Below are 42,995 nucleotides of genomic sequence, written 5' to 3' on the forward strand. Positions count from 1 at the left end.
GTGGTCGACCGGGGTGACGAAGTCGGGGCCGGGCGCGGGATCGGCGAGGGACGGGTCGCCGGGCGGGGGCCCGCGACCTTGTTCAGTTACCGCCTAGGGGCGAGCCTCAGCTCTGGCCACCCGCAAGCTTCTCGCGAAGCGCGGCGAGCGCCTCGTCCGAAGCAAGGGCGCCGGAGTTGTCGTCCGACTCCGAGGAGTACGAACCGCCGCCGCCGCCACCGCTGGACGCGGCCGGAGCGGCGCCGGCCGGAGCCGCCGCACCCTCGGCCTCGGCCTGGGCGTCTGCCTCGCGGGACTTGATGACCTGAGCCTGGTGCTGCTCGAAGCGCGTCTGCGCCTCGGCGTACTGGGTCTCCCAGACCTCACGCTGCGACTCGAAGCCCTCGAGCCAGTCGTTGGTCTCGGGGTCGAAGCCCTCGGGGTAGATGTAGTTGCCCTGGTCGTCGTACGACGCGGCCATGCCGTACAGGGTCGGGTCGAACTCGACGACCGACGGGTCGGCGCCGAAGGCCTCGTTGGCCTGCTTCAGCGAGAGGCTGATGCGACGACGCTCGAGGTCGATGTCGATGACCTTGACGAAGATCTCGTCGTTGACCTGGACGACCTGCTCCGGGATCTCCACGTGGCGCTCGGCCAGCTCGGAGATGTGGACCAGGCCCTCGATGCCCTCGTCGACGCGCACGAACGCACCGAACGGAACGAGCTTCGTGACCTTACCGGGAACGACCTGCCCGATCTGGTGCGTACGGGCGAACTGCTGCCACGGGTCTTCCTGCGTCGCCTTGAGCGACAGGGACACGCGCTCGCGGTCCATGTCCACGTCGAGAACCTCGACGGTGACTTCCTGGCCGACCTCGACAACCTCGGAGGGGTGGTCGATGTGCTTCCAGGAGAGCTCGGAGACGTGCACGAGACCGTCGACGCCGCCGAGGTCCACGAACGCACCGAAGTTGACGATCGAGGAAACGACGCCGGAGCGGACCTGGCCCTTCTGCAGGGTCGTGAGGAACGTCTGGCGAACCTCGGACTGGGTCTGCTCGAGCCAGGCACGGCGGGACAGGACCACGTTGTTGCGGTTCTTGTCCAGCTCGATGATCTTGGCCTCGAGCTCCTTGCCCACGTAGGGCTGGAGGTCGCGGACGCGGCGCATCTCGACGAGGGAAGCCGGAAGGAAGCCACGGAGGCCGATGTCGAGGATGAGTCCACCCTTGACGACCTCGATGACGGTACCGGTGACGATGCCGTCTTCTTCCTTGATCTTCTCGATCGTGCCCCAGGCACGCTCGTACTGAGCGCGCTTCTTGGACAGGATCAGACGGCCTTCCTTGTCCTCCTTCTGGAGAACCAGGGCCTCGATCTCGTCACCAACCGCGACGACCTCGTTCGGGTCGACGTCGTGCTTGATGGAGAGCTCGCGGCTCGGGATGACGCCTTCGGTCTTGTAACCGATGTCGAGCAGGACCTCGTCCCGGTCGACCTTCACGATGACGCCGTCGACGATGTCGCCGTCGTTGAAGTACTTGATCGTCTCGTCGATCGCGGCGAGGAAGGCTTCCTCGTTACCGATGTCGTTGACCGCTACCTGCGGAGTGGTGGCGGTGGTCTCGGTGCTGCTCGTCATGTGGGTTAGGGCTCCGGTACGGACATTGAAGTCGTAGGTACTGCAACGCCGGGAGCCGATTTCGATCTGAAGAAGCCGGACAGCCTAGGAAGCGCGACTTCCGACAAGCGGAAGGCGCCTCGACAACCGAGGGGACATACGACAGACACGAGCGCAGCCTGCTACGTCTGAGGAGCGCAGGCTCGCAGCGCAACTTGTAGCATACGGGGGCTGTCGGACAGGGTCAATGCGCGAAGGCGCACACCCGGGGCGGATCGCCGCATACCCGGCAGAAAACCTGTCGCATGAGGCCACACGGGCCGCATCACGCCCCCTTCGCGACGACGTCCGAAGGAAGACACGGAAAATTACGACGATGGAGCCGATCATCCAAGAGTCCGAGCTGCCCGAGTCCGAAGCCACCAGGCGTGACGCCGACGTGACGGAGAGCAGCCGCGCCAACCGCGGCTGGTGGGACCGGAACGCCGACGAGTACCAGATCGAGCATGGCACGTTCCTCGGGGACGACCGCTTCGTGTGGGGTCCCGAGGGGCTCGACGAAGTGGAGGCGGAGCTCCTCGGCCCGCCCGAGGAGCTGAAGGACAAGGACGTCCTGGAGATCGGCGCCGGTGCCGCGCAGTGCTCGCGCTGGCTCCTCGCGCAGGGCGCGCGGCCCGTGGCGCTCGACCTCTCCCACCGCCAGCTCCAGCACGCGCTGCGGATCGGCGGGGACGTCCCCCTGGTGCAGGCCGACGCGGGAGTGCTGCCCTTCAAGGACGGCGCCTTCGATCTCGTCTGCTCCGCCTACGGCGTGATGCCCTTCGTCGCCGACCCCGTCCTCGTCCTCAAGGAGGTGCGGCGCGTGCTGCGGCCCGGCGGCCGGTTCGTCTTCTCCGCGACGCACCCCGTCCGCTGGGCGTTCCCGGACGAGCCGGGTCCGGAGGGCCTCTCCGTAGCGGCCTCCTATTTCGACCGCACTCCTTATGTGGAGCAGGACGAGCAGGGCAACGCCGTATATGTGGAGCACCACAGGACGATCGGCGACCGGGTGCGCGACATCGTGGCGGGCGGCTTCCGGCTCGTCGACATCGTGGAGCCGGAGTGGCCCGCCTGGAACACCCAGGAGTGGGGCGGCTGGTCCCCGCTGCGCGGAAACCTGATCCCGGGGACGGCCATCTACGTGTGCGTACGAGACTGAGCAGGTGACCGGTCTCCGTAACGACGCCCTCGACCTGCCCGTACGCGACGCGCTGCCCGCCCTCCGGTCCGCCCTGGAGGGGCCGGGCAGCGCCGTGCTGTGCGCCCCGCCCGGGACCGGCAAGACGACACTGGTGCCGCTGGCCCTCGCGGGCCTCCTCCACAAGGCCGACGACGGCGCCTACGACGGTGTACGGCGCGTGGTCGTCGCCGAGCCGCGCCGCATCGCCGCACGGGCCGCCGCCCGGCGGATGGCGTGGCTGCTCGGCGAGAAGGTGGGCGACAGCGTCGGCTACACGGTGCGCGGGGAACGGGTGGTGGGGCCACGCACGCGCGTGGAGGTCGTCACGACGGGTGTCCTGCTCCAGCGGCTCCAGCGGGACCAGGAGCTGGCCGGCGTCGACGTCGTCATCCTCGACGAGTGCCACGAACGGCACCTGGACGCGGACACCGTGGCCGCGTTCCTGGTGGACGTACGGGCGGCGCTGCGGCCCGAGCTGCGGCTCGTGGCGGCGTCCGCGACGACCGACGCGGAGGGCTGGGCGCGGATCCTCGGGGGCGCGCCCGTGGTGGAGGCCCAGGGAATCGCGCACCCCGTAGAGGTCGTGTGGGCGCCGCCCGCGCGCGCGGTGCGGCCACCGCACGGCATGCGGGTGGACCCCGCGCTGCTTGCCCACGTGGCCTCGGTGATCCGGCGGGCGCTGGCCGAACGGGCCGGAGACGTCCTGTGCTTCCTTCCCGGGGTCGGCGAGATCGCCCGGGTGGCCGGGCAGTTGACGGGGCTCGGTGACGTGGAGGTGCTGCAGGTGCACGGGCGGGCGCCCGCGGCGGTGCAGGACGCGGTGCTCGCCGGGTCGGACGGCCGACGGGTGGTGCTCGCCACGTCCGTGGCCGAGTCGTCCCTGACGGTGCCCGGCGTGCGGGCCGTCGTGGACTCGGGCCTCGCACGGGAGCCACGGGTGGACCACGCCCGCGGGCTGAGCGCACTGACGACCGTGCGGGCCTCGCAGGCGGCCGGCCGGCAGCGGGCGGGCCGGGCCGGGCGTGAGGCGCCGGGGGCCGTGTACCGGTGCTGGGCGGAGGCGGAGGACGGGCGTCTGCCGCGCTTTCCCACGCCGGAGATCAAGGTCGCCGACCTCGCCGCGTTCGCCCTGCAGACGGCGTGCTGGGGCGATCCCGACGCCACTGGGCTCGCGCTCCTCGATCCCCCGCCGGGCGGCGCGCTCGCGGCGGCCCGGGAGGTCCTCACGGCGGTCGGGGCGGTGGAGGCGGGCACGGGCCGGGCGACGGAGCGCGGGACGCGGATGTCCCGGGTCGGTCTGCACCCGCGCCTGGCCCGGGCCCTTCTGGACGCGGCGCCCCGCGTCGGCACCCGGCGGGCGGCGGAGGCGGTGGCCCTGCTGAGCGAGGAGCCGCCCCGCGAGTACGGCGACGACCTCGCGGGCGCCTGGCGGACGGCGCGGCGGGGCGGGGACTCCTACGCGGCGCGGTGGCGGACCGAGGCCAGACGCCTCGCCTCGGCGACGCCCGGCGGCCCCTCCGACGCGGGCGGCGGCAGCGACGAGTACGTCGCAGGTCTCGTGGCCGCACTGGCCTTCCCCGAGCGGGTGGCACGGAGCGTGGGCGACGGCGCGTACCTGATGGCGGGCGGGACCCGGGCCGAGGTGCGCCAGGGGTCCGCGCTCTCCGGGGTCCGGTGGATCGCCGTGGCGGTGGCCGACCGGCCGGTGGGCGCGGGGCACGCGCGCGTGCTGCTCGCCGGGCACATCGACGAGGACGTCGCACGGGACGCCGCGGCCCCGCTGCACTCCGAGGGCGACGAGGTGGCCTGGGGCGGCGGCGAGCTCGTGGCGCGGCACGTGGAGCGTCTTGGCGCCGTGGAGCTCGCGGTGCGCCCGTTGAAGGACCCCGATGCCGGGCTGGTGCGCGATGCGCTCCTTATCGGGCTGCGGGAGGAGGGGACGGGACTCCTGAAGTGGTCCCGGGGCGCGCGGGAACTGCGGGAACGGCTCGCGTTCCTGCACCGGCACCTCGGCGCGCCCTGGCCCGACGTGTCCGAGGACGCCCTCCACGCGCGCGTGGACGAGTGGCTGGAGCCCGAGCTCTCCCGGGCCCGGCGCCGGGCCGACCTGGCGAGGATCGACGCCGGGCAGGCTCTGGCCCGGCTGCTGCCGTGGGCGACGGGTGAGGCCGCCCGTCTCGACGAGCTCGCCCCGGAGCGCCTGGAGGTGCCGAGCGGCTCCAGGATCCGGATCGACTACTCCGACCCCGGACAGCCGGTGCTCGCCGTCAAATTGCAGGAGATGTTCGGGCTCGCCGAGACTCCGGCGATCGCGGGCGGCGCCGTGCCGGTGGTCGTGCATCTCCTGTCACCCGCGGGCCGCCCTGCCGCCGTCACCGCCGACCTCGCCTCCTTCTGGCGGACCGGCTACCGCGCGGTCCGCGCCGACCTGCGCGGCCGCTACCCCAAGCACCCGTGGCCCGAGGACCCCGCGACGGCCGAGCCGACCCGGTACACGAAGGCGCGGCAGGCGGGGCGGGGCACGGGGGCCTAGGCGTTGACGGGCTCCGGTTCGGGGTCGCTCTCCGCGGCCGGGGCGGGGTCGCCCGGCCTGCGGCTGCGGGCCTCAAGCCAGAGGGCGAGGGCCAGCAGGAGGATGCCCAGGGCGAGGAAGCCCCAGGGGAGGTACGAGGTGAGCAGGAGGACCAGGACGCGCTGGGACTTGACCAGGTCGACGGTGTCCTTGATGTAGTCCTCGCGCATCTTCACGTGCCCGGCGAAGACCGTGACCTTGTCGCGGCCGCCCAGGAGGGTGCCGCCGCGCAGTTCGTTCTTCTGGATCTCCTCTCCGTAGACGGGTGCTCCGGTGGTCGGGTCGACCCAGAATTTGCGGACGGTGGTGTACCAGCGGGTCGTTCCGGTCTCGGCGAGGGACTCCGCGGTGACGCCCTCGACCGGCATCGTCTTGGGGAAGGGGACCTTGGTCCAGGGGATGGTCTGCTCGAAGTAGTAGACCTTCAGGCCGCGGAAGTCCTGGGTGCCCTTGTAGTGGATGGGCCGGGTGATGCGGGCCTGCGCGTCGAAGTACTCGTAGTCCCGCTTCTCGGTGAGGAAGGGCCACTTGAACTCGATGCCCTCGCGCTTGACCGGGTCGCCGTCGACCGCCTCGCCGGTGGCGTGCACCGGTTCCTGGCTGTGCGCGTCGAAGATGTAGCGCTCGGGGATCTTGGAGACCATCTTGCCCTTGTCGTCCTGGACGTAGGAGAGGGCGTCCCAGACCACGACGTCGCGGTCCGCGCTCTTCTCGATCTTCTCCGAAGCCTCCACGTTGCCCTTGAGGGTCTGCACGATGGTGACCTTGTCGATCTTCTTGGCCTTCATGGTGCCGTAGTCGATGAGGATCGGGTCGTCCGCCTCAAGGACCGCCTCCTGGTACTGGCTCGGCGGGATCTTCGCGAGCCGCGGGAAGGCGTACCAGCGCATGAGCGGGGACATGGCCGTGCAGAACACGGCGACGGCGAGCAGGACGAGGCTGGCCTTGCGGCGCATCGCGGCGGCCTCCCAACGTCTATGGGTGACGTCTGTGGGTGACGTCTATGGGTGACGTCTATGGATGCTTGGGGACAGTGGTGAGGAGCGGCTCGGGGGATGTCTCGCCCGGTGGGGCGCCGATCGCCGTGATGGTCAGGACCAGGGCGAGCGCGACGGCGAGGCCGGTGGCGGCGGCGATGAGGGCGCGCATGCGGGGCCTCCCGATTCGGCGTGCGGCCGGAACTGATAGGTCGTCAGGGCGGGCACCGTAGCAACGGACGAGCGAGATGAGAACACGTTGCACAACAACGGACCGCCCCTCCGCCGTACTGGGCGGAGGGGCGGTCGGAAGGACTCGCGGCGGCCGTGCGGCCGTACGGTCAGGCGCTCGGCGTCCTGCTCGGCGTCCCGCTCGGGGAAGCGCTGGGAGAGTCGGTCGGGGAAGCACTCGGGGAATCCGTCGGCGACGGCGTCGCGTCGGGCTCGGCGGCGGCCACCTTCAGTTCGACGATGAGGGTGGCACCGCCGTCCGTGACGATGCGCAGCAGGTACGTGCCCGCCGCGTCGTCCGCGTACATCTTCGGGAGCTTCAGCCGCCCGTTCGCGTCCGTCTTGAGGCCCGTGAGGGTGCGGACCGGCTTGCCGTCCGCGTCCTTGAAGTAGGGGCCCTTGTCGTTGGCGGTCGCGTCCACCACCGACTTGATCATCGTGGCGGTGGCCCCGACTCCGTCGGCCGCCTTGCCCCGGTACGTCGCCTTGACCTCGACCCGGTCGGCGAACTCCTTGCCCGGCTCGCAGACCAGCGGCTTGTCACCGGTCCTGGCGACCGCGTCGGCAAGGCGCGCGGTGACCTCCGCGTCGAAGTCGACTCCGGTCACCGAGCGGTGGCCCACGACCGTGGCCCGCACCGTGAACTCGCCCGCCTTCTCGCCCGCTTCGAGCTCGGGGGCGGTGGCCTTGCCGGAGGCACCGGTGGTGACGACGACGCTCCTCGCACCGCCCTCGAAGCGGGTGTCAGTGTCGCCGACGACGCGGAACTTCACCTTGGCCTTCGGCACGAAGTCACCCTCCTCGGAGAGCGCACGCACCGCGACGCGCTCGGCGAAGGCGTCGCCCGTCTTCGCCACGAGGTCGCCCGTCCCGGCGTTCGCCAGCGCGTCGACCTCGGCCGGCTTCGGGTCGGGGGTGTGGTGGCCGCCTCCGGTCGGCGGCTTCGGGTTGCTGGTGCCGCCGCGGTGGCCGGACTCCTGCCCGCCCGACCCGCCCTTGCCGGGGTTCGGGTTCGGCTTGGGCCTCGGCGTCGGGGAGACCGGCACCTTCGGGCCCGGGTACCGGGTGTCGCTGCGGTCGTCGGGCAGTGTGCCCGAACCGTCCGGGATCTCGTGGGTGCCCTTGCGGTAGAACTCCAGCCACGACAGGACCGTGTTCAGGTACTCCGTAGAGCGGTTGTAGCTCAGGATCGCCTGGTGCAGGTCGTCCTCGACGGACAGATCGCGGTCGTTCGCGCAGAGGTAGTACCCGGCGGCGAGCGCCGCGTCGTAGATGTTGTTGGGGTCCTTCTTGCCGTCGCCGTTGCCGTCCCGGCCCGAGGTGGCCCACGTCGACGGGATGAACTGCATGGGGCCGACCGCACGGTCGTGCGTCGTGTCCCCGTCGTACGCGCCCTTGTCGGTGTCGGTGATCTTCGCGAAGCCGTTGCCGTTCAGGACCGGGCCCAGGATCGGCTTGAGCGTGGTGCCGTCCGCGTCGACGCGGCCACCGCGGGCCTGGCCCGACTCGACCTTGCCGATGGCGGCGAGCAGCTGCCAGGGCAGGTTGCAGCCGGGCCTGTCGGCGTTGAGCGCGGACTCGGCCTTCTTGTACGCGTCGAGGACGGTGGCCGGCAGACCCGCTTCGTGGCCGCTGGTCTTCGGCGGGACGGGGCTCTGCAGCGGAGGCAGGTCGGTGTAGTACGGGGAGTCACCCGTCGCGGAGCCGTCGGGCGTCTCCGCGGTGTCCGCGGCGCCCGCCGCCGCTTCCTTGCCGCCCGGCACGTCCGTCACGCCCGGAGCCTGCGACGCGGCGAGAGCCGCCACTGCCGCCGCGGCCACCGCTGCGGTCATCGTTCCTCTGCGCAGCCGCCTGCCGAATACCGGCGCCATGACCGAGCCACCCCTCCCCTTGTGGCGGCCGTTGCCCGCCGCCCCCACCTCCGTGCACGCGAACCCCCGCGTACACGCTTGTTGTCGTACGCCCGCACATTCCAGTGAGTCGACTCAGGCGACACTACGACAACTTCGGGCGCCCAGACACCCGTTCGTGCCCGGTTTTTACCAGTTGGCCTTGTCGTCGCGACAAGTCTGTTACGCGGCGGGTTCCGCGCTGGGCTCCCCGCCCTCGCCCTCCGCCGGAGCCGAACCGTCCGGAACCTCGCTGATCTCGCTCTCCGGGGTGAAACCCTGGCTGAGGGAGCGGCCCTTGTTGAGGCCCCGGTGCACGGCCTGCGCGATGCGCTCGATGGTACGCACTCCGTACGCCATCGAAGGGTTGTCGTGCGAAAGGACGACGATCCGGTAGGTGCGCCCCTCACCGGTGAACGCGCCCACGCTGTGCACCCGCCAGCCGTGCGTGGACCGGGGCAGCCAACCGTTCTTGAGATGCGCCCGGACACCGCGCGGCACACCCGCGGGCACGCCCCAGCGCTGATCGCGCCGCACATCGGCCAGCTGCCGCAGCCCGTACGCGCGCGAGCCGGGCCCGAGGACGCGGCGGGCCCCCGTGAGCACATCCAGCAACCGCAGCTGATCGGCCGCCGTCGTGCGGGTCAGCCCCCAACGGCCGTACGAACCCAGGGTGGTGGCGGTGGTCCCGACGCGGCGCAGGAACCGGGCGAGACAGACCTGGCCGAGGTCGCTCCAGAGCCGCACGGTCGCGCTGTTGTCCGACACGGTGATCATCGGGCGGATCTTGCGGCGCTCCCAGTCGGTGAGACCCCGCCCCCACTCCTGCGCGCGCCGCAGCGCGGCCTCCATCGCCAGGACCTTGACGACACTGGCCGAGTCGTAACGCCGTCGGCTCGCGAGGTCACAGACCAGCCCGGTACGGCTGTCGCGCACGGCCACGGAGACGGTTCCCCGCCGGGACGACAACGCCGCCCGGATGTCCCTGGACATCCGAGCGGCGAAAACACGGTCACGACCCGCCCTGCAGAGCGCTGCGCCCTGCCGCTGGCCGGCTTCGGCGGCGACCGCCGGTATAGGAGCAAGAAGAGCCGTGGTCAACGCCGCAGCGAGCGCCGAACGGCTTTTACGCAGGTAAGAACCCATACCCACATCCTGTCCCCCGCCCAGCACCGGGTGCGCCCCACCGGGGGCCACGCGAGTGAGGCCCCGCGGCGCCGCTGCGCTGGGCTTGAGCGGGATGACTCCGCTGCGCGGGGCGGTTCCGCTGCGCGGGGCGGTCGAGGTGGGGCCGCGGCCTGCCCCCAGGGGCGCGGGAAACTGCGCGACCAGCCACAACCAACCCGCAGGCACAGGAGCCGAAGCCCCCCCACCAGGGGCGCGGGGAACTGCGCGACCAGCCACAACCAACCCGCAGGCACAGGAGCCGAAGCCCCCCCCACCAGGGGCGCGGGGAACTGCGCGACCAGCCACAGCCGGCCCGCAGGGACAAGGAGCCGGAGCACCCCCAAGGGGCGCGGGGGTCTGCGCGACAGCCACAGCCGGCCCGCAGGGACGGGAGCCCGAGCCCCCCCAAGGGCCGCCCCCGGAGGGGGCGGGTAAGGCCCGCTCCCCCGCCCGGGAGGGCTAGTGCGCTGCGGATTCCCAGTCCGCCCCCACCCCCACCGAAACATCCAACGGCGCCCGCAGATCCGCCGCCCCCGCCATCTCCCTGCGGACCAGCTCCTCCACCTTCGCCCGCTCACCAGGAGCGATCTCCAGGACGATTTCGTCGTGGACCTGCAGCAGCATGCGCGAGTCGAGCTTCGCCGCGGTGAGCGCACCGTGCACGTTCAGCATGGCGATCTTGACGATGTCCGCGGCCGTGCCCTGGATCGGCGCGTTCAGGGCCATCCGCTCGGCCATCTCGCGACGCTGACGGTTGTCGCTGTTGAGGTCGGGGAGGTAGCGACGGCGGCCGAGCATCGTCTCCGTGTACCCCGTCGCGCGGGCCTCGTCGACGGCGCGGCGCAGATAGTCCCGTACACCGCCGAACCGCTCGAAGTACGTGTCCATCAGGGCACGGGCCTCGCCCGCGTCGATGTTCAGCTGCTGGGAGAGACCGAACGCGGACAGACCGTACGCAAGGCCGTACGACATGGCCTTGATCTTGCGGCGCATCTCCGCGTCGACCGCCGAACCGTCGACGCCGAACACCTGCGAGGCGACCGTCGTGTGCAGGTCCTCGCCGGACGAGAACGCCTCCAGGAGGCCCTCGTCCTCGGAGAGGTGGGCCATCACGCGCAGTTCGATCTGGCTGTAGTCCGCGGTCATGAGGGACTCGAAGCCCTCGCCGACCACGAAGCCGCGGCGGATCGCGCGGCCCTCGTCCGTACGGACGGGGATGTTCTGCAGGTTCGGCTCCGTGGAGGAGAGCCGGCCCGTCGCCGCCACCGTCTGGTTGAAGGTGGTGTGGATGCGGCCGTCCGCGGCGATCGCCTTGATCAGGCCCTCGACGGTGACGCGCAGCTTCGCCTGCTCGCGGTGGCGGAGCATGATGACCGGCAGTTCGTTCTCGGTCTGGGCCGCGAGCCAGGCCAACGCGTCGGCGTCCGTGGTGTAACCGGTCTTCGTCTTCTTCGTCTTGGGGAGGTTCAGCTCGCCGAAGAGGACTTCCTGGAGCTGCTTGGGCGAGCCGAGGTTGAACTCGTGGCCCGCCGCGGCGTGCGCCTCCTTCACTGCCTGCTGCACCGCGCCCGCGAACTGCTGCTCCATGGCCTCCAGGTGGGCGCGGTCCGCCGCGATGCCGTGCCGCTCCAGGCGGGCCAGGAGCGTGGACGTCGGCAGCTCGATGTCGGCGAGCAGATCGCTCGCGCGGACCTCCGTCAGCTTCTCGCCGAAGGCCGTACCCAGGTCGAGGATGGTGCGGGCCTGCGACATCAGGAAGTCGGCCTCGGCCCGGTCGTCCTCCTCCGTACCGAAGGCGAGCTGCCCCTCGGCGGCGGAGGCGGGCGCCAGCTCACGGCCCAGATACTCCAGGGAGAGCGCGTCGAGGGCGAAGGAGCGGCGGCCCGGCTTCACCAGATACGCGGCGAGCGCCGTGTCCATGGTGACGCCGTCCACGCTCCACCCCTGCTCGGGGAAGACCCGCATCGCGCCCTTGGCGTTGTGCAGGACCTTGGGCTTGGTGGGGTCGCCGATCCACGCCGCGAAGGCGTTCTCATCGGCCTCGTCCAGGGTCGACGGGTCGAACCATGCCGCCGCCCCGCCCGCCGCGGCCAGCGCGATCTCGGTGACCGTGCCCGTCCCGAGCGCCCAGGTGTCGACCGTGGCAAGGCCGAGGACCGCCCTGCCGTGCTCGGCCAGCCACGGGGCCAGCTCGCCCGCGCCGAGCACCGTGCCGTCCAGCTCCACGCCCGGCTCGGCGGGGGCCTGCTCGACCTCCTCCGCGCCCGGGTCGACGGCGAGAAGCCGCTCCCGCAGCGAGGGGTTGCGGATCTCCAGGGTGTCCAGGACCATCGCGAGCGCCGTACGGTCATACGGAGCGCGCTCCAAGTCGGCGACCGTCTTGGGCAGTTCGACGTCGCGGACCATCTCGGTGAGGCGGCGGTTGAGCTTGACCGCGTCCAAGTGGTCGCGGAAGTTCTGCCCGGCCTTGCCCTTGACCTCCTCAGCGCGCTCGACGAGATCGGCGAACGAACCGAACTGGTTGATCCACTTCGCGGCGGTCTTCTCGCCGACGCCAGGAATGCCCGGAAGGTTGTCCGACGGGTCGCCGCGCAGCGCCGCGAAGTCCGGGTACTGGCTGGGCGTGAGGCCGTACTTCTCCTCGACCTTCGCCGGGGTGAAGCGCGTCAGCTCCGAGACGCCCTTCGTGGGATACAGCACCGTCACATGGTCGGTGATCAGCTGGAAGGAGTCACGGTCACCCGTGACGATCAGCACATCGAAACCGGCCGCCTCCGCCTGTGTGGCCAGGGTGGCGATGACGTCGTCCGCCTCGAAGCCGTCGACCGCGAAACGCACCGCGTGCATCGCGTCGAGCACCTCGCCGATCAGCTCGACCTGACCCTTGAACTCGTCCGGGGTCTTGGAGCGGTTCGCCTTGTACTCCGAGAACTCCTCCGAACGCCACGTCTTGCGCGAGACGTCGAACGCCACCGCGAAGTGCGTGGGCGCCTCGTCGCGCAGCGTGTTCGCCAGCATCGACGCGAAGCCGTAGATCGCGTTCGTCGGCTGGCCCGTCGCGGTCGTGAAATTCTCCGCGGGCAGCGCGAAGAACGCCCGGTACGCCAGGGAGTGCCCGTCCATGAGGAGCAGGCGCGGGCGCTGCTCACCGCCCGCCTTGTGGGCCTTCGTCGCCGCGGTCTCGGACTTCTTCTTCGATGCTGTTTCTGCCACGTCCCCGATCCTGCCACGCCCCACTGACAGTCCGGCCCCGTGCCGCCCCTGAGCCCGGCATTGTCACCGTCGCGTGGGAGGATCGGAGACATGGCTCACGCAGGTGGGAGCCGCAGCTCACGCAGGTCCTCGAAGGGGAGCCGACCATGGCAAGCAAGCCGCCCAAGGGCGATCCGGTCCAGGACGCACCGCAGGTCGCCGAGGCGCAGCACGCCGCCGCAGGCCTGCCCGCCATCGGTCACACCCTGCGGATGGCACAGCAGCAGATGGGCGTGCGGCGCACCGCGCTGACCCTGCTGCGCGTCAATCAGAAGGACGGCTTCGACTGCCCCGGCTGCGCCTGGCCCGAGCCGGACCACCGGCACAAGGCGGAGTTCTGCGAGAACGGCGCGAAGGCCGTCGCCGAAGAGGCCACGCTGCGGCGCGTCACACCCGACTTCTTCACCGCCCACCCGGTCGCGGACCTCGCCACCCGCAGCGGCTACTGGCTGGGACAGCAGGGCCGCCTCACCCACCCCATGTACCTGCCGGAGGGCGGCGAGCGGTACGAACCCGTCTCCTGGGAGCGGGCCTTCGACATCGTCGCCGAGGAGATCGCGGCACTGGACTCCCCCGACGAGTCCGTCTTCTACACCTCGGGCCGCACCAGCAACGAAGCGGCGTTCCTGTACCAGCTGTTCGCCCGCGAGCTCGGCACGAACAACCTCCCCGACTGCTCGAACATGTGCCACGAGTCATCGGGCTCCGCACTCACCGAGACCATCGGCATCGGCAAGGGCAGCGTCCTCCTGGAGGACCTCTACAAGTCGGACCTGATCATCGTCGCCGGGCAGAACCCGGGCACGAACCACCCGCGCATGCTCTCCGCCCTGGAGAAGGCCAAGAACAACGGCGCGAAGATCATCACGGTCAACCCGCTGCCCGAAGCCGGCCTGGAGCGCTTCAAGAACCCGCAGACCCCCCAGGGCATGCTCAAGGGCACCGCCCTCACCGACCTCTTCCTACAGATCCGCCTCGGCGGCGACCAGGCCCTCTTCCGCCTCCTCAACAAGCTCATCCTGGAGACGGAGGGAGCCGTCGACAAGGAGTTCGTCCGCGAACACACCCACGGCTACGAAGAGTTCGCCGACGCCGCACGCGCCGCCGACTGGGACGACACCCTCACCGCCACGGGCCTGGAGCGCGACCGCATCGAGGAAGCACTGCGCATGATCCTCGCCTCGAAGCGCACCGTCGTGTGCTGGGCGATGGGGCTCACCCAGCACAAGCACGCCGTGCCCACCATCCGCGAAGTCGTCAACTTCCTCCTGCTGCGCGGCAACATCGGCCGCCCCGGAGCGGGCGTCTGCCCCGTGCGCGGCCACTCGAACGTGCAGGGCGACCGCACCATGGGCATCTTCGAACGCCCCGCGCCCGCCTTCCTCGACGCCCTGGAGAAAGAGTTCGGCTTCGCGCCGCCCCGCCACCACGGCCTGGACGTCGTCCGCGCCATCCGGGCCCTGCGCGACGGCGAGGCGAAGGTGTTCTTCGCGATGGGCGGCAACTTCGTAGCCGCCTCCCCCGACACAGAAGTCACCGAAGCGGCGATGCGCAAAGCACGCCTCACCGTGCACGTGTCGACGAAGCTGAACCGCTCGCACGCCGTCACCGGCGCGCGCGCCCTCATCCTGCCGACCCTGGGCCGCACCGAGCGGGACCTCCAGGGCAGCGGCGAGCAGTTCGTGACCGTCGAGGACTCCATGGGCATGGTGCACGCCTCACGCGGACGCCTGGAACCCGCGGGCAAGCACCTCCTGTCCGAGCCCGCCATCGTGTGCCGCCTGGCGCGCCGCGTCCTGGGCAGCGCCTCGCACACGCCCTGGGAGGAGTTCGAGAAGGACTACGCCACCGTGCGCGACCGCATCGCACGCGTGATCCCCGGCTTCGAGGACTTCAATACGAAGGTGGCGGCGCACCCCGGCGGCTTCGCGCTGCCCCACGCGCCCCGCGACGAGCGCCGCTTCCCCACCGCCACCGGCAAGGCCAACTTCACGGCCTCCCCCATCGAGTACCCGAAGCTCCCGCAAGGGCGCCTGCTGTTGCAGACCCTGCGCTCCCACGACCAGTACAACACCACCATCTACGGCCTCGACGACCGCTACCGCGGCATCAAGAACGGCCGCCGCGTCGTCCTCGTCAACCCCCAGGACGCGGCCGACCTCGGCCTCGCCGAAGGCACGTACGCCGACCTCGTCAGCGAATGGCAGGACGGGATCGAGCGCCGCGCGCCCGGCTTCCGGATCGTGCACTACCCGACGGCCCGCGGCTGCGCGGCCGCCTACTACCCCGAGACCAACGTCCTGGTGCCGCTGGACGCCACCGCGGACACCAGCAACACCCCTGCCAGCAAGTCCGTCGTCGTACGCCTGGAACAATCGGCGCTCGACTGAGCGTTCGCTCAGCGACAGCTGACGACGACGAACGAACGGAGCCGGGCCCATGGGTGAGCAGCACAGCGTGAAGTTCCCGCCAGAGGTCATCGACGAGTACGCCGCGCTCGGTGTCGACCTGCCCTCCCTGTTCTCGGCGGGGCACCTCGGCACCCGCATGGGCGTACAGGTCCTGGAGGCCTCGGCGGACCGCGTCGTCGGCACGATGCCCGTCGAAGGCAACACCCAGCCGTACGGACTCCTGCACGGCGGGGCGTCCGCGGTCCTCGCCGAGACCCTCGGCTCGGTCGGCGCGATGCTGCACGGCGGCGCCCACAAACTCGCCGTCGGCGTCGACCTGAACTGCACGCACCACCGCGGCGCCCGCTCCGGCCTGGTCACCGGCGTGGCGACGCCCGTGCACCGGGGCCGCTCGACGGCGACGTACGAGATCGTGATCAGCGACGAGCAGGGCAAGCGCGTCTGCAGCGCCCGACTGACCTGCATGCTGCGCGACGCGACCCCCGAGACGGGCTCGGTCGCCTCGGCAGGCTGACGCCCGGCAGACGGACCGCCCCCGCCCGCGCGGGGGCGGGGGCAGGGGCGGAAGCGGGGGCGCGCGGCCCGTAAGGCCCGCCCAGCTCATTGTCGGAGCGGCCGCTCCGCACTAGCGTCTCCACATGAGGCACCGGATATCGCTCTGTGCGCTCGCCCTCACCGCCGCCCTCACCGCCGGATGCGGAAGCTCCGGCTCCGGCTCCGGCTCCGACGACGGTCCCGACGCCACCCTCCGTACCCCGCACACCTCGCACCCCTCCGCAGGGACCACACCGCCCGCCCGCCTCTGCGCCACGGTCATCACCAAGTGGGCGCGGCAGATCTACGACTCGGGCGACACGGGCTACGGCGACTACCAGTCGATGGGTCTCTCCAACGGGCAGTACATGATCCTGCGCGACATCCTGGACGCCGCACGCACCGAACGCAGACGGGAAACAGACGCCGCAGGGCGGGAGTTGATCGCCCGCCAGGCGCGGGCGAAGTGCGCCGAACGCTATCGGCACGGCGGTCCGAGCGGCGGGCCGTGGGTGTGAACGCCATCGGACCGGTCGAGCCGGGCGAGGACACCTACGACCACGAGCGGGCCCTGCCGCACCCGGTGGCCCGCACCGCGCCGCACCGGCTGCGCCACCGCCGTACGACGCTCGCCGCCTGCGCGGCCGCGCTCGCGGGCGCCGCCGGACTCACCCTCTATCTGACCCGTCCGGAACCGCCGCCCGCGCCGCCCCCGCCCTGGCCGTCGCAGAGCGTGGCGGTGACGTACGCGGGCGGCATGTCGCATCCACGGGCCGGGGACCGGAACTTCACCTTCAGCGTCACGTTCGCGCAGGAGTCGGGTCCGGCGGCGACCGTCCGGCGGGTCTCCCAGCCGTCAGCGGCCCTTTCGGTCAGCACCTCCCCTCCCGCCCCTTTCACGGTTAAATCGGGATCACCCCGGAAGTTGATCATTACGATGCACATTCGCGAATGCGGAGAAGTGCCCCGGAATGCCAGCCTCCCTTTTCTGGAGGTGACTCTGCGTAATGTGCGCGCAAACGAGAGGCAGAGTTACATCCTGGGTCCGGAATACGCGAATGATCTTTCCGGGGCTCTCGACGCCGCATGCCCACGAACACCACTGTCATGAGTAAAAGGACTTTACAGTCCTGGAAGTTCCGCCGGAGATTCTCAGCATGCGGATCCACCGAGATCCACCGAACAAGGCCATATTCAGCCTCAACCGCCCCCCGCGTTCCAGCCCGGAATACTCCGTGGCATAACAAGAGCGTCACAGCCTTGGTCCGACCACTCCACCAGGAACAAAGCCGCCCTTAGAGTCACGGCCAGTCACCGCGCCCACCGGATTCCTGTCAGTTCGGTTCCGCGCTCGACTCGGCATCCCAACAAGGGACAGCCGTGCCAGGGGAAAGGACTGATCGTGCGTCAACGTTCGCTCATAGCCATCACCGCTGCACTCACCGCGGGGGCTCTCACCCTCACCGCCTGTGGCTCGCGCGACGACAAGGACGACGGAAACGAGGCCGGTGGGGGCGGCACCACCGTGGTCATCGGCGTCGACGCGCCACTGACCGGTGAACTCTCCGCACTGGGCCTCGGCATCCGCAACTCCGTCGACCTCGCCACCAAACAGGCCAACGAGAAGAAGTACGTCGACGGAGTCACGTTCAAGATCCAGGCCCTCGACGACCAGGGCCAGCCCTCGTCCGGCCAGACGAACGCCACCAAGTTCGTCGCCGACAAGAGCGTCCTCGGAGCCGTCGGCCCCCTGAACTCCTCCGTCGCCGAATCCATGCAGAAGGTCTTCGACGACGCCAAACTCATCCAGGTCTCCCCCGCCAACACCAACCCCGCCCTCACCCAGGGCCCGGACTGGAACGGCGGCAAGAAGGCGCGACCCTACAAGTCCTACTTCCGCACGGCCACCACCGACGCGATCCAAGGGCCCTTCGCCGCCCAGTACCTGTACAACAAGGCCAAGAAGAAGAAGGTCTTCGTCGTCGACGACAAGAAGACCTACGGCGCCGGACTCGCCGCCACCTTCAAGGACGAGTTCACCAAGCTCGGCGGCAAAGTCGTCGGCACCGAACACATCAACCCCGACACCAAGGACTTCGGCGCCGTCGCCACCAAGATCCGCAATTCCGACGCGGACCTCGTCTACTACGGCGGCGAATACCCCCAGGCCGGACCCCTCAGCAAGCAGATGAAGCAGGCCGGCTCCAAAGCCCCCCTCGTCGGCGGCGACGGCATCTACAGCGCCGACTTCATCAAGCTCTCCGGCAAACAGGGCATCGGCGACTACGCCACCTCCGTCGGCCAGCCCGTCGAAGAACTCCCCTCCGCCAAGGAATTCATCGCCAACTACAAGAAGGCCGGCTTCAAGGAAGCCTACGAAGCCTACGGCGGCTACTCCTACGACAGCGCCTGGGCCATCATCGAAGCCGTCAAGAAGATCGTCGACGACAACGACGGCAAACTGCCCGACGACGCCCGCACCAAGGTCATCGACGCCATGAAGGACGTCTCCTTCGACGGCGTCACCGGCAAGGTCTCCTTCGACCAGTACGGCGACGCGACCAACAAGCAGCTCACCGTCTACCAGGTCAAGTCGACCGACCCCAAGACCGGCTGGAAGCCCGTCGAGTCCGGCACCTACGCCGGATCCAACTGACGCACGACCCGCAGCCCACGACAGACCGCGCGGGGCGCTCACACACCAGCGCCCCGCGCGGCGTCGCATCCGTCGCACCCGTCACCAGGAGCGTGCGACCGCGCGCAGGCCGCTGAGCCACCGCGAAACGGTCGTACGACATCGAAAGACTCGGAGGACCTGCGGTGCACGAACTGCCGCAACAGCTGGTCAACGGCCTGCTATTGGGATCCATGTACGGCCTGATCGCCATCGGCTACACAATGGTCTACGGCATCGTCCAGCTCATCAACTTCGCCCACGGCGAGATCTTCATGACCGGCGGATTCGGTGCCCTCACGGTCTGGCTCTGGCTCCCCGACGGCACCAGCATGTGGGCCGCCACACCCCTCATGCTCATAGGCGCCATCTTCGTCTCCACCACCATCGCCGTCGGAGCCGAACGCTTCGCCTACCGCCCCCTGCGCGAAGCACCCCGCCTCGCCCCCCTCATCACCGCCATCGGCCTCTCCCTCGCCCTCCAGCAAGCCGTCTGGGCCTGGTACCCCGAAGCAAAATCCGCCCGCTCCTTCCCCGAACTGCCCGGCGGCTCCATCCACATCGGCTCCGTCACCATGCAACCCGGCGACATCTTCCTGCTCGTCGCCGCACCCATCTGCATGGTCGCCCTCGGCTACTTCGTCATGAAGACCCGCATCGGCCGCGGCATGCAAGCCACCGCACAAGACCCCGACACCGCCAAACTCATGGGGATCAACACCGACCGCGTCATCGTCGTCGCCTTCGCCATCGGCGCCGCCTTCGCCGGCATCGCAGCAGTCGCCCGCGGCCTCAAATACGGCCAGATCGACTTCCGCATGGGCTTCATCCTCGGCCTCAAAGCCTTCACCGCAGCCGTACTCGGCGGCATCGGCAACATCTACGGCGCCATGATCGGCGGCGTCGTCCTCGGCCTCGCCGAATCCATGGCCACCGCCTACATCAACGACGTCCCCGGCATGGACAAACTCGGCGGCCAGTCCTGGGCCGACGTCTGGGCGTTCGTACTCCTCATCATCGTCCTCCTCGTCAGGCCCCAAGGCCTGCTCGGCGAGCGCGTCGCGGACAGGGCGTGACAACCATGACCACACACACCACACCGGCCGACGGCCCCCGCCCGCAGACCCCCGGCAAGGACAAGCCCCACACCGGGCTCATCCCCCTCCCCGCCGGCCCCGCCCGCGCACTCGCCACCGGCGGCGGCATCCTCACCGTCATCTCCGCATTCCTCGCCTGGACCTGGACCGCCACATTCCCCGGCGACCTCACCGTCTACGGCTACCCCGGCGGACTCCAATGGCTCGTCCTCATCGCCGGCGCCCTCACCACCCTCTACGGACTCGCCTCCTACGGCACCAAAGGCCTCCGCGCCCTCGCCCCCGCCGGAGCCGACGCCGCCCTCAAATACGCCGCCGTCGCCGCCTTCGCCACCGCCTGGTACACCCTCTACGCCATCAGCAAAAAACTCGGCGGCCTCGCCAACCTCGAACCCGGCGGCTGGATCGCCGCCATCGCCACCCTCGCCGCCCTCACCGGCGCCCTCGCCCTGCCCTTCCAACGACCGCACACCTACCCGGTCGACGACGAAGACAGCACCTGGGAACAGTACAAACACCGCGCCCGCAACGGCCGCATCATCATCAAGGGCGCCTTCGCCGCAGACACCCCCGCCCCGCCCCGCAAACTCAACTCATACCTCGAAATCCTCATCATCATCACGGCCCTCGCCACCGGCCTGCTCGTCTTCACCTACGGCATCGGCACCGAATACGACGAACTCTTCATCGGATTCCTCATCACCGTCGGCTTCGGCTTCGCCGCACTCGCCAAAGCAGGACTCGTCGCACAAATCTCCACCTACACCGCACGCCACCGCAACATCACCCTCATCGGCGCCTTCCTCGCCGCCGCAGCCTTCCCCTTCACACAAAGCGACGACCAATACGCCACCATCGGCGTCTACATCCTCATCTTCGCCACCGTCGCCCTCGGCCTGAACATCGTCGTCGGACTCGCAGGACTCCTCGACCTCGGATACGTCGCCTTCCTCGGCGTCGGCGCCTACGCCGCATCCATGGTCTCCGGAACCCCCTCCTCCCCCTTCGACATCCACCTCCCCTTCTGGGGAGCCATCCTCGTCGGCGCCGGCGCATCCCTCGTCTTCGGCGTCCTCATCGGCGCCCCCACCCTCCGCCTCCGCGGCGACTACCTCGCCATCGTCACCCTCGGCTTCGGAGAGATCTTCCGCCTCGCCGCCAACAACAGCGACGGCTCCTCAGGACCCGACATCACCAACGGGTCCAACGGCATCTCCTCCATCCCCAACCTGGAAATCCTCGGCTTCGACTTCGGCGTGGAACACAGCATCCTCGGCCAGACCATCGGCCGCTTCGCCAACTACTTCTTCCTGATGCTGCTCATCACCCTCGTCGTCGTCCTCGTCTTCCGACGCAGCGGAGACTCCCGCATCGGACGCGCCTGGGTCGCCATCCGCGAAGACGAAACCGCGGCACTCGCCATGGGCATCAACGGCTTCCGCGTCAAACTCACCGCCTTCGCCCTCGGCGCCTCACTCGCAGGCCTCGCCGGCACCGTGCAAGCCCACGTCACCTACACCGTCACCCCCGAGCAATACCAATTCGCCAACTCCGTACCACCCAACTCCGCCTTCCTGCTCGCCGCCGTCGTCCTCGGCGGCATGGGCACCATCAGCGGACCCCTCGTCGGCGCCTCACTGCTCTACCTCATCCCCAACAAACTCCAATTCCTCGGCGACTACCAGCTCTTCGCCTTCGGACTCGCCCTCGCACTCCTCATGCGCTTCCGCCCCGAAGGCCTCATCCCCAACCGCCGCCGCCAACTCGAATTCCACGAAGCCGACCTCAGCCCCGGCGAGACGCCGCCACCCGCAGCCCTCAGCAAGACAGGGGTCTGACCATGACCACCGACATGACCAAAGAGGACCGCACCCCCGCCACCCCGGCAGGACAGACCGTCCTCGACGCCCGCGGCGTCACCATGCGCTTCGGCGGCCTCACCGCCGTACGCAACGTCGACCTCACCGTCAACAGCGGCGAAATCGTCGGACTCATCGGCCCCAACGGCGCAGGCAAAACCACCTTCTTCAACTGCCTCACCGGGCTCTACATCCCCACCGAAGGCGAAGTCCGCTACAAGGGCACCGTCCTGCCCTCCAAGTCCTTCAAAGTCACCGCAGCAGGCATCGCCCGCACGTTCCAGAACATCCGCCTCTTCGCCAACATGACGGTCCTCGAAAACGTCCTCGTCGGCCGCCACACCCGCACCAAAGAAGGCCTCTGGTCAGCACTCCTGCGCGGACCCGGATTCCACAAGGCCGAAGCAGCCTCCAAAGCACGCGCCATGGAACTCCTCGAATTCGTCGGCCTCGCCGCAAAAGCCGAACACCTCTCCCGCAACCTCCCCTACGGAGAACAACGCAAGCTGGAAATCGCCCGCGCCCTCGCCAGCGAACCCGGCCTCCTCCTGCTCGACGAACCCACCGCCGGCATGAACCCCCAAGAAACCCGCGCCACCGAAGAACTCGTCTTCGCCATCCGGGACATGGGAATCGCCGTCCTCGTCATCGAGCACGACATGCGCTTCATCTTCAACCTCTGCGACCGCGTCGCCGTCCTCGTCCAAGGCGAAAAACTCGTCGAAGGCACCAGCGAAACCGTGCAACAGGACGACCGCGTCATCGCCGCCTACCTCGGCGAGCCCTTCGAGGAGAACAACAAATGACCGCACTCCTTGAGGTCGAGGACCTCCGCGTCGCCTACGGAAAAATCGAAGCCGTCAAAGGCATCAGCTTCAAAGTCGACGCAGGAGAAGTCGTCACCCTCATCGGCACGAACGGCGCGGGCAAGACGACGACGCTCCGCACGCTCTCAGGCCTGCTGAAACCAGTAGGCGGCTCCATCAAATTCAACGGAAAACCGCTCCGCAAATACCGCGCCGACCAAATCGTCGCCCAAGGCCTCGCCCACTCCCCCGAAGGCCGCCACATCTTCCCCCGCATGACCATCGAGAACAACCTCCGCCTCGGCGCCTACCTCCGCTCCGACAAAGCAGCCATCGAAAAGGACATCAAGCGCGTCTACGAACTCTTCCCGATCCTCGGCGAACGAAAGAAGCAAGCCGCGGGCACGCTGTCGGGCGGCGAACAGCAGATGCTCGCCATGGGCCGCGCCCTCATGTCCCAGCCGAAACTGCTCATGCTCGACGAACCCTCCATGGGCCTCTCCCCGATCATGATGCAGAAAATCATGGCGACCATCGCCGAGCTCAAGGCGAACGGCACGACGATCCTCCTCGTCGAACAGAACGCCCAAGCGGCGCTCTCCCTCGCCGACCACGGCCACGTCATGGAAGTCGGCAAGATCGTCCTCTCCGGAACGGGCGGCGACCTCCTCCACGACGAGTCCGTACGCAAGGCGTACCTGGGCGAGGACTGAGCCCCTGCCCTCCCCCGCATACGAGGAGGCCCGCACCCCTGGCTGGGGGTGCGGGCCTCCTCGTACGTCCACTCCGGTCCGGGCTAGCCCTTGGACGCCTTCTTCTCCTCGGCGTCCTCGATGACCGCCTCCGCGACCTGCTGCATCGACAACCGCCGGTCCATCGACGTCTTCTGGATCCACCGGAACGCGGCGGGCTCCGTCAGGCCGTACTCCGTCTGCAGAATCGACTTCGCCCGGTCCACGAGCTTCCGCGTCTCCAGACGCTGCGAGAGGTCGGCGACCTCCTTCTCCAGCGTCTTCAGCTCCGTGAAGCGCGAGACGGCCATCTCGATCGCCGGGACGACGTCCGTCTTGCTGAAGGGCTTCACCAGGTACGCCATCGCGCCTGCGTCCCGCGCGCGCTCGACGAGGTCGCGCTGCGAGAACGCGGTCAGCATCAGTACGGGGGCGATGGACTCCTCGGCGATCTTCTCGGCCGCGGAGATGCCGTCCATGACGGGCATCTTCACGTCCAGGATCACCAGGTCCGGCTGGTGCTCGCGGGCCAGCTCGACGGCCGTCTGACCGTCACCGGCCTCACCCACGACGCTGTAGCCCTCTTCCTCGAGCATCTCTTTGAGGTCGAGCCGGATCAGGGCCTCGTCCTCGGCGATGACGACGCGGGTCGTCAGCGGAGGCACGTGCGACTTGTCGTCGTCGGACGCGTCGGTGGGCTGGGGCGACTCGGGGGCGGTCACGGGGGGCTCCTCGTTCATGGCAGGTGCGCTGCCCTAGCAGGGTACCTAGCTGCAATGGTCGCCGGTGACCCGGTACACTTCCGGCAGCGCCTGGCCGGGTTGGTGGAACGGTATACACGGAGGTCTCAAACACCTCTGCCTGAGAGGGCTTGCGGGTTCGAATCCCGCACCCGGCACCGCCGAAAAGCGGAGGTCCACATTCGCGTGGATCTCCGCTTTTTGCTACGTGCAGCCACGTTCCGTTGCACAGAGTGGCCGTATGAACTTCCACGGCACAGAGGTGCGACAGAAGGCGCTCACGCTGCTGCGCGGCGGAGCGAAAAACGCTTGGGTCGCGCGTGAGCTGAACGTGCCACTCGGCACCATCGGCTACTGGAAGCACATGGACCGAGCCAAACGCGGAGAATGTCCCGGGGGACACGATCCGAAATGTCCACGCTGCGATGGCCGCGAGCTCGACGAAGGCGCGTACTCGTACCTCCTGGGCCTCTATCTCGGCGACGGACACATCATCCGGTACTCCGCCCACCGCGTCCCGAGCCTGATGATCGCCTGCGCCGAGGCATGGCCGGGGCTCATGGACCTCTGTGAAGAGGCGATGCGCGCGGTGTTCCCCGACAACTCGGTCTGTCGCGTCCGCAGGACCGGCTGTCGGAGCGTGAAGGTCTACTCGAAACACCTTTGGTGCATGTTCCCCCAGCACGGCCCCGGCAAGAAGCACAACCGCAAGATCGCCCTCGAACCTTGGCAGCAAGAGATCGTCGACGCCCACCCGTGGGGGTTCATCCGTGGACTCATCCACTCCGACGGCTGCCGCATCACCAACTGGACGACCCGGATGGTCGCCGGTGAGCGCAAGCGGTACGAGTACCCGCGGTACTTCTTCACCAACAAGTCCGACGACATTCGGAAGCTCTTTACCGAGACCTTGACCGGGGTCGGCGTCGGGTGGACCGTATTGGCCCGCGGCAGTGACCCCTTCAACATCTCCGTGGCCCGCAAAGCCTCCGTCGCCCTCATGGACGCCCACATCGGCCCCAAATACTGACCCGACCCCTACTCCGGGCTGTCGTCCTCGCCGATGTGGTGGATGCGGACGAGGTTCGTCGAGCCGGGGACTCCGGGTGGGGAGCCTGCCGTGATGACGACGATGTCGCCCTTCTCGCAGCGGCCGATCTTGAGGAGCAGCTCGTCGACCTGGTCGACCATCGCGTCGGTGGAGTCGACGTGCGGGCCCAGGAGGGTCTCGACGCCCCACGTGAGATTGAGCTGGGAGCGTGTCGACTTGTCGGGGGTGAAGGCGAGGAGTGGGATGGGTGAGCGGTAGCGGGAGAGGCGGCGGACCGTGTCGCCGGACTGGGTGAAGGCGACGAGGAATTTGGCGCCGAGGAAGTCGCCCATTTCGGCGGCGGCTCGGGCGACGGCGCCGCCCTGGGTGCGGGGTTTGCTGCGTTCGGTGAGCGGGGGCAGGCCTTTGGCGAGGATGTCTTCCTCTGCCGCTTCGACGATGCGGCCCATCGTTTTGACCGTCTCGATGGGGTACTTGCCGACGCTGGTCTCGCCGGAGAGCATCACGGCGTCCGTGCCGTCGATGACCGCGTTGGCGACGTCGCTCGCTTCGGCCCTGGTGGGGCGGGAGTTGTCGATCATCGAGTCGAGCATCTGGGTGGCGACGATGACCGGCTTGGCGTTGCGCTTGGCGAGTTTGATGGCGCGCTTCTGGACGATCGGGACTTGTTCGAGGGGCATTTCGACGCCGAGGTCGCCGCGGGCGACCATGATGCCGTCGAAGGCGGCGACGATGTCTTCGATGTTGTCGACGGCCTGGGGCTTTTCGACTTTGGCGATGACGGGGAGGCGGTGGCCTTCTTCTTCCATGATGCGGTGGACGTCTTCGATGTCGCGTCCGCTGCGTACGAAGGAGAGGGCGATGACGTCGAATCCTGTATGCAGCGCCCAGCGGAGGTCTGCTTCGTCCTTGTCGGAGAGGGCGGGGACGGAGACGGCGACGCCGGGGAGGTTGAGGCCTTTGTGGTCGGAGACCATGCCGCCTTCGATGACGGTGGTGGTGATGCGGGGGCCTTCGACCGCGGTGACTTCGAGGGTCACTTTGCCGTCGTCGACGAGGATGAGTTCGCCGGTGGCGACGTCGTCGGCGAGGCCGCTGTAGGTGGTGCCGCAGAGTTGGCGGTCGCCTTCTACGCCGTTTTCGACGGTGATGGTGAACTCGTCGCCGCGTTCAAGGAGTACGGGTCCTTCGCGGAAGCGGCCGAGGCGGATCTTCGGGCCTTGAAGGTCGGCGAGGACCCCGACGCTGCGGCCGGTCTCGTCGGAGGCCTTTCGCACGCGCTGGTAGCGCTCCTCGTGCTCGGCGTGGGTGCCGTGGCTGAGGTTGAAGCGGGCGACGTCCATTCCGGCTTCGACCAGTGCCTTGATCTGGTCGTAGGAGTCGGTGGCGGGTCCCAGGGTGCAGACGATTTTTGCTCGGCGCATGGTTCGACCCTAGGCCTTACCGGTCGGTAGAGAATTGGTCGGGGGTGACTACTCAACAACCTTTGCGTGAAAGGTTATTGACAAGTGTTGAATTGTGCGGGGGGCCGCTCCAATGAGCGGCTCCCGTCCTCCTGTCGGCGCGAAACCGGTGGTTCACGAGCGGGCGATGTCGTCGAGGTGGGTGTCGAGTTCGGCGAGGCCGGGGTGGTCGAGGAGCTGGTCGAGGGTGCGTTGTCGCATCTCGGCGGAGTAGGCCGCGGTGACCTGCTGGGGTGTGACGTCGAGGGTGTGTGCCAGGTGGGTGGCCTGTTCGGGGGTGAGTCCCGCGTCGAGGGCGACGGCGGCGGTGACGACGATGCGGATGTGGGCTTCGGCGTCGTCGGTGTCGTGTCCTGCGAGCCGGTATTGGCGGAGCAGCCAGCGGGCGAAGCTGCCCCTGTGGTGGCGGCGGTCAGCCATGCTGCTGGATCCATCGGGCGGCGAGGCTGACGAGGCCGGTGCCGAGGCCGTAGCAGGTGCCGCGCAGGAGGTGGGCGGCTGCGTCCCGGCGGCGGTTCGTGGCCGGTGGGACGCTGGTCGTGCGGATGAGCTTCGGCTTACGCTTCGGCATGGGTGGCCCTCCTGGGGGCGTGCCTGTAGAGGAGCCTGTCGGCGGTCGGTGGCCTAGGAAACCGGATGACCGCCGGTCAGGCTCTTTGCTGTGGGGGGGGCAGTGCTGTGGGATCCGTGCTGTGGGGTCAGTGCTGTTGGGCGCAGTGCTGGAGGCGGTCGGCGATTTCCCGTTCGGGGCGGCAGACGAGGACGGCTTCGGTGTCGTCGCGTGCGGCGAGGCGTGCCACTTCGGCGGTGATGCCGGGTTCGCGGGCGCCGTGGGGCGGGTGGGTCGTGGGGGTGTCGTCGGGGTCGTCGTGGCAGTGCTGGAGTTGGCCGAGCCAGTGGGTGGCTTCGGGGTTTTCGCCGCGTCCGAGGTGGTGGAGGTAGAGGCAGTGGGCGGCGGTGCGGTTTCCGGCGCCGGCGGCGAGTTGCCACCAGAACTGGGCGCTTTCGGGGTGGTCGGCGAGGTGGAGCATGCAGGCGAATACGTGTGCGCCGCCCACGTCGAGGTCTTTGAGTGGTGTGCGGTTGCCGTCGAGGCCGTCTTCGCCGATTTCCTGGGCGAGTCGTTCGATGTGGACGGCTGCGCCGCTCTGGTCGAGTGTTCCGCGTACGACTGCGGTGAGTTGGCGGCGGGCTTGTGCGACGGGTGGCATTTCTTTGGTGTGGCGTACGTAGCCGGCGTCTTCGGCGAGGCGGCGGAGTCCGGCTGCTACGTCGAACGGGCGTCGTCGGGTGCGTAGTTCTGTGCCGACTTGTGCCAGTAGTGTCTCCATTTTTGTCATTCCCGGTCCCCCTCGGTCTTGATGTGTGAGGCCACGGCGGGCTCCAGCCGCTCCTTCGCCTTGCGGCAGTGGTGGTCGACGGTGCTGGGTGTGACGCCCATGTAGCCGCTGATTCTCTTGGTGTCGTACTGCAGGACGTATCGCAGGACGATGACGTCGAATTGGCGTGGCGGCAGGTTGCTCATGGCCCGGAAGAGGCCGATGTCGCTGGGTAGCAGCGCGAGGCGCTTGCGGAAGGCCTTCAAGGTCTGCGACATGACGACCCGTCGGAGGATCGCCCACATCTGCTGTTGGAGGTCGTTCTCTTCGATCAGTGCGTTCCAGTGCCGCAGGATTTCCAGGAACGCGCGGTGCACCGCGTCTTCGGCAGCGCCGTTGGTGCCGAGTCGCAGCAACGCGTAGGAGTGAAACGCTTCCTGGTTGGCCAGGTAGAGCGTTTCGAATTCCAGCGGCAGTGGCAGCACGGACTCGGCTACCGGGCTGCTGCCGTCCTCCGCGTGGACATCTTCGGTCATGAGTCCTCTTCATGGAGGGCTTGATGCGAAGGGCGATCGTCAACTTGCGTTCCGTCGCCCACTGGTGAGGGTTACTCAACCGCTCGAAGTGGACGAACACGCATGCGTGGAGGAGCGAATATTACGCAGTGATCATTGAACACTGCACAACGTCACCACATACTGACGGGTAACGGAGTGTGACCATAGGGTTCGCCGTTGCACATGGTGCGAGGTCTACGCCAATGCCGGAGGCGTGCGTGACTCAAGTCACACATGACAGCAGCACATGCGGCGCCACCGAACGCCGACGACGACACGTACGAGTGACTCCACCCGAACACCGGGTCAACCCGGTCACCGGGTCACCGGGTCACCGGGTCACCGGGTCACCGGGTCAACCGGGCACGTTCATGCTCTGCGTGCCGATGACCGACAGCAGGCGCATCGCCTCTTCCGACGGCGAGCCGGGCGCGGCGGTGTAGATGACGACGCGCTGGTCCCGGTCGGTGATGTCCAGGACGTCGCAGCGCAGGGTGACCGGGCCGACGAGGGGGTGTTCGAAGGTCTTGCAGAGGGCGGGCCGGTCGGCGACGTCGTGGGCGGCCCAGAGGCGGGCGAACTCATCGCTGCCGGTCAGGAGTTCCTCGACGAGGCCGGTCACTTCCGGGTCGTCGGGGTAGCGGGCGGCGGCGGTGCGCAGGTGCTGGGCGGCGGTCCGGGCGAACTCGTCCGTGTCGGTGACGCCGTAGAGGCGTCGGCCGTGTTGGTAGGGGGCGAGGAAGGCGCGGCGGATGAGGTTGCGGGCGGGGCGGGTGAGGGCGGAGAAGTCCTCCATGAGGGCGGTGGCGAGCGGGTTCCAGGCGATGACCTCGTAGGTGGCCGACAGGACGACCGCTGCGGCTCCGGGCAGTCTCTGCAGCAGGTCGTCGATGCTCTGGCGTACTTCGCGGGACGGTCCTGGGGTCGGTCCGGGCGGGAGGCCGGCCAGGTGGTGGACGTGGTCGCGTTCGACGTCGGTCAGGCGTAGGGCGCGGGTGACCTGGGCGAGGACTTCGCGGGAGGGGTGTGGGGCGCGGGCCTGTTCGAGGCGTGTGTAGTACTCGGTCGAGATGTATGCCAGTTGGGCCACTTCTTCGCGGCGCAGTCCGGGGGTGCGGCGGCGTGGCCCGGCGGGGAGTCCCACGTCGGCGGGGGTGATGCGCTCCCGTCGGCTGCGCAGGAAGTCACCGAGTTCTTGTTGTGCGCGTCGTTCCACTTGATCAGTGTGGACGAGCTGTCCTGTGTGTACGTGCGGTGGGGTGGGCTCAGCCAGGTACTGCTGGTGCCTGGATGATTCAGGTGGCGGGGCGCAGGCTCGGCTTCATGAACAACACGACGAACAACACCCCTGACCACACCCCGCACAACTCCACGTCCACCCCCGGCTCCGGGCTGCTCGCCGAAAAGGTCGCTTTCGTCACGGGTGCCGGTCGTGGCATCGGTGCGGCGGCGGCGCGGCTGTTTGCCGAGGAGGGTGCGCGGGTGCTCCTGGCGGCGCGTACGGAGAGTCAGCTGAAGGCGGTGACGGAGGAGATCCGGGCGGGTGGGGGCAGCGCGGAGTATGTGGTGTGCGATCTGGCCGATCCGGTGAGTGTGCGGGCGGCGGTCGAGCGGTCCGTGGAGGTGTACGGCCGGTTGGACGTGGCGTTCAACAATGGTGCGACGGGGCAGGTGCCGGGGCCGATGGATCAGTTGTCGGAGGCTGATTTCGATCAGGTGTACGCGGTGAACGTGAAGGGTCCGTGGCTGGCGATGTCGGCGCAGGTGGCCGCTATGCGTGCGACGGCGGGGCGCGGGGCCATCGTGAACACGTCCAGTGTCGGCGGTCTGAAGGCCAATCCGCAGTTGCCCGCGTACGGGGCGTCGAAGCGGGCGTTGAACAGCCTTACGGCGGCGGCGGCCGAGACGTATGGCCCTGAGGGCATCAGGGTCAATGCGGTGGCGCCCGGCACGACGCTCACGGAGATGTTGTTGGAGTGGGACGAGAAGGTGCCGGGCACCATCGAGCAGCTGAATGGCCGGACGCCGTTGGGCCGTGCTGCTGAGCCGCGGGAGATCGCGGAGGCTGCCGCGTGGTTGTTGAGCGATCGTGCTTCCTATGTGACCGGGGCGGTGCTGCCGGTGGATGGCGGCATGCTGGCCTGAGCGGGCCCGGTCCAGCCGAGGGGGGCTATCCCAGTCGTGGCGGGTTCATGGTGAACCGGGCGTTGACCTGCGCGTAGACGTGTTGGCGTTGTGGTTCGAGGTCGAGGGGGGCGGCGTCCTCGGTGTGGTCGGGGGCGCCGCCGTACGCGGCGGAGCGCATGGCGCCCGCGGGGCTGCCGTAGCCGTAGGAGGGGGTGGGGTTGTCGGCTCCGATGTCGGCGAGTTCGACGAGGGCGGCGAGGGTGGTGCCGAGGGCTTCGGCGTATTCGCGGGCGCGTTGGACGGCTTCGCGGACGGCTTCCTGGCGGGCGTGGCGGTGGGTGGGTGAGTCGGGGCGCAGGGCCCACCAGGGGCCTTCGACGCGGGTGAGGTCGAGGTCGGCGAGGCGGGTGGTGAGGTCGCCGAGGGCGGTGAAGTCGGATAGTTCGGCGGTGGTGTGGACGCGGCCGTGGTAGGCGCGGATGCGTTCGCCGCGGCCGTGTTTGGTGAGTTCGGGGCTGATGGAGAAGGCGCCGGTCTCCAGGTTCTCGACTTCGTCGCCGTAGGTCTTGATGAGGTCGAGGGCCTCTGTGTTGCGGCGGGTGAGGTCGTTGAGGGCGTCGCGGCGGTCGGTGCCGCGGGCGCTGATGGTGATGCTGATGCGGGCGATCTCGGGGTCGACTTCGAGGTGTGCTTCGCCGCGGACGGCGAGGCGGGGGGCGTCGGGGGTGCCGTAGGGGGTGGGGGTCGTGTCCATGCGGGTCACTCTCGCATCGGGGCGGGGCACCGGACAGTCACCGGATCGAAACCTGGGGGGGGTCTGTTGCGGGGCTGGTGCCCGGGGTCAGAATCTACGCGCGTTACATCGGTCGACTGAGGAGTACGAAATGCCGCTGAACCGCCGGAAGTTCCTGGGTACGTCTGCCGCGTCGGGTGTGGGGGTGGCGCTGGCGGGTGCGGCCGTGGCGCCGGTTGCGGAGGCGGGTGAGTCCGGGCGGGGCGGTCGGCGCGCGAAGCGGTACTCCTTCACCGTGCTCGGCACGACGGATCTGCACGGCAATGTCTTCAACTGGGATTACTTCACGGACAAGGAGTTCGACGACAAGGACCACAACGATGTGGGCCTGGCGAAGATCTCGACGCTGGTGAACGAGGTGCGGAAGGCGAAGGGCCGCCGCAATACCCTCCTCATCGACGCGGGCGACACGATTCAGGGCACGCAGCTCTCGTATTACTACGCCAAGGTTGATCCGATCACCGCTGAGCACGGCCCGGTGCATCCGATGGCGCAGGCGATGAACGCGATCGGTTATGACGCGGCGGCGCTCGGCAATCACGAGTTCAATTACGGCATTCCGGTTCTGCGCAAGTTCGAGGAGCAGTGTGACTTCCCGCTGCTCGGGGCGAACGCGCTGGACGCGAAGACGCAGAAGCCCGCGTTCCCGCCGTACTTCATGAAGCGCCTGCGCACTCCGCACGGCCGTGATGTGAAGGTGGCGGTCCTGGGTCTGACGAACCCGGGCATCGCGATCTGGGACAAGGTGAACGTGCAGGGGAAGATGACGTTTCCGGGCCTTGAGGAGCAGGCCGCGAAGTGGGTGCCGAAGCTGCGTTCGATGGGTGCGGACGTCGTGATCGTGTCGGCGCACTCGGGGTCCAGCGGGACGTCGTCGTACGGGGATCAGCTGCCGTACGTGGAGAACGCGGCGGGTCTGGTGGCGGAGCAGGTGCCGGGGATCGACGCGATCCTGGTCGGGCACGCGCACACGGAGATTCCCGAGTATTTCGTTCAGAACAAGAAGACGGGCAAGCAGGTCGTCCTTTCCGAGCCGTTGAAGTGGGGCCAGCGGCTTACGCTGTTCGACTTCGATCTGGTGTGGGCGAAGGGCCGCTGGACGGTCGAGAAGGCCGGTGCGAAGGTCCTGAACTCCAATACGGCGGTAGAGGACAGGAAGGTCACGCGGCTGCTGGCGGACGAGCACAAGAAGGTCGTCGCGTACGTGAATCAGGTGATCGGTACGTCGACGGCGGCGATGAGCACGGCCGAGGGCCCGTACAAGGATGTCGCCATCATCGATCTGATCAATCTGGTGCAGACGGAGACGGTGGCGGCGGCGCTGAAGGGCGGCGCGTACGCGGCGCTGCCGGTGCTCTCGCAGGGTTCGTGCTTCTCGCGTACGGCGGGGATTCCGGCGGGCGAGGTGACGATCAAGGATGCGGCGGGGCTCTACCCGTTCGAGAACACTCTTGAGGCGCGGCTGCTCACGGGTGCGCAGTTGAAGGAGTACTTGGAGTTCTCGGCGCGGTATTACGTGCGGACGGCGGCGGGTGGTCCGGTCGATCCCGCGAAGCTCACGAATGCCGAGAACATTCCGGACTACAACTATGACGCGGTGCGGGGTGTGACGTACGAGGTGGACATCGCGAAGCCGGTGGGGTCGCGGATCGTGAAGCTGGCTTTCGATGGCAAGGCGATCGATCCGAAGGCGGAGTTCGTTTTTGCGGTGAACAACTACCGGGCGAGTGGTGGCGGGAACTTCCCGCATATCGCGGGCGCCAAGCAGTTGTGGGCGAATTCGGAGGAAATTCGTAACACGATCATCGGTTGGGTGAAGGCGAAGGGGACGGTCGACCCGGGTCAGTTCGCGTCGGTGGACTGGAAGCTGACCCGGGACGGCACGCCGGTGTTCTAGGTTCCGGATCTCTGAGAGCTCTCAGAGCTTTCAGAGTTCTCAGAGTTTCAGGGTGGCCAGGTCCACGGCGTCGGCGAGGGCCTGGGCGCCTGCGTCGTTGACGTGGAGGCCGTCGCCGCTGTCGTAGTCGTCGTGGATCCGGTCGGGGTCGGCGGGGTCGGCGACGGCGGCGGCGAGGTCGGCGTAGGCGTCGAAGGGGCTGTCCGCGCCGCGGATCCAGTCGTTGACCTCGCGGGCGACGGCCAGACCCTCGGGGGTGGAGTAGCCCTCGAAGATCGTGTCCTTGTAGGGGCCGACGGTGGTGGCGATGGCGGTGAGGCCCGCCGCGTGGAGGCGGTCGGCGATGGCGGTGAAGCCTGCGATGAGGTCGGCCGCGGTGGGGATGGGCGCGGGTTCGGGGTAGGCCTCCTGGCCGGGGATGCCGAGGTCGTTGAGGCCGAAGTGGATCAGGACGTGGGTGACGCCGGGTACGTCAAGGGCGTCGCGTTCCAGGCGGGCCAGGGCGTGTTCGCCGATCTCGTCGGTGAGCAGTCGGTTGGCGGACAGGCCCTGGTTCACCACCCAGCCGCTGCTTCCGGCCGCCCTGAGCCGGTCGTTGAGCAGGTCGGGGAAGCGGTGGTCGGTGTCGGGCGTGGAGCCGGTGCCCTCGAACCAGGAGTCTCCGAAGGCGACGGCGATGGCGGTGCCGGTGGGGGCGAGGACGTCGGCGCCGCTGATGAAGTGGCGGGTGGTGAGTTCTTCGAGGCCGTCGGTGCCGTCGAGGGTGGGTGCGGTGAGGGCGTTGCCGGGTACGGCGTAGCCGGTGCGCAGGGGGACGGCGGAGTAGGTGGACAGGCCGGTGTCGTCGGGCAGCCAGAGGCTGAGGGCGAGCTCGTCACCGGTGGTCACGGCGCGCTCGATGGGGTCGGTGACGATGTCTTCGCCGACGGGGACGGTGAAGTCCTCGGCGCCGCCGAAGCGTACGGGCGTGTCGCTTCCCGCGTCGATGCCGCTTCCTTCGGTGCGTCTGGCGAGGCGGGCGCCGCCGATGTGGAGGGGTTCCTTGCCGTAGCGGTTGCTGAGGCGGATGCGCAGGGCGGTGCCGCCGCCGTCGAGGCGGATGATCTGGCGGACGGTCTGTCCGGCGAAGCCGCGGAGTTCGAAGAGGTCGATGCTCTCGTGGGGGCTGACGACGGCGGAGCGGAAGGCGGCGGTCCAGGAGGCTGTGGTGTTGGTGGTCATGGTCGTCCGAACCGATCGGGCGGGGCCGGTATTTCGCCGTGGGGCGCTTTTCGCGAGGGAATATTCGGGGGCGTCACGGCGCTTGGGCGGGGACAATTCCCCCATGAACACTGACCTTGCCGCTGCTCTCGCACCGGTGCTCCGTGATCTGTCGGCCACGTGTGCGGTGCGCCCCGTCGTCCGGGAGGAGCACGATGCGCAGATCGGGGAGTTGGTCATGCTGTACGAGGCGGACGGTTCGGGTGCGGGTCTCGTCGCGCGGTATGGCGCGGAGGGCGCGGAGCTGACGGCGGATTTCGCGGATCAGGCCCAGGACTGGGCGGTCGAGGCGCTGTGTGCGCAGGAGAGGCCCGCCGTGTGGCCCGAGTGCCCCACGCACCCCGACGCGCATCCGCTGGAGGCCGGGGTGGTGCGGGGTGCCGCGGTGTGGTCGTGTCCGCGGACGCGCCGGGTGGTGGCCCCGGTCGGGGAGCTGGGGGCGGTGAGATAGGGCTTGTGCCGGGGGCGTCAGCTTTTGAGGGGTACGAGGTTGCCGCGCTGTTCGCCGATGCGGCCGGTGGTGCCGGTGCCGGTGTGCCGTTCGGGGGTCTGGAGTCCGAAGCTGGTGAACGCGGTGCGGTCGGGCAGCGGGTAAGGGGTGCGGTTCGAGAGGGAGTTGAGGATGGTGGCGCTGCGCCAGGCGGCGAGGCCGAGGTCGGGGGCGCCGACGCCGTGGGTGTGGCGTTCGCCGTTCTGTACGTAGACCGAGCCGGTGACGGAGGGGTCGAGGAGGAGGCGGTACTGCGCGTCGATGCGGGGGCGGGCGGAGGAGTCCTTGCGGATGTAGGGGTCGAGTCCGGCGAGGAGTTGGTCGACGGGGCGTTCGCGGTAGCCGGTGGCGAGGACGACGGCGTCGGTGGTGAGGCGGGAGCGGGTGCCTTGTTGCAGGTGTTCGAGGTGGAGTTCGACGCGGGTGCTGGCGACGCGGCCCGCGGTGCGTACGGAGACGCCGGGGGTGAGGACGGCGTCGGGCCAGCCGCCGTGCAGGGTGCGTCGGTAGAGCTCGTCGTGGATGGCGGCGATGGTGTCGGCGTCGATGCCTTTGTGGAGCTGCCATTGGTGCGGGACGAGGCCGTCGCGTACGGCTTCGGGCAGGGCGTGGAAGTAGCGGGTGTAGTCGGGGGTGAAGTGCTCCAGGCCGAGTTTGGAGTACTCCATGGGGGCGAAGGCCTCGGTGCGGGCGAGCCAGTGGATCTTTTCGCGGCCGGCGGGGCGGGAGCGCAGCAGGTCGAGGAAGATCTCGGCGCCGGACTGTCCTGAGCCGATGACGGTGATGTGTTCGGCGGTGAGCAGCAGGTCGCGGTGGTGGAGGTAGTCGGCGGAGTGGATGACGGGCACGGTGGGGGCGTCGGCGAGGGGTTTGAGGGGGTCGGGGATGTGGGGGGTGGTGCCGATGCCGAGGGCGATGTTCTTGGTGTAGGTGCGTCCGAGGGCTTCGGCTTCGCCGTCGGTGTCGAGTTGGGTGAAGTCGACTTCGAAGAGGTCGCGTTCGGGGTTCCAGCGGACGGCGTCGATCTGGTGTCCGAAGTGGAGTCCGGGGAGGTTCTCGCTGACCCAGCGGCAGTAGGCGTCGTATTCGGCGCGCTGGATGTGGAAGCGCTCGGCGAAGTAGAAGGGGAAGAGCCGTTCGCGGGTCTTGAGCCAGTTGAGGAAGGACCAGGGGCTTGCGGGGTCGGCGAGGGTGACGAGGTCGGCGAGGAAGGGGACTTGGAGGGTGGCGCCGTCGATGAGGAGTCCGGGGTGCCAGTGGAAGTCGGGGCGCTGTTCGTAGAAGGCGGTGTCGAGTTCGCCGAGGGGTTCGGCGAGGGCGGCGAGGGAGAGGTTGAACGGGCCGATGCCGATGCCGACCAGGTCGCGGGGGTCTTCGGGGGTGGTGAGCGGCCGGGGGCCGGGGTGGTCGGGTGTGCCGGTCATCGGGGGGTGCTTCCTTCCGGGTGGTCGGGGGCGGCCGCGGTGATGGGTGCGGTGGTGGGTGCCGGGTCGGGCTCCTCGACGAGTTTGAGGAGCGCGGCGAGGTCGCCGGGCCGGGTGTGGGGGTTGAGGAGGGTGGCCTTGAGCCATCGGCGGCCGTCGAGGTCGGCGCGGCCGAGGACGGCGGTGCCTTCGGTGAGCAGTCGCCTGCGGATGTGGGCGATGTGGTCGTCGGTGGCGTTCGTGGGGCGGAACAGGACGGTGCTGATGGCGGGGGTGTCGTAGAGCTCGAAGCCGGGGTGTGCGTCGATGAGGTCGGCGAAGTCGCGTGCCTGGTCGCAGACTTGGTCGACGAGGGCGCCGAGTCCGGTGCGGCCGAGGGCCTTGAGGGTGACGGCGATCTTGAGTACGTCGGGGCGCCGGGTGGTGCGCAGGGAGCGGCCGAGGAGGTCGGGGAGTCCCGCGTCGGTGTCGTCGTCGGCGTTGAGGTAGTCGGCGCGGTGGGTGAGGGCGTGCAGGTCGCGGGGGTCTCGGACGGCGATGAGGCCTGCGGCGGCGGGTTGCCAGCCGAGTTTGTGCAGGTCGAGGGCGACGGTGTCGGCGCGGTGGAGGCCGTGCAGCTGCTTCTTGCGGGTGTCGCTGAAGAGGAGTCCGCCGCCGTACGCGGCGTCGACGTGGAGTCGGGCGCCGTGGGCGGCGCAGAGGTCGGCGATCTCGTCGAGGGGGTCGATGAGTCCGGCGTCGGTGGTGCCGGCGGTGGCTGCGACGAGGAAAGTGCCGGGTGGGCCGCCGAGTTCGGTGAGGGCTTCGTCGAGGGCCGCGGGGTCGAGGGTGCCTGCGGGGGCGGGCACGGTGACGGGGTCGGGGAGGCCGAGGAGCCAGGCGGCGCGGGCGAGGGAGTGGTGGGCGTTCTCGCCGACCAGGAGGCGGACGGGGCCGGGGTTGGCAGGGGTTTCGCGGGCGAGGAGCAGGGCGAGTTGGTTGGCCTCGGTGCCGCCGGTGGTGACGAGGGCGTCGCCGCCGTCGTGGATCTCGGCGGCGAGGGCGCGGGTGACGAGTGCTTCGAGTGCGGTTGCCGCGGGGGCCTGGTCCCAGGAGTCCATGGAGGGGTTGAGGGCGGAGGCGGCCAGGTCGGCGGCGGCGGCGACGGCGAGCGGTGGGCAGTGCAGGTGGGCGGCGCACAGGGGGTCGGCGGGGTCGGCGGCGCCTTCGGCGAGGGTGTGGACGAGGGTGCGCAGGGCGTCTTCGGGCCCGGTGCCGTGGTGCGGGAGGATGGGGTCGGCGGCGGCGCGGACGCGGTCGGCGACGGCTTCGGGCCCGCCTGCGGGGAAGGGGCCGCGGCGGGCGGCGGCCCCGGTGTACAGCCCTTCGAGTGCGGCGGCGAGCAACGGCCGCAGGGCGTCGGGTCCTTGGGCGCCTCCGGCGAGGGGTGGCGGGGTGCTCATGGGCGGTCCTTCGGGTGCGCGCGTACGGGGGGACCAGCCTGTACGGCGGGTGGCCCGGTGCGCCCGGATACGGGGGCGAGGGAACCCGAAAGTGGTACTGCCGTGCGGAGAAAACGTGTTGGGGCGGGTTGGGGTGCTAGGGCCTGTGTCGTACGCGCGGGGCGGGGCCGCCAGGACGTGCGGGCCCGCCCCGGTACCGGTACCCGTCAGGAGCTGAACGCGTCCTTGTGGTCCGTCGCCCACTGCTCGAATGTGCGGGCGGGCTGGCCTGTGACGGCCTTGACGGTGGTGGTGATCTCCGGTTCGGCGCCGACCGCCTCGCCCCAGGTGCGGAGGATGGCGGGGAGCATGTGGGGCGGTACGTGCGGGAAGAGCTCGGGCCGTACGTCCTGCGGGGGTACGTCGATGAAGCGCAGGGTGCGGCCGAGTGCGGCGCCGATGGTGTGCACCTGCTCCTCGTTGGTGACCGGTTCGGGTCCGGTGAGGCGGTGGACGGCGCCCTGGTGGCCGTCGTCGAGGAGGGTGCGGGCGGCGACTGCGGCGATGTCCGCCTCGTGGACGGGGGCGCTCACGGCGCCCGGGTAGGGGCCGCTGACGGTGTCGCCGGAGCGGATCTGGGGCGCCCACTGGAAGGCGTTGGTGGCGAAGGCGTTGGGCCGCAGGAAGGTCCAGGCGAGTCCGCTCTCGCGTACGTGGTCTTCGAGGCGGGCGTGCTGGACGTAGATGGGGTGGGTGGTGTCGGCGCCGTCCTGGACGATGCCCGAGGAGAGGACGGTGACGTGCCGGACGCCGTGCGCGCGGGCCGCTTCGAGGAGGGCGGCGGTGTGCGTGCCCACGGCTCGGGCGTGCAGGAAGAGGGCGTTCGCGCCGTCGAACAGGGCGCTCAGGTCGGCTGGTTCGGTCCGGTCGGCCGGTTCGGTTTGGTCGCCGGTCAGGTCGAGGCGGGCCACGTCGGCGCGGTCGGGGAGCGCCGCGCGTTCGGGGTCGCGGGTGAGGGCGCGTACGGGCGCGTCTTCGGCGAGGAGGTGGCGGACGAGGGCGCTGCCCACGTTTCCGGTGGCACCGGTCACGACGATCACGAGGGGCTCCTTGCTGGCGCGGCCCGGCCGGTCTGCTCCGGTCCTGGTGCCGGGGGGGGCGGCCCGGCGGGGCCGGACCGGCTCCGGGTCACCCTAGGGCGGGTCCGCGGGGCCCCGGGTCGCCGCCGGGGCCAAGGGGCGCGGGTACCGGGCCCCGCGCCCCCTCACACCTCCGTCAGCCCTTCTCCACTCCTTGCCGTACACGCAGCGCCCGTGCGAGGTCGTCGAGTTGGTCGACGAGCTTGCGGCGCAGGGCCGGGGTGAGGTCGGCGTCGCGCAGGCACCGCTCGCCGAGCCGGAGCGTCTCCGTGTCCACGAACGGCAGCGGGAAGGCGTACCGTCCCGCCGCTTCGGCCATGGCGGGTCCGCGGCGGGCGGCGAGGGCGACCGCGTCCTCGAAGTAGCGCGGTACGTACTCCCGTACGAGGTCGGCCTGTCCGGGCTGCCAGAAGCCCTGGGCGGTGGCGGTGAAGAGGTAGTTCGACAGGTCGTCCGTGGCGGCGAACATGGCCTCCCACGCGGCCCGCTTGGCGGTGGCGTCGGGCAGCGCGGCCCGGCAGCGCGCCGCGCCCTCGCGTCCTGTGGCGCTCGGGTCGCGGGCGAGTTCGGCCTCGATGGCGCTCTCGTCGGTCGCGTCGAGCGCGGCGAGCCGGCCGAGGGCGCGCCAGCGCAGCTCCGGGTCGAGCTCGGGGCCGCCGGGCACGGTGCCTTCGGTGAGCCAGGCGTGGAGCGGCGCCGCCTGGGTGGCGACGTCGATGGCGCCGCGGACGGCGGTGAGGCGGAGGCCGGGGTTCGAGCCGTCCTCGGTGCGGCGGATCAGGTCGCGGCAGAGTTCGCCGAGGAGGGCGAGGGCGGCGGGCCGCTCCTCGGGGGTGGCGAAGCGGTCGGCGATGTGGGTGGTGGCGAAGGCGAGGACGCCCTGGACGATCGCGAGGTCGCTCTCCTCGGGGAGGTGCGCGCGGGCGGCCGCCAGGTAGGCGGCGCCCGCGAGTTCGCCGTCGCGGACCATGTCGCGCAGGCTGTTCCACAGGACGGCGCGGGTGAGGGCGTCGGGGACGCCGGACAGGCCGTGCAGGGCGGCTTCCTGGGACGCCTCGTCGAGGCGGACCTTGGCGAAGGTGAGGTCCTGGTCGTTGAGGACGACCAGGGCGGGGCGGCCGCCGTCGCGGGTGATGTCGCCGCCCGCGGGGATGTCCGTCTCGAAGCGCTCGCGCAGGACGAGGTCACGGCTGCCGGAGAGGTCGCGGTCGTAGACGCCGACGGCGATGCGATGGGGTCGCCCGGCCTCCCGGGCCGGATCGCCGTCCCGGCCCGGATCACCGTCCCGGCCCGGATCGCCGTTCCGGCCCGGCCCGCCGTCCCGGTCGACCGCGAGCGTCCAGGCGCGGCCGCTGTGCGTGACCTTCGAGGTGAGGGTGTCGACGCCGGTGGTGCGCAGCCACGCCTCGGCCCAGCCGTGCACGTCGCGGTCGGTGGCGTGGGCGAGGGAGTCGATGAAGTCGGCGAGGGTGGCGTTGGCGAACTTGTGGCGGGCGAAGTGGGTGTTGATGCCCGCGAGGAAGTCCTTCTCGCCGAGCCAGGCGACGAGCTGGCGCAGGGCGCTTGCCCCCTTGGCGTACGAGATGCCGTCGAAGTTGAGCATCGCGGACGCGGTGTCGGGCACGGCGTCGGGGTCGGGGGCGACGGGGTGGGTGGAGGGGCGCTGGTCGGCGTCGTATCCCCAGGACTTGCGGGCGACGCCGAAGTCGGTCCAGGGGTCAGCGAAGCGAGTGGCTTCGGCGGTGGTCTGGAAGCCCATGTACTCGGCGAAGGACTCGTTCAGCCAGATGTCGTCCCACCAGGTGAGGGTGACGAGGTCGCCGAACCACATGTGGGCCATCTCGTGGGCGATGACCATGGCGCGGGTCTGCCGCTCGGTGTCGGTGACGGCGGAGCGGTAGATGAATTCGTCGCGGAAGGTGACGAGTCCGGGGTTCTCCATGGCGCCGGCGTTGAACTCGGGGACGAACGCCTGGTCGTAGGAGTCGAAGGGGTAGGGCTCGTCGAACTTCTCGTGGTAGCGGTCGTAGCAGGCGCGTGTGATGCCGAGGATTTCCTCGGCGTCGGCGTCCATGAAGGGGGCGAGCGACTGCCGGCAGTGGATGGCGAAGGGCAGCCCGCGGTGCTCGGTGCGCACCGAGTGCCAGGGTCCTGCGGCGACGGCGACGAGGTAGGTGGAGATGAGCGGGGTGGGGGCGGCCCGCCAGGTGCCGTCGCCGATGTGCTCGGTGACGCCGTTGGCGAGGACGGTCCAGCCCTCGGGGGCGGTGGCGGACAGCTCGAAGACGGCCTTCAGGTCGGGCTGGTCGAAGGCGGCGAAGACGCGCTGCACGTCCTCCATGAAGAGCTGCGTGTAGGTGTAGGTCTCGCCGTCGGTGGGGTCGGTGAAGCGGTGCATGCCCTCGCCGGTGCGGGAGTAGTGCATCGCGGCGTCCACGCGCAGTTCGTGCTCGCCCGCGGTGAGCCCGTCGAGCGCGAACCGGTTGTCGACGAGGCCCGCGGGGTCAAGGGGCCGCCCGTCGAGGGTGATGGAGCGCAGTTCGGCGGGCTTGAGCTCGACGAAGGTGGCGCCGTCGGTGCGGGCGCCGAACCGGATGACCGTCCGGGAGTCGAAGGTGTCGCGGGCGGGATCCGCCGCCCGGCTCAGATCCAGCTCGACCGTGTACCGGTGGACGTCGATGAACTGGGCTCGGGTCTGCGCTTCGTCGCGCGTCAGTACGGGCATGGGCCCATGCTGCCCGATGGCACGGGGATCGGTGTAGGGCTCAGATCTCAGAGCCGTGCCGTCGCCGCCCGGCTACTTGGGGGCGCGCAGCACCCAGCCTGGGGAGGTCTGGTCGGGGGCGGGCGCGAGCGGTGCGTTGGCTCGCTGGAGCTTGCCGACCGCGGACCGGTCTCCGTAGACGCGCAGGGCGAGGTCGCTCAGGGTCTCGCCCTCCCCCATCGTGACGAAGCGCGGCGGAATGTCCTCCTGGCCTGACTCGACGAGGTCTTCGACCGAGGTCACGCCGTAGGTGTTGCCCAGGGCCAGGAGGATCTTCTCCTTCTGCTCCTGCACGGCGGCGTCCCCGGAGACGCTCACTGTGGTGCCCTCGACCTCCACCACGAAGTGATCGTGTGTGAGGCCGAGCTTTTCGAGGCGGTCCTTGAGCTGCTTGGCCGCCTTCGCGCCCTCGGCGTCCAAGGGGGCGTCCAGAGCGTGCCCCGCGGTCTTCCTGAACTCGTAGGTCGTCACGTTCTGATCCTTTGCTCCACCTGCGGACCGTCCTCGGTGTTCCCCGAAACTATCGGAGCATGGCGTCCGAGAGCGACAGGCTCAGGTCGGATCGGCTCCACCACTGGTCAGCGGCTTCTCGGCGATCTGCTCGTGGTGGCGGATGACCTCCGCGATGATGAAGTTGAGCAGCTTCTCGGCGAAGGCCGGGTCGAGCTTGGCGTTTTCGGCGAGTTCGCGCAGGCGGGCGATCTGGCGGGACTCGCGGGTGGGGTCGGCGGGTGGCAGGTGGTGCTGGGCCTTGAGGTGGCCGACCTGCTGGGTGCACTTGAAGCGTTCGGCGAGCATGTGGACGACGGCGGCGTCGATGTTGTCGATGCTGTCGCGCAGCCGGGACAGCTCGGCGCGCGCGGCCTCGTCCGGTGCGCCGGCTCCCGGCGCGCTGTTCTCGTCATGGGTGTGGCTGGTGGTCATGGGTCACGAGCCTACGTTGCCGGTCCGGGGCCGCCACCAGCGGAAGAGCGCAAAACAGGTGGGTGGTCCGGGTCGGGTATCCGGTGCGACCAGCCGCCTGGTACGGCCCTTCCCTGCTGGTCGCGGAAGCGTACGGGGGCCATTCCGACCCGGCGGGTGAAAAGGCGGGAAAAGTACGCGGGGTCGTCGTATCCGACGCGGCGGGCGACGGAGGCGACGGGCAGTTCGGTGGCGGCGAGGAGTTCCTTGGCGCGGCCCAGGCGGATGCCGAGAAGGTAGTCCTTTGGGCTACAGCCGGCGCCGCGCCGCACGGCGGTGCGCAGTTCGGCGGGGGTCATGCCGTGCCGGGCGGCATGCTCGGCGACGGACAGGGGCTGGAAGGCGTCGCGGGCCAGGGCCTGGAGGACGGGGTCGCCGTCGGGGGCGATGTCGGCGCGGGCGCGGCGCAGCGCGACGAGGAGTTCGTGGACGGCGGCGCCGGTCTCGACCTCCAGGAGGGGGTTGCCGCGGCGGGCGGCGCGGGCGCCCGGGTTGGCCCGGGTGTAGCCCTCGGCCATGTGCGAGGCGCCCTCGACGTGGCGGGCGAGGGTGTGGTCGATGCCACCGC

37 protein-coding genes and 1 tRNA gene are annotated in these 42,995 nt (G+C 69.6%); 15 read left to right on the forward strand and 23 right to left on the reverse strand.

Going from position 1 to position 42,995, the window contains the following annotated elements:
* Positions 1-106: 106 nt before the first annotated feature.
* Positions 107-1,621 (reverse strand): 30S ribosomal protein S1, encoded by a 1,515-nt coding sequence (rpsA, locus tag ABZ953_RS36715; protein ID WP_355817755.1) that lies wholly within the window; start codon positions 1,619-1,621, stop codon positions 107-109.
* A 355-nt stretch (positions 1,622-1,976) separates the two neighbouring features.
* Between rpsA and ABZ953_RS36720 the strand changes: the two genes are divergently transcribed.
* Positions 1,977-2,798: a class I SAM-dependent methyltransferase gene (locus ABZ953_RS36720; RefSeq protein WP_361733394.1), complete on the forward strand. Its 822-nt coding sequence runs from the start codon at positions 1,977-1,979 to the stop codon at positions 2,796-2,798.
* A gap of 4 nt (positions 2,799-2,802) precedes the next feature.
* Entirely contained in the window at positions 2,803-5,352 is a 2,550-nt protein-coding gene (hrpB, locus tag ABZ953_RS36725) for an ATP-dependent helicase HrpB (RefSeq protein WP_361733396.1), read from the forward strand.
* On the opposite strand, the gene ABZ953_RS36730 is transcribed toward hrpB, so the two are convergent.
* From ABZ953_RS36730 to polA, 5 genes are all read right to left on the reverse strand, one after another.
* Complete coding sequence (locus ABZ953_RS36730; protein ID WP_361733398.1) at positions 5,349-6,347, reverse strand: DUF3068 domain-containing protein; 999 nt, start codon at positions 6,345-6,347, stop codon at positions 5,349-5,351. The genes hrpB and ABZ953_RS36730 overlap by 4 nt on opposite strands.
* Positions 6,348-6,405: 58 nt before the next feature.
* The gene (locus ABZ953_RS36735; RefSeq protein WP_016639761.1) at positions 6,406-6,540 is read right to left on the reverse strand and encodes an SPW_0924 family protein; all 135 of its coding nucleotides are present in this window, start codon (positions 6,538-6,540) and stop codon (positions 6,406-6,408) included.
* Positions 6,541-6,709: 169 nt separating this feature from the next.
* Complete coding sequence (locus ABZ953_RS36740; RefSeq protein ID WP_361733400.1) at positions 6,710-8,470, reverse strand: lytic murein transglycosylase; 1,761 nt, start codon at positions 8,468-8,470, stop codon at positions 6,710-6,712.
* Positions 8,471-8,671: 201 nt separating this feature from the next.
* A complete protein-coding gene (locus ABZ953_RS36745; RefSeq protein WP_361733402.1) occupies positions 8,672-9,481 on the reverse strand; it encodes a serine hydrolase in 810 nt (269 codons plus the stop codon).
* 633 nt (positions 9,482-10,114) lie between these two features.
* Positions 10,115-12,778 (reverse strand): DNA polymerase I, encoded by a 2,664-nt coding sequence (gene polA / locus ABZ953_RS36750; RefSeq protein ID WP_361733457.1) that lies wholly within the window; start codon positions 12,776-12,778, stop codon positions 10,115-10,117.
* Between the two features lie 236 nt (positions 12,779-13,014).
* Here polA and ABZ953_RS36755 point away from each other — a divergent pair, with 236 nt between their 5' ends.
* From ABZ953_RS36755 to ABZ953_RS36765, 3 genes are all read left to right on the forward strand, one after another.
* Positions 13,015-15,297 (forward strand): FdhF/YdeP family oxidoreductase, encoded by a 2,283-nt coding sequence (locus ABZ953_RS36755; protein ID WP_361733404.1) that lies wholly within the window; start codon positions 13,015-13,017, stop codon positions 15,295-15,297.
* Positions 15,298-15,346: 49 nt separating this feature from the next.
* On the forward strand, positions 15,347-15,832 hold the full coding sequence (locus ABZ953_RS36760) for a hotdog fold thioesterase (protein ID WP_361733406.1): 486 nt from the start codon (positions 15,347-15,349) through the stop codon (positions 15,830-15,832).
* 124 nt (positions 15,833-15,956) lie between these two features.
* Entirely contained in the window at positions 15,957-16,370 is a 414-nt protein-coding gene (locus tag ABZ953_RS36765) for a hypothetical protein (protein ID WP_361733407.1), read from the forward strand.
* A gap of 157 nt (positions 16,371-16,527) precedes the next feature.
* Here the strand turns inward: ABZ953_RS36765 and ABZ953_RS36770 are convergent, their stop codons facing one another.
* Positions 16,528-16,731 carry a hypothetical protein gene (locus ABZ953_RS36770; protein WP_361733409.1) on the reverse strand — a complete coding sequence of 68 codons (204 nt, stop codon included), beginning with the start codon at positions 16,729-16,731 and terminating at the stop codon, positions 16,528-16,530.
* A 523-nt stretch (positions 16,732-17,254) separates the two neighbouring features.
* Between ABZ953_RS36770 and ABZ953_RS36775 the strand changes: the two genes are divergently transcribed.
* The 5 genes from ABZ953_RS36775 to ABZ953_RS36795 all read left to right on the forward strand — a co-directional run bounded on the left by ABZ953_RS36775 (position 17,255) and on the right by ABZ953_RS36795 (position 23,001).
* A complete protein-coding gene (locus ABZ953_RS36775) occupies positions 17,255-18,508 on the forward strand; it encodes a branched-chain amino acid ABC transporter substrate-binding protein (protein ID WP_361733411.1) in 1,254 nt (417 codons plus the stop codon).
* A gap of 164 nt (positions 18,509-18,672) precedes the next feature.
* Positions 18,673-19,602: a branched-chain amino acid ABC transporter permease gene (locus ABZ953_RS36780; protein WP_361733413.1), complete on the forward strand. Its 930-nt coding sequence runs from the start codon at positions 18,673-18,675 to the stop codon at positions 19,600-19,602.
* 5 nt (positions 19,603-19,607) lie between these two features.
* Complete coding sequence (locus tag ABZ953_RS36785) at positions 19,608-21,461, forward strand: branched-chain amino acid ABC transporter permease (RefSeq protein ID WP_361733415.1); 1,854 nt, start codon at positions 19,608-19,610, stop codon at positions 21,459-21,461.
* Between the two features lie 2 nt (positions 21,462-21,463).
* Positions 21,464-22,288 (forward strand): ABC transporter ATP-binding protein, encoded by an 825-nt coding sequence (locus ABZ953_RS36790; protein ID WP_361733417.1) that lies wholly within the window; start codon positions 21,464-21,466, stop codon positions 22,286-22,288.
* Positions 22,285-23,001, forward strand: a complete 717-nt coding sequence (locus ABZ953_RS36795) for an ABC transporter ATP-binding protein (RefSeq protein WP_361733419.1) — start codon at positions 22,285-22,287, stop codon at positions 22,999-23,001. Before ABZ953_RS36790 ends, ABZ953_RS36795 begins: the two co-directional genes overlap by 4 nt.
* Positions 23,002-23,084: 83 nt before the next feature.
* Here the strand turns inward: ABZ953_RS36795 and ABZ953_RS36800 are convergent, their stop codons facing one another.
* Positions 23,085-23,741 carry a response regulator gene (locus ABZ953_RS36800; RefSeq protein ID WP_361733420.1) on the reverse strand — a complete coding sequence of 219 codons (657 nt, stop codon included), beginning with the start codon at positions 23,739-23,741 and terminating at the stop codon, positions 23,085-23,087.
* Between the two features lie 93 nt (positions 23,742-23,834).
* Here ABZ953_RS36800 and ABZ953_RS36805 point away from each other — a divergent pair.
* Both ABZ953_RS36805 and ABZ953_RS36810 read left to right on the forward strand, forming a co-directional pair.
* A tRNA-Leu gene (locus tag ABZ953_RS36805) sits at positions 23,835-23,917 on the forward strand.
* A gap of 83 nt (positions 23,918-24,000) precedes the next feature.
* Positions 24,001-24,789 carry a helix-turn-helix domain-containing protein gene (locus ABZ953_RS36810; protein ID WP_361733422.1) on the forward strand — a complete coding sequence of 263 codons (789 nt, stop codon included), beginning with the start codon at positions 24,001-24,003 and terminating at the stop codon, positions 24,787-24,789.
* Positions 24,790-24,797: 8 nt separating this feature from the next.
* On the opposite strand, the gene pyk is transcribed toward ABZ953_RS36810, so the two are convergent.
* The 6 genes from pyk to ABZ953_RS36840 form a co-directional block, all read right to left on the reverse strand.
* Positions 24,798-26,234: a pyruvate kinase gene (pyk, locus tag ABZ953_RS36815; protein ID WP_361733424.1), complete on the reverse strand. Its 1,437-nt coding sequence runs from the start codon at positions 26,232-26,234 to the stop codon at positions 24,798-24,800.
* Between the two features lie 153 nt (positions 26,235-26,387).
* Complete coding sequence (locus tag ABZ953_RS36820) at positions 26,388-26,693, reverse strand: hypothetical protein (RefSeq protein WP_361733426.1); 306 nt, start codon at positions 26,691-26,693, stop codon at positions 26,388-26,390.
* A complete protein-coding gene (locus ABZ953_RS36825) occupies positions 26,686-26,844 on the reverse strand; it encodes a hypothetical protein (protein ID WP_361733428.1) in 159 nt (52 codons plus the stop codon). The genes ABZ953_RS36820 and ABZ953_RS36825 overlap by 8 nt, the downstream gene beginning before the upstream one ends.
* Positions 26,845-26,971: 127 nt before the next feature.
* Positions 26,972-27,604 (reverse strand): hypothetical protein, encoded by a 633-nt coding sequence (locus ABZ953_RS36830; protein WP_361733430.1) that lies wholly within the window; start codon positions 27,602-27,604, stop codon positions 26,972-26,974.
* A gap of 5 nt (positions 27,605-27,609) precedes the next feature.
* Complete coding sequence (locus ABZ953_RS36835) at positions 27,610-28,128, reverse strand: sigma-70 family RNA polymerase sigma factor (protein ID WP_361733432.1); 519 nt, start codon at positions 28,126-28,128, stop codon at positions 27,610-27,612.
* A 376-nt stretch (positions 28,129-28,504) separates the two neighbouring features.
* Positions 28,505-29,365 carry a helix-turn-helix transcriptional regulator gene (locus ABZ953_RS36840; protein ID WP_361733434.1) on the reverse strand — a complete coding sequence of 287 codons (861 nt, stop codon included), beginning with the start codon at positions 29,363-29,365 and terminating at the stop codon, positions 28,505-28,507.
* A 107-nt stretch (positions 29,366-29,472) separates the two neighbouring features.
* On the opposite strand from ABZ953_RS36840, the gene ABZ953_RS36845 reads away from it, so the two are divergent.
* Positions 29,473-30,294, forward strand: coding sequence for a glucose 1-dehydrogenase (locus tag ABZ953_RS36845; protein WP_361733436.1), 822 nt, complete (start codon positions 29,473-29,475; stop codon positions 30,292-30,294).
* 25 nt (positions 30,295-30,319) lie between these two features.
* Here ABZ953_RS36845 and ABZ953_RS36850 read toward each other — a convergent pair whose 3' ends face one another.
* Positions 30,320-31,030, reverse strand: coding sequence for an SIMPL domain-containing protein (locus ABZ953_RS36850; RefSeq protein ID WP_361733438.1), 711 nt, complete (start codon positions 31,028-31,030; stop codon positions 30,320-30,322).
* A 130-nt stretch (positions 31,031-31,160) separates the two neighbouring features.
* Here ABZ953_RS36850 and ABZ953_RS36855 point away from each other — a divergent pair, with 130 nt between their 5' ends.
* Entirely contained in the window at positions 31,161-32,966 is a 1,806-nt protein-coding gene (locus ABZ953_RS36855) for a 5'-nucleotidase C-terminal domain-containing protein (RefSeq protein WP_361733459.1), read from the forward strand.
* Between the two features lie 39 nt (positions 32,967-33,005).
* Here ABZ953_RS36855 and ABZ953_RS36860 read toward each other — a convergent pair whose 3' ends face one another.
* Positions 33,006-34,187 carry a GDSL-type esterase/lipase family protein gene (locus ABZ953_RS36860; RefSeq protein ID WP_361733440.1) on the reverse strand — a complete coding sequence of 394 codons (1,182 nt, stop codon included), beginning with the start codon at positions 34,185-34,187 and terminating at the stop codon, positions 33,006-33,008.
* Between the two features lie 103 nt (positions 34,188-34,290).
* On the opposite strand from ABZ953_RS36860, the gene ABZ953_RS36865 reads away from it, so the two are divergent.
* Complete coding sequence (locus ABZ953_RS36865) at positions 34,291-34,677, forward strand: hypothetical protein (RefSeq protein ID WP_361733442.1); 387 nt, start codon at positions 34,291-34,293, stop codon at positions 34,675-34,677.
* Between the two features lie 17 nt (positions 34,678-34,694).
* On the opposite strand, the gene ABZ953_RS36870 is transcribed toward ABZ953_RS36865, so the two are convergent.
* From ABZ953_RS36870 to ABZ953_RS36900, 7 genes are all read right to left on the reverse strand, one after another.
* Complete coding sequence (locus ABZ953_RS36870; RefSeq protein ID WP_361733444.1) at positions 34,695-36,140, reverse strand: SidA/IucD/PvdA family monooxygenase; 1,446 nt, start codon at positions 36,138-36,140, stop codon at positions 34,695-34,697.
* Positions 36,137-37,582 carry an aminotransferase class V-fold PLP-dependent enzyme gene (locus ABZ953_RS36875; protein WP_361733446.1) on the reverse strand — a complete coding sequence of 482 codons (1,446 nt, stop codon included), beginning with the start codon at positions 37,580-37,582 and terminating at the stop codon, positions 36,137-36,139. Before ABZ953_RS36875 ends, ABZ953_RS36870 begins: the two co-directional genes overlap by 4 nt.
* Positions 37,583-37,788: 206 nt before the next feature.
* Complete coding sequence (locus ABZ953_RS36880) at positions 37,789-38,661, reverse strand: NAD(P)H-binding protein (RefSeq protein WP_361733448.1); 873 nt, start codon at positions 38,659-38,661, stop codon at positions 37,789-37,791.
* Positions 38,662-38,836: 175 nt separating this feature from the next.
* Positions 38,837-41,425 (reverse strand): aminopeptidase N, encoded by a 2,589-nt coding sequence (pepN, locus tag ABZ953_RS36885; RefSeq protein WP_361733450.1) that lies wholly within the window; start codon positions 41,423-41,425, stop codon positions 38,837-38,839.
* Positions 41,426-41,497: 72 nt separating this feature from the next.
* The gene (locus ABZ953_RS36890; RefSeq protein WP_361733452.1) at positions 41,498-41,935 is read right to left on the reverse strand and encodes a BON domain-containing protein; all 438 of its coding nucleotides are present in this window, start codon (positions 41,933-41,935) and stop codon (positions 41,498-41,500) included.
* Positions 41,936-42,016: 81 nt separating this feature from the next.
* Positions 42,017-42,388 (reverse strand): chorismate mutase, encoded by a 372-nt coding sequence (locus ABZ953_RS36895; protein WP_361733454.1) that lies wholly within the window; start codon positions 42,386-42,388, stop codon positions 42,017-42,019.
* An 11-nt stretch (positions 42,389-42,399) separates the two neighbouring features.
* Positions 42,400-42,995, reverse strand: a 596-nt coding sequence (locus ABZ953_RS36900) for a helix-turn-helix domain-containing protein (protein ID WP_361733456.1), incomplete at its 5' end; no start/stop codon positions are given.

This window comes from Streptomyces sp. NPDC046465 (assembly GCF_040646035.1).
Taxonomy (GTDB): domain Bacteria; phylum Actinomycetota; class Actinomycetes; order Streptomycetales; family Streptomycetaceae; genus Streptomyces.

Bases quoted from the DNA above. Each gene is read 5' to 3' on its own strand.
- ABZ953_RS36835 (WP_361733432.1), bottom strand. From the start codon at position 28,128: ATGACCGAAGATGTCCACGCGGAGGACGGCAGCAGCCCGGTAGCCGAG.
- ABZ953_RS36820 (WP_361733426.1), bottom strand. From the start codon at position 26,693: ATGGCTGACCGCCGCCACCACAGGGGCAGCTTCGCCCGCTGGCTGCTC.
- ABZ953_RS36720 (WP_361733394.1), top strand. From the start codon at position 1,977: ATGGAGCCGATCATCCAAGAGTCCGAGCTGCCCGAGTCCGAAGCCACC.
- ABZ953_RS36850 (WP_361733438.1), bottom strand. From the start codon at position 31,030: ATGGACACGACCCCCACCCCCTACGGCACCCCCGACGCCCCCCGCCTC.
- ABZ953_RS36755 (WP_361733404.1), top strand. From the start codon at position 13,015: ATGGCAAGCAAGCCGCCCAAGGGCGATCCGGTCCAGGACGCACCGCAG.
- ABZ953_RS36870 (WP_361733444.1), bottom strand. From the start codon at position 36,140: ATGACCGGCACACCCGACCACCCCGGCCCCCGGCCGCTCACCACCCCC.
- ABZ953_RS36810 (WP_361733422.1), top strand. From the start codon at position 24,001: ATGAACTTCCACGGCACAGAGGTGCGACAGAAGGCGCTCACGCTGCTG.
- polA (WP_361733457.1), bottom strand. From the start codon at position 12,778: ATGGACGGGCACTCCCTGGCGTACCGGGCGTTCTTCGCGCTGCCCGCG.
- ABZ953_RS36745 (WP_361733402.1), bottom strand. From the start codon at position 9,481: ATGTCCAGGGACATCCGGGCGGCGTTGTCGTCCCGGCGGGGAACCGTC.
- ABZ953_RS36845 (WP_361733436.1), top strand. From the start codon at position 29,473: ATGAACAACACGACGAACAACACCCCTGACCACACCCCGCACAACTCC.
- ABZ953_RS36760 (WP_361733406.1), top strand. From the start codon at position 15,347: ATGGGTGAGCAGCACAGCGTGAAGTTCCCGCCAGAGGTCATCGACGAG.
- ABZ953_RS36855 (WP_361733459.1), top strand. From the start codon at position 31,161: ATGCCGCTGAACCGCCGGAAGTTCCTGGGTACGTCTGCCGCGTCGGGT.
- rpsA (WP_355817755.1), bottom strand. From the start codon at position 1,621: ATGACGAGCAGCACCGAGACCACCGCCACCACTCCGCAGGTAGCGGTC.
- ABZ953_RS36730 (WP_361733398.1), bottom strand. From the start codon at position 6,347: ATGCGCCGCAAGGCCAGCCTCGTCCTGCTCGCCGTCGCCGTGTTCTGC.
- ABZ953_RS36795 (WP_361733419.1), top strand. From the start codon at position 22,285: ATGACCGCACTCCTTGAGGTCGAGGACCTCCGCGTCGCCTACGGAAAA.
- ABZ953_RS36785 (WP_361733415.1), top strand. From the start codon at position 19,608: ATGACCACACACACCACACCGGCCGACGGCCCCCGCCCGCAGACCCCC.
- ABZ953_RS36825 (WP_361733428.1), bottom strand. From the start codon at position 26,844: ATGCCGAAGCGTAAGCCGAAGCTCATCCGCACGACCAGCGTCCCACCG.
- ABZ953_RS36740 (WP_361733400.1), bottom strand. From the start codon at position 8,470: ATGGCGCCGGTATTCGGCAGGCGGCTGCGCAGAGGAACGATGACCGCA.
- ABZ953_RS36865 (WP_361733442.1), top strand. From the start codon at position 34,291: ATGAACACTGACCTTGCCGCTGCTCTCGCACCGGTGCTCCGTGATCTG.
- pyk (WP_361733424.1), bottom strand. From the start codon at position 26,234: ATGCGCCGAGCAAAAATCGTCTGCACCCTGGGACCCGCCACCGACTCC.
- ABZ953_RS36765 (WP_361733407.1), top strand. From the start codon at position 15,957: ATGAGGCACCGGATATCGCTCTGTGCGCTCGCCCTCACCGCCGCCCTC.
- pepN (WP_361733450.1), bottom strand. From the start codon at position 41,425: ATGCCCGTACTGACGCGCGACGAAGCGCAGACCCGAGCCCAGTTCATC.
- ABZ953_RS36790 (WP_361733417.1), top strand. From the start codon at position 21,464: ATGACCACCGACATGACCAAAGAGGACCGCACCCCCGCCACCCCGGCA.
- ABZ953_RS36875 (WP_361733446.1), bottom strand. From the start codon at position 37,582: ATGAGCACCCCGCCACCCCTCGCCGGAGGCGCCCAAGGACCCGACGCC.
- ABZ953_RS36735 (WP_016639761.1), bottom strand. From the start codon at position 6,540: ATGCGCGCCCTCATCGCCGCCGCCACCGGCCTCGCCGTCGCGCTCGCC.
- ABZ953_RS36860 (WP_361733440.1), bottom strand. From the start codon at position 34,187: ATGACCACCAACACCACAGCCTCCTGGACCGCCGCCTTCCGCTCCGCC.
- ABZ953_RS36830 (WP_361733430.1), bottom strand. From the start codon at position 27,604: ATGGAGACACTACTGGCACAAGTCGGCACAGAACTACGCACCCGACGA.
- ABZ953_RS36895 (WP_361733454.1), bottom strand. From the start codon at position 42,388: ATGACCACCAGCCACACCCATGACGAGAACAGCGCGCCGGGAGCCGGC.